The sequence below is a fragment of the Nocardioides sp. Arc9.136 genome (assembly GCF_030506255.1).
Lineage (GTDB): Bacteria > Actinomycetota > Actinomycetes > Propionibacteriales > Nocardioidaceae > Nocardioides.
Genome location: NZ_CP113431.1, coordinates 3547726 through 3605396, shown reverse-complemented (window position 1 = coordinate 3605396; position 57671 = coordinate 3547726). Strand labels below are relative to the sequence as shown.

Here is a 57671-nt window from a genome sequence, read left to right as displayed (position 1 = left end):
CGGACCGACATCGACTACGTCCTGGAGCGGGTCAACGCGATCCTGCGCGAGCCGCTGGACCACGACGACGTGGAGGGCGTGTACGCCGGGCTCCGGCCGCTGCTGAGCGGGGAGTCCGAGCCGACGTCGAAGATCTCGCGCGAGCACACCGTCGTCACCCCCGTCCCCGGCCTGGTGATGATCGCCGGCGGCAAGCTCACGACGTACCGGGTCATGGCGCGCGACGCCGTCGACGCGGCCGCCCACTCCCTGCGGACCACCGCCGGCCTGGCGGTGCGCGACTCGATCACCGACCGGGTCCCGCTCGTCGGGGCGGAGGGGTACGAGGCGCGCACCAACCAGCGGGTGCAGCTCGCCCGCGCCTCGGGCCTGCACGTGGCGCGGATCGACGCGCTGCTGGGCCGGTACGGCGCGCTCATCGACGACGTGCTCGCGCTCGTCGCCGAGCGGCCCGAGCTCGCGCGCCCGCTCGACGGTGCGGACGACCACCTCGCGGTCGAGGTCGTCCACGCCGTGTCCCACGAGGGCGCCCGCCACCTCGACGACGTCCTCACCCGGCGCACCCGCATCTCGATCGAGACCTTCGACCGCGGCACCCGCGCCGCGCCGGGCGTCGCCGCGCTGATGGCGACCGAGCTCGGGTGGGGCGAGGAGCGCACCGCCGACGAGGTCGACCACTACCTGCGGCGGGTCGAGGCCGAGCGGCAGAGCCAGCAGCGGCTCACCGACCAGGAGGCGGACGAGGCGCGGGTCAAGGCCCCCGACATCGTCTGACCGTCCCCTCGGTCGTCGCGGGTCGACCTGGGGGGCGCCTGCGGCTCCCGCCGTGGGCGGGGGCCCGGTCTACCAGCCCTGCGCTCGTGCCTCGCTCCGGGCCGCCAGACCCAACCACGACCGGGCCCCCACCCCCGGCGTGCGCCTCCGGCGCCCGCGGGGTGGGCTCGGAAGCGCTTGTGGCTCCCCACGAGGGCGGGGGCCCGGTCTACCAGCCCTGCGCTCGTGCCTCGCTCCGGGCCGCCAGACCCAACCACGACCGGGCCCCCACCCCCGGCGGGCGCCTCCGGCGCCCGCAGGGGCGAGGCGGCCCGTTGACAACTAGAACGTGTTCCACCGATGCTGGCGACCACTGAGACCCACGTCACACCCGTGCGCGACGTGGTCGACCCGAGGAGCGCCCGTGACCCAGGCACCGCCGCCGCCGGACATGAAGCTGCAACGCACCAGCCGCGACCCGAGCACGTTGCCGGACCGGCTCGCGGCCTGGTTGGCGCGGGAGCTCCCGCCAGGGGCGGACCCGGTGGTGGTCGTGCACTCGGGCGCCGACGCCAACGGGATGTCCTCGGAGACGCTGCCGCTCGACGTGACCTGGACCCAGGGCGGCGAGCAGCGCACCGGGCGGTACGTCGCGCGGGTCGCGCCGGCCGCGGAGGACTTCCCGGTCTTCCCCGACTACGCGCTGGGCGACCAGTACGACGCGATGCGGCTGGTGAGGGAGCTGACCGCCGTGCCGGTGCCGGTGGTGCGGTGGATGGAGCCGACCGGGGAGGTCCTGGGGACGCCGTTCTTCCTGATGGACCGGGTCGAGGGGGTCGTGCCCCAGGACGTGCTGCCCTACAACTTCGGCGACAACTGGCTCCACGACGCCTCGCCCGAGGAGCAGCGCCGGCTGCAGGACGCGACCGTCGGCGTGCTGGCCGGGCTGCACGGCGTGCGCGACGCCGCGACGACGTTCGCCTTCCTCGACCCCGCCCGCCACGGCCACGCCGGGGCGACGCCGCTGGAGCGGAACCTGGCGCGGACCCGGGCCTGGTACGACTTCGCGGTCCCCGACATCGGCCGCTCGGCCGTCACCGAGCGCGGCCTGGCCTGGCTCGAGGCGAACCTGCCGCCGGACCAGGGCGACACCGTGCTGTGCTGGGGCGACTCGCGGATCGGGAACGTGCTCTTCGAGGACTTCGCGCCCGTCGCGGTGCTCGACTGGGAGATGGCCACGGTCGGGCCCCGGGAGCTCGACCTGTCCTGGATGGTCTTCGCGCACCTGGTCTTCGAGTCGATCACCGGTGCGCTCGAGCTGCCCGGCATGCCGCACTTCCTGCGCGAGGAGGACGTCCTCGCGACGTACCGCGAGCTCACCGGGGTCGAGGTCGGCGACCTGCACTGGTACCACGTCTACAACGCGGTCCAGTGGTGCATCGTCTTCCTGCGCACCGGTGCCCGGCAGATCCACTTCGGTGAGATCGAGCGGCCCGACGACCCCGACGGGCTGATGCACCACAAGCCCCTGCTCGACCGCCTCCTGGCCGAAGCGGGGGCCTGAGCCGTGGTCGGCCCGCTCGACGAGTACCCGCTGCACCAGGCGCCCCTCCCCGTCACCTGGCCCGCGAGCAGCGACCGCAACTTCTACGACCGCTGCTACTTCAACGCCCACGACCGCACCGGCGAGCTGTTCCTGATCACTGGGCTGGGCTACTACCCCAACCTCGGCACCAAGGACGCCTTCCTGCTGCTGGCCCGCGACGGGAGGCAGACGGCCGTCCACCTCTCCGACCTGTGCGACGACGACCGCCTCAACCAGCACGTCGGCGGCTACCGGCTCGAGGTCGAGGAGCCGCTGCAGCGCATCCACCTCACCCTCGAGGAGACCGAGGGGATTGCTGCGGACCTCACCTGGGAGGGCTCGTTCCCGGTCCTCCAGGAGCTGCCGCACGTCCTGCGCTCCGGCGCCCGGGTCACCCTCGACGCGCAGCGCTTCGCCCAGGTCGGCACCTGGCGCGGCCACGTCGTCGTCGACGGCGAGCGGATCGAGGTGACGCCGGACCGCTGGGTCGGCACGCGGGACCGCTCCTGGGGCATCCGCCCGGTGGGCGAGGCCGAGCCGGCCGGGGCGCCCGCGGACCCGCCGTTCGACGGGATGTGGTGGACCTACGTCCCGATGCGCTTCGAGGAGTACGCCGTCGTGCTCATCCTCCAGGAGGACCCGTCGGGCTACCGCACCCTCAACGACTGCCACCGCGTGCACGCCGACGGCCGGGTCGAGCAGCTCGGCTGGCCGCGCGTGCAGGTGCACTACGCCTCGGGCACCCGGAAGCCGACCGGCGCGACCATCACCTGCACCAGCGGTCGCGGGGAGGAGGTCCGCCTCGAGGTCTCCTCGCTGCTGGCGGCGCCGCTCCACGTGGGCGGCGGGTACGGCGGCGACCCCGACTGGACCCACGGGGTGTGGAAGGGCGAGAAGTTCGTCGAGCGGCTGACCTACGACATGGCCGACGAGGCCGTGCAGGGCCGGTTCATGTTCGGCTGCGTCGACCACGTCGGCCGCGCCGTCCTGCACGAGGGTGGGCGGACGGCCGAGGGCTGGGGCCTCTTCGAGCACTTCGCGATCGGCCGCCACGACCCCAGCGGCTTCGCCGACTGGTTCGCCACCGCGCCCTGACGCGCGCCCCACCACCCACGCGGACCGCCGCGCCCACGACGTACCCACGACGTACCCCAGGAGCACCCATGACCCTCGACCGCGACGCCTTCTTCATCGACGGCGGCTGGGCGGCACCCGCCACGTCGGCGACCCTCCAGGTGGTCTCGCCGCACAGCGAGCAGGTCGTGGCGACCGTGCCGGAGGGGTCGGCGGCCGACGTCGACGCCGCGGTCGCCGCCGCCCGCCGCGCGTTCGACGAGGGGCCCTGGCCGCGGATGTCGCCGGAGGAGCGGATCGAGGTGGTCCAGGCCTTCGCCGGGCTGTACGCCGCGAGGCTGGCGGAGATGGCGGACCTGATCACCATCGAGATGGGCTCGCCGACGTCGTTCTCGAACCTCGCCCAGTCGCCGGCGCCGTGGATGCAGATCGAGTCGTTCCTCGCGATCGCCCGCGCCTTCCCCTGGGAGGAGACCCGTCCCGGGGCGCTGGGGCCCGAGGTCATCGTCCGGCGCGAGCCGGTCGGCGTGGTGGCCGCGATCCCGCCGTGGAACGTCCCGCAGTTCACCACGATCTCCAAGGTCGTCCCGGCCCTGCTGGCCGGGAACACGGTCGTGGTCAAGCCGGCCCCCGAGACCCCCCTCGACGGCTACCTGCTCGCCGAGCTGCTCGCCGAGGCCGGGGTGCCCGCCGGCGTCGTCAACATCGTCGCCGCCGGCCGGGAGGTCGGCGAGCACCTGGTGGCGCACCCCGGCGTGGACAAGGTCGCCTTCACCGGGTCGACCGCCGCCGGCCGCAGGATCGCTGCGGTGTGCGGCGAGCAGCTCAAGCGGGTCAGCCTCGAGCTCGGCGGCAAGTCCGCCGCGATCGTCCTCGACGACGCCGACCTCGCCGCCACGATGGAGGGCCTGAGGTTCGTCGCGCTGATGAACTCCGGCCAGGCGTGCGTGGCCCAGACCCGGATCCTCGCCTCCCGCGCCAACTACGACGCGGTCGTCGACGCCCTGGCCGAGACCGTCTCCGGCATGGCCGTCGGGGACCCGGCCGACCCGGCGACCGAGATCGGCCCGATGGTGGCCCAGCGCCAGCAGGAGCGGGTCGAGAAGTACATCGCGCTCGGCCAGGAGGAGGGTGCGCGCGTCGTCGTCGGGGGCAACGGCATGCCCGAGGGGCTGGACCGCGGCTGGTACGTCCGGCCGACCGTGTTCGCCGACGTCGACAACCGGATGCGGATCGCGCAGGAGGAGATCTTCGGCCCCGTCCTGTCGGTGATCGCGTTCGACGACGTCGACGACGCCGTGCGGATCGCCAACGACTCCGAGTACGGCCTGGCCGGGACGGTCTGGACCGGGGACCCCGCCGCGGGGCTCGACGTGGCGCGCCGGGTGCGTGCCGGGACCTACGGCGTCAACACCTACACGATGGACTTCGCGGCACCGTTCGGCGGGTTCAAGGCCTCGGGGATCGGCCGCGAGTTCGGGCCGGAGGGCCTGGCGCAGTACACCGAGCTGAAGTCGATCTACCCCACCGCGCCGGCCATGTGAGCCGAACGGCCGACCCGGTTGACAAGGCGGACGACTGTGTAAAGCCCCACAATCCCTACCGCCGGGTAGTCCGGGAGACCGCGGTCACATACCCTCGGTACATGAGCGCCTCCTCACCGACCCCGTCCGGCGGCCCGCTCGTCGAGGGCCCCCGCGACCCCGAGCACGAGCCGGGGGCGACGTACGCCCTCGAGCCGGACCACGTCGCGTCCCTGACCCGGCGGGTCGTCTCCTCGTCGGGGGAGACCAACGCGGTGTTCTCCCCGCTGGACGGCGCACCGCTTGCCCACGTCCCGCAGAGCAGCGACGCCGACGTGGCCGAGGCGTTCGCCCGGGCCCGTCGCGCCCAGCAGGCATGGGCCCGCACCAGCGTCGACGAGCGCGCCGCGACCCTGCTGCGGCTGCACGACCTGGTGCTGGACCGGCAGGACGAGATCGTCGACATGGTCGTCCTGGAGTCCGGCAAGGCGCGCAAGCACGCCTTCGACGAGGTCCTCCACGTCGCGATGACCGCCCGCTACTACGGCCGCACGGCCCACCGGCACCTCGACACCCGCCGGCACCCCGGCGTGATGCCGGTGCTCACCCGGGTGGACGTCAACCGCGTGCCCAAGGGCGTCGTCGGCGTCATCTCGCCGTGGAACTACCCGTTCACGATGGCGCTGTGCGACGGCCTCCCGGCGCTCCTCGCCGGCAACGCCGTCGTCGCGAAGCCGGACGCCCAGACGATGCTGTCCGCGCTGCTGGGTGCGCAGCTGCTCGAGGAGGCCGGGTTCCCCGCCGACCTGTGGCAGGTCGTGGCCGGGCCCGGCTCGCGGGTCGGCGGCGGCATCGTCGAGCGCGCCGACTACGTCTGCTTCACCGGGTCCACCGCCACGGGCCGGGTCATCGCCCACGGCTGCGCCGACCGGTTGATCGGCTGCTCCCTCGAGCTCGGCGGCAAGAACCCGATGCTCGTCCTGCGCGACGCCGACCTGGAGCGGGCCGCCGAGGGCGCCGTCCGCGCGACGTTCTCCAACGCCGGCCAGCTCTGCGTGTCCGTCGAGCGGCTCTTCGTCGCCGACCAGGTCTACGACCGCTTCGTCGAGCGGTTCGTCGCCCGCACCCAGGCGATGACGCTCGGTGCGACCCTGGACTGGGACAACGACATGGGCTCGCTCATCTCCCAGGCCCAGCTCGACGCCGTCGTGCACCACGTCGACGAGGCGGTCGCCAAGGGCGCCCGGGTGCTCACCGGGGGCAAGGCCCGGCCCGACCTCGGGCCCTACATGTACGAGCCGACGATCCTCGAGGGCGTCACGCCCGACATGGCCTGCTTCCAGGACGAGACCTTCGGCCCGGTCGTCTCCCTCTACCGCTTCCACGACGAGGCCGACGCCGTCGCGCGGGCCAACGAGGGGGAGTACGGCCTCAACGCCGCGATCTACAGCCAGGACGGTGCCCGGGCCCGGGCGATCGCCCGGTACGTCAAGGCCGGCACCGTCAACATCAACGAGGCCTTCGGTGCCACGTTCGCCAGCATCGACGCGCCCATGGGCGGCATGCGGCAGTCCGGCGTGGGCCGCCGGCAGGGCGCCGAGGGCATCCTGCGCTACACCGAGACCCAGTCGGTGGCGACCCAGCGGCTGCTGCGGTTCGCACCCGTCCTGGGCATGTCCGACGAGACCTACGCGAAGGTGATGACCGCCAACCTCCGCCTGATGAAGAAGCTGGGGCGTGCCTGATGACGACCGACCGACCTGAGCAGGCCCGCGACTTCGACGTCCTCGTCGTCGGATCCGGCTTCGGCGGCTCCGTGGCCGCCCTGCGGCTGACCGAGAAGGGCTACCGCGTCGGGGTGCTCGAGGCGGGCGCCCGGTTCCGGGACGAGGACTTCGCCGAGACCTCCTGGGACGTCAAGCGCTACCTGTTCCGACCGGAGGTCGGCTGCTACGGCATCCAGCGCATCGACGCGCTGCGCGACTGCCTGATCGTCTCCGGTGCCGGCGTGGGCGGCGGCTCGCTGGTCTACGCCAACACCCTCTACGAGCCGCTGCCGGCGTTCTTCAACGACCCGCAGTGGAGCCACATCACCGACTGGAAGTCCGAGCTCGCGCCGTTCTACGACCAGGCCAAGCGCATGCTCGGCGTGGTCGAGAACCCACTGCGGACCCCGGCCGACGACGTGATGGAGAAGGTCGCCAGCGAGATGGGCGTGGCCGACACCTTCCACCCGACCCCGGTCGGCGTCTTCTTCGGCGGCCCCGGCCAGGAGAAGGGCGAGCAGGTGGCCGACCCGTACTTCGGCGGCGCCGGTCCCGAGCGCACCACCTGCATCGGCTGCGGTGCCTGCATGAGCGGCTGCCGCCACAACGCCAAGAACACCCTGGTCAAGAACTACCTCTACCTGGCCGAGGAGGCCGGTGCGAAGGTGCTGCCGCTGACGACGGTCACCCGGATCGCGCCCCGCGAGGACGGCGGGTACGACGTCCACGTCCGCTACACCAAGGCCAAGACGCCCCGACGGTCGGCGACCCGCGTGCTCACCGCCGACCAGGTGGTGCTGGCGGCCTCGGCGCTGGGTACGCAGCGGCTCCTGCACCGGATGAAGGACGAGGGGCACCTGCCGCGGGTCTCCGACCGCATCGGCTACCTCTCCCGGACCAACTCCGAGTCGATCCTGGGCGCGATCGCGCCCGACACGAAGATCGACTACAGCGAGGGCATCGCGATCACGTCCTCCTTCCACCCCGACGACGACACCCACATCGAGCCGGTCCGCTACGGCAAGGGCAGCAACTTCATGTCCATGCTGCAGACCGTGCTCACCGACGGCGACGGCCCGGCCCCGCGCTGGCGCACCTGGGTCAAGGAGACCTGGAAGCAGCGGCGCAACATCACCGATCTCTACGACCTGCGGCACTGGTCGGAGCGCACGGTGATCGCGCTGGTGATGCAGAGCCTGGACAACTCGATCACGACGTACACCAAGCGGATCCCGGGCACGAACCGCCGCTTCCTCACCTCGCGCCAGGGCCACGGCGTCCCGAACCCGACCTGGATCCCGGCCGGCAACGCCGCGGTCCGGCTGATGGCCAAGATCATCGGCGGCACGCCGGGCGGCAACATCGGCGAGCAGTTCAACATGCCGCTGACCGCCCACTTCCTCGGCGGCTGCGCGATCGGCGACTCCGCCGAGACCGGGGTGATCGACCCCTACCAGCGGGTCTACGGCCACCCCGGCCTGCACGTCTCGGACGGCTCCGCGGTCACCGCCAACCTCGGCGTGAACCCGTCGCTGACGATCACCGCCCAGGCCGAGCGGGCGATGTCGCTGTGGCCGAACAAGGGCGAGCAGGACCGGCGCCCGGCGCTCGGCGCGGACTACCGCCGGGTGGACCCCGTCGCCCCGCGCTCGCCGGTCGTCCCCGACAGCGCGCCGGGGGCCCTGCGGCTCCCGATCGTCGGGGTCTCCTGAGCGGTCCGCACGGCGCTGACCTGCGCGGACACCTCGAGGAACGGCCCGGTCCAGACCGGGCCGTTCTTCGTCCCCGATCGGGCGTAACCCGACCGCGGGGGCGTCGTTGAGTGGTCAGACCCGGCAGTCATGCTCCCTCCCAAGAGTCGGGTCGTGGTCCAAGCACTGTCCAACAGCTGCGTGGACGATCAGGGCCCGGCCACCCTCCCTCCCCGGCCGGGCCCTGGTGCATTTCACGACCCCCTGCGGCCGAGCACCCCGCGGGCGGGCCGAGCGCCGCCGATAGGCTGCGCCCCATGACGGCGGTGGGAGAGCACGACCTGGTCCTGGTGGTCGACTTCGGGGCGCAGTACGCGCAGCTGATCGCCCGCCGGGTGCGCGAGGCCCGCGTCTACTCCGAGATCGTGCCGCACACGATGCCGGTCGAGGAGATGCTGGCGCGGGGGCCCAAGGCCATCGTGCTGTCCGGCGGCCCGTCCTCGGTGTACGCCGAGGGCGCACCCTCGATCGACACGTCGCTGTTCACGGCCGGCACGCCGGTCTTCGGCATGTGCTACGGCTTCCAGCTGATGGCCCGCGGCCTCGGCGGCGAGGTGTCCCACACCGGCGCCCGGGAGTACGGCCGGACCGACGTGACGGTCACCGAGCCCGGCACGCTGCTCTCCGACGTACCCACCGCGCACCGGGTGTGGATGTCCCACGGCGACTCCGTCACGGCCGCTCCCGAGGGCTTCTCGGTGCTCGCGTCGACGGCGGTCACCCCCGTCGCGGCGTTCGAGGACGTCGGCCGCGGCCTCGCCGGCGTCCAGTGGCACCCCGAGGTGCTGCACACCGAGCACGGCCAGCAGGTCCTCGAGCACTTCCTGCACGAGATCGCGGGGTGCCGGCCGACGTGGACGATGGTCAACATCGTCGAGGAGCAGATCGAGGCGATCCGCACCCAGGTCGGCGAGCGCGGCCGCGCGATCTGCGGGCTCTCCGGCGGCGTGGACTCCGCCGTCGCGGCGGCGATCGTGCAGCGCGCCATCGGCGACCGGCTCACCTGCGTGTACGTCGACCACGGCCTCATGCGCCAGGGCGAGACCGAGCAGGTCGAGCGCGACTTCGTGGCCGCGACCGGGGTGGACCTGAAGGTGGTCGACGCCGAGGAGCGCTTCCTCTCCGCCCTCGCCGGCATCTCCGACCCCGAGGAGAAGCGCAAGACCATCGGCCGGGAGTTCATCCGCGTCTTCGAGGCCGCCCGCGCCGAGATCCTCGCCGGGTTCGTCGAGCAGAGCACCGCGACCGAGGGCGACAAGGTCGCGTTCCTCGTCCAGGGCACGCTCTACCCCGACGTCGTGGAGTCCGGCGGCGGGGCCGGCACCTCCAACATCAAGTCCCACCACAACGTGGGCGGCCTGCCCGACGACATGGACCTCGAGCTGGTCGAGCCGCTGCGCACCCTGTTCAAGGACGAGGTGCGCCAGGTCGGCGAGCAGCTCGGCCTGCCGGCCGAGATCGTCCACCGCCAGCCGTTCCCCGGCCCCGGCCTGGGCATCCGGATCATCGGGGAGGTCACCCGCGAGCGGCTCGACATCCTCCGCCAGGCTGACGCGATCGCGCGCGAGGAGATGACCCGGGCCGGGCTGGACCGGGACGTGTGGCAGATGCCGGTCGTGCTCCTCGCCGACGTCCGCTCGGTCGGCGTGCAGGGCGACGGCCGCACCTACGGCCACCCCGTCGTGCTGCGCCCGGTCACCTCGGAGGACGCCATGACCGCGGACTGGGCGCGCCTGCCGTACGACGTGCTCGAGCGCATCTCCACCCGGATCACCAACGAGGTGAGCGAGGTCAACCGGGTCACCGTCGACATCACCTCCAAGCCCCCGGGCACCATCGAGTGGGAGTGACTGCGGCGGCCTGACCGGCGCCGAGCCGGGTTTCGCCCTCCTACGCGTGGGTAGGTTCCAGGTGTGGGGGGACGTCGTGCTGCGCTCGTGGCCGCCGCCGTGTCGACGGCGGTGGCGCTCGGTGGCGCCGCCGTGGCGGTCCGTGAGGCCCCCGAGCCGGCGGGCACCAGCAGCAGCCCCGCGGTGACGACCCCGGTCGCCGACCGCGGCGGCGAGCGTCCCGACCCCGCCGACCTGCCGCGCCTGGGCGTGCAGTTCCACGGCACCTGGACCCACTACACCCGCCGCGAGCGCGCCGTCGTCCTCGACCGGATCGAGCGCTCCGGCGCCACGTGGGTCCGGCTCGACGTCGGCTGGTCGATGCTCCAGCCGAAGCGCGGGTCCTACGACCGCGAGTGGGGCGTCAAGCGCGTCGACGGCGTGATGGACCAGCTGCGCCGGCGCGGCCTGAAGGTCCTGGTGATGTTCTGGCTCACCCCCGACTGGGCGACCCGCGAGGACGACCCGGTGCTCGCGCAGTACACCCCGCCCGACCGCACCCGCGACTACACCGAGGCGCTCGGCTGGGCCGCCCGCCGGTGGGGCGACGTGGTCGACGCGTGGGAGATCTGGAACGAGCCGAACCTGGAGTCCTTCTTCATCGGGACCGACCCGGCCGCCTACACCCGCATCCTGTGCCGCGCCTACCCGGTCGTGCGCCGCAACGACCCCGGCGCCCGGGTCGTCTTCGGCGGCCTGATGTACAACGACGACGCCTGGCTCGAGCGCGCCTACGACGCCGGCGTCGGCGGCTGCTTCGACGTGATGGCGGTGCACTCCTACCAGGCGCCCGCCGACGCACCGCCCGGCGCGGCCGACGACGGCGAGGTGTGGAGCCTGGCCCACCTCGACGCGGTGCGCGCCACGATGCGCGAGCACGGCGACCGGCTGCCGGTGTGGATCACCGAGTTCGGCTGGAGCGTGCACGGCAACGAGACCGACACCGAGCCCTGGCGGCGCGGCGTCACGAGGAAGCAGCAGGCGGCGTACGGCGCGCAGGCGCTGAAGATCATGGCCCGCGACTTCCCGTACGTCACCGCGGCGTTCTGGTACAAGGACGCGGCCGTCGCCAGCAGCACCGACGAGCACCAGGAGGGCTACGCGCTCCTGGACGAGAGGCTCAGACCGAGACCGGTGCTCCGCCGGTTCGGGAAGCTCTACGGGGAAGGCTGAGCGCAGTGTCTGTGGGGGGCATGCTGCGGAGGGCGGTCAGGTACCGCTGGGCCGTCGTCCTGGCGATCCTGGTGCCGGCCGTCGTCGTCGGCGTCGGCGCGGTCGAGACGCGTCCGGACTCCAGTGTCGCGGTCAGCGTCGTGGCCGCGACGCCGGAGTCGGCCGAGCTCGTGAGCGCCGACGCGGTCCGGCTCGCGCTCGGGAGGTACGCCGTCGCGCTCACGTCGCCGGACGTGCTGGACCAGGTCGCCACCACCACCGGCGCCGACCGCTCGGCGCTCGAGGACGCCGTGGCGGTGACGGTCTCCCAGGACGCCGGGAACCTCGCGGTCCGCGCGACGATGGCCGACGAGGACCAGGCGGTCGCCGTCGCGCGTGCGGTCGCCGAGGTCGCGGTCACGATGGGCGAGGAGGACCCGCTCGCCAACGCCACGGTGCTCTCCGGGGCCCGGGTCGAGCCGCCAGGGCCGCTGGGCTCGCCCCGGGTGCTCGAGCTGGTGCTCGTCCTGGCCGCACTGGTGGTCGCCCTGGCCGTGGCGTACGCCCTGGAGGCGGTCCGCCCGCGGGTCCGCACCGGCGGTGACGCGGCGGTGGCCGCGGGGGGCCCCGTCCTGGGCAGCCTGCCCGCCTTCACCGGGCCCTGGCCGCGTCGGACCGTCGCCTCGGACAAGGACATCCTGACCTCCGCCCGCGCGCTGCGCAGCGGCTGGACGGCCTCGGCGGGCACGGTCCCGCCCGGCCCGGTCGTCCTCGTCGGGGCCGAGCCCGAGGCCGGCGCCACGACCGTCACCTTCCTCCTCGCCCGCACGCTGTGCGACCGCGGCGAGTCGACGCTGGTGCTGGACCTCGACCTGGACGAGGCGGGCCTGACCGCGCTGATGGAGACGCCGGGCCGGTACGTGCTCGACGACGTGCTCGCGGAGCGGGCGTCGCTGGCCGACGCGGTCGTCCACGAGGGCGACGTCGCGGTGCTCGGCGCCGTTCCTCTGCGGTCGGCCGACGACGTGCTGGACCGGCGCCTGCCGGAGGCGCTCAAGCAGGCGGACGACCAGTGGGACGTCGTGCTGTGCGACACGACCCCGCTCGACGCGGGGGAGAGCTCGGAGATCGTCGCGGGCCACGCGGCCTCGGCCGTGGTCGTCGTACGCCTCGGGACGCCGGTGACGGCGGTGCGGCGGACGGCGGCGCGGCTGGCCCGGCTCGGGGTCCCGGTGCGTGGCGTCGTGCTCAACCGCGCCACGCGGGACCAGGCCGAGGCGCCGGCCCTCGCCGAGGCCGCCACGGGCACGCTCGATGGCTGAGCGACCGCAGCCCCCCGGTCTCCCGCAGGTCCTCACCATCCACTCGGGGGGCGCCGGGCTCCTGCCCGGCCGCGAGCCGGTGGTGCTGATGTACCACGGGTTCTGCGTGGACCGCCGCGACGACGACCCGGAGAACCTCTTCGTCGAGGTGCGCCGGTTCGAGGAGCAGCTCTCCTGGCTGCTGGCACAGGGGTGGCGGCCGCTCGACCTGGACGGCTACCTCGCCGCGCGGCGGGGCCAGCGGTCCCACGCCCGGTCGTTCCTGGTGACGATCGACGACGGCTTCACCTCCGTGCTCGACCTCGCCGTGCCCGTGCTGCAGCGGCTCGGGGTGCCCGCCCTGCTCTACGTGCCGGCCGACCTGGCCGGCCGCACCGCCCGGTGGCTGCCCCGTCCGGCCGAGGAGCGGCTGCTCGACCCGGCCGCGCTCCGCCACCTGCACGGGCTGCCCGGCATCGAGCTGGGGGTCCACGGCGGGGACCACCTCGACCTGCGCGGCTGCGGCCGCGAGGAGCTCGACCGCCAGGTGCACCGCGCGCACGGCCGGCTGGCCGACCTGGTGGGGGAGCCGGTCCGGTCCTTCGCCTACCCCTTCGGCGCCCACGACGCCGCCGCTCGGGTGGCCGTCGCGGCGGAGGGCTTCGCGGTGGCCTTCTCGGTGTACGACGACGCCGGCCCGCACGCGGTGAGCCGGATCGACGTCAACGCCACGGACACCCTCGCGTCGTTCCGCCTCAAGGTGCAGCTGCCGCACTACCGCCGCTGGTGGGGCGCCCTCGAGCGGGTGCCCGCGGTCCGGCGCCAGGTGCGCGCCCTCACCACCCGGACCCCGCGGCGGGCGCGGTGAGCGGCACCACCGTCGCCGGTCTCCTCCGCGAGCCGGCCGCCGGCGCACCGGCGCGGGCGCTCGTGCCGCCCCGGCTGCTGGCGGCGAGCCGCTCGCGGCCCACCGCGGCGACCGCGCGCACGACGGCGCTCTACGGCGGCTACGTGCTCGTCGGGCTGCTCACCGGGGTCGTCACCGCGGGCGTCGGCCTGCTCGCCGGCGCCGCCGCCTCGCTCGCCCTCCTCGTGGCGCTGCTGCTGGCGGCGGTGGCCTGGCGCACGCCGTACGTCGCGGTCGTGGCCGTCGCGCTCGCGCTGCCGCTCGGCCAGCTCACCGTCGGCCCGGCCGAGCTCGTCCAGGTCTCGACGGCAGCCGTCGTCCTTGCCGTGCTGGTGCCGGCCGCCGCGCGCGGGCAGGTGCGCCTGCCCCCGTGGCCGGTCGCGGTGCCCCTGGCGGCCTTCCTCGTCGTGGCCGCGCTCTCGACGCCGCGCGCGTGGGACGCCGACCTCGCCTTCCGCCTCGACGTCCAGCTCCTGCTGCTGGTGCTGCTCACCGTCGCGGTGACCACGGCGGTGCGCACGCCGGCCCAGGCGTACGCCGTCGCGACGGCCCTCGTCGTCGGCGGCGGTGCGGCCGCCGTGCCGGCCCTGCTCGACTCGGGGCCGACGGAGAGCTACTACGGCGGGGGCGTGGTCACCGGGCGCGCGCTCGGGATCTTCGCCCAGCCCAACGAGCTCGGGATCTTCGCCGCGGTGCTGCTGGTCGTCGCGGTCGGCCTCGGCCTGACCGCGAGCCGTCGCGCGGCCCGGGTGACCTGCGCGGTCGGCGGGAGCCTGCTGCTGGCGGCCCTCGTGGTGTCGCTGTCGCGGGGCGCGTGGGCCGGTGCCTTGGCCGGCCTGGTGGCCCTGGCCGTGCTCGTGCCGCGCACCCGACGTGCCCTCGCCGTGCTGGGCGCGGTGCTGGTCGTCGCGGCGGTCGTGCTCGGCGCGCTCGGCGTGGGGCCGGTCGCCGAGGTCGGGGTGCGCGTCGCGTCGCTCGCGGAGAGCACCGAGAACCCCTACGACCAGCGCCCCCTGATCTGGGCCGAGGCGCTGCGGCTGGTCGCGGAGTCCCCTCTGCTCGGGCACGGGCCCGGCGGGTTCACCGCGGCCGCGGGCAGCGACGCCCTGCGGACCGGGGCCTTCCTCGACGTGGACCACGCCCACGACCTGGTGCTCAACGTGGCCGTCGAGCACGGGCTGGTCGGGCTGCTCGCGCTCCTCGCCCTGGTCGCCGGGCTGGCCTCCCTGCTGCGCCGGCGGCACGCGCCCGGGCCGGGCCCGGACCCGGAGCTGCTGCCCCGGGTGCTCGCGGCCGCGCTGGTCGTGGTGCTGGCGCACGGGATCGTGGACTACCCGCTGCGCAACCCCACCACGATGACGACCGTGTGGCTGGTCCTCAGCCTGCTGGCCGCGGCCGCGGTCGTGACCGCCCGCCGCGCGCGACCGGAGCAGGACGCATGAGCGCGGGACCGGCGCCGCTCGCGCCCCTGCGGGTGGTCGTGGTGACCCCCGCCGGGGTGCTCGGGGGGTCCGAGCGGTGGCTGCTCGACCTGCTCGCCGCGACGTCGCGGCTGTCGGCGGAGGTGTGGCTGCTCGAGGACGGGCCGCTGCGCGCGGAGCTCGAGCGGCTCGACGTACCCGTCACCGTGCTGCCCACCGGACGGCGCGGCGCGGCGCTCGCCGCCCGCAACCTCGACCTGGCCCGGCGGCTGAGGACGAGCGACGCGGAGGTGGTCCTCGCGAACGGCGTGAAGGCCGCCGCCGCGGTCGTCCCGGCCGCGCGGACGGTGGGCGTGCCCGTCTGCTGGGCCAAGCACGACTTCTCCTGGGACCGCGAGCTGGCCCGCCCGCTCGGCCGCCTGGCCGACGTCGTGCTGGCCACCTCCGAGGCGGTCGCCTCGGCGACCGGCCGGCGCGACGCGGTCCTCGTGCCCCCGCCCCGGCCGGCCGCCGCTCCCGCCGGCCGCGAGGCGGCGCTCGAGCTGTGGGCCGCGCACGGCCTCCCGCGCGCCGACGGCCCGGCCCTCGCGGTGCTCGGGCGCCTGGTCGGCTACAAGGGCGTCGACACCGCCGTCCGGGCGCTCGCCGAGCCGTCGGGCCCGGCCGGCGCCCCGTGGCGCCTGGCCGTGGCCGGCCCGGACGACCCGACCGAGCCGGAGGAGCGGGCCCGGCTCAAGACGCTGGCCGAGGAGCTCGGCGTGGCCGACCGGTTGCACCTGCTCGGCCCGGTCGAGGACGCCGGCCGGCACCTCGCGGCCTTCGACGCCGTCGCGGTCCTCACCCGCCCCGCCGGAGCGCGGTTCGGCCGGGAGGGCTACTCGCTGGTCGCGCTCGAGGCGCTCGCCGCGGGCGTCCCGCTGATCGGCGCCGCCGGCAACCCGGAGGTCGAGCGGATGGCCGGCCTCGCCGGCCGGGTCGTGCCGCCCGACGCACCTGCCGCCGTCGCCACCGCGCTCGCTGAGGTGCTCGAGCCGGCCGTCGTAGCGCACTGCCGGACCGCCGGGCCCGCCGTGGTGGCCGGGCACCCCGACCGCGCCGGCTGGGCCGACCGCGTCTCCTCGGTGCTGGCGGGCGCCGCCCGCCGGCCCGGCGCCGGGCTGGCCGGCCCCCCGGTGACGGTGCTCAGCTGCTTCAAGGACGAGGAGGGCCACGTGGACGGCGTCGTCTCCCGCGTCGTGGCGCAGCTCGGGCCCGACGACGAGTACCTCCTCCTGGACGACCGCTCCCGCGACGGCACCGCCGCCGAGCTCGCCGCCTGGGCCGCCCGGGACCCCCGCGTCCGCCTGCTCCAGGGGCCGGGCATCAACCTCTCGGCCGCTCGCAACACCGGCTTCGCCGCGGCCCGGCACGCCCACGTGGCGTGCACCGACGCGGGCTGCCTGCCGGCGGCGGGCTGGCTCGCCGCGCTCCGGGCACCCTTCGCCGAGGCCGACCCGACCGGCCCCGTCGGCCCGGTCGACCTCGTCGTCGGCGTCTACGACGTCGACGGCGGCGACCCGGTCCGCGACGCCGCACGCGTCGCGCTCTTCCCCTCGGTCGCCGAGGCCCGGCGGCCCGGCCCGCTCGCGCGCACCGCGGGCCGGCTCACCGGCCGCCGGTTCTCCGCACGCCGCCTCGACGGCCGGTCGATGGCCTGCACGGTCGAGGCCTGGCGCCGTGCCGGTGGCTTCGACGTCGCGCTCTCCAGCTCCGAGGACGCCGTCTTCGGCGAGACGGTCCTCGCGACCGGGGGCCGCAGCGTGCTGGCCCTCGACGCCCGGGTGACCTGGGAGCAGACCGGGCGGCTGGGCGACATGGCCCGGATGTACGCCCGCTACGGCGAATGGGGCGGCCGCGCCGGCTCCTGGCCGCTGGTCAGCCGCGACGTCGCCCGCGGTGCGGCGTACGTCGGCGGGCCGGCGCTCCTGGCCGCCGGCGGCCCGCGCACCCGCGTGGTCGTCGCGGTCGCCGCGGCGGCGTACCTCGCGACCCCGGCGGTCCGCGCGCGCGGTGCGGAGGTGGCCCCGGGCACGTGGGCACTGGTGCCCGTCGTGCTGGCGCTCAAGGACGTCTCCAAGGCGGCCGGCTGCGTGCGGGGCCTGGTCGGGCGGCTCGCCTCGCGGGGGAGCGGGTCGGCATGACCGACCAGCAGGTCTCCGAGACCACCCACCGGGCCGCCCGCAACGCCGCGGTCCGCGCGGCCTCCGAGGTCCTCGGCAAGGTCGCCACCCTGGCGTGGACCGTCGCCGCAGCGCGGATGCTGCCCAACGAGGACTTCGGCACGGTCACGTACGCGATGACGATCATGCTGGTCCTCAGCGCGCTGGCGACCTGGGGCTTCGACTCGGGGCTCACCCGACGCGGGAGCGCCGACCCGCCGGCGCTGCCGCGGATCCACCAGGCGACCCAGGTCTGGAAGACCGTCCTGGCCGCGCCGGTGTTCCTCGTCGCCGGCATCGTGCTCGCCGGGACGCCCTCCGTGGGCTCCTGGCAGGTGCTGGCCTGCATGCTGCTGGCGGGCTTCCCCGAGCAGTGGAGCCACACGATCCGCTCGACGGCGGCAGCCCGCCAGGTCTCCTCGGGCATCTCGGTGGCGCTGGTGCTGCAGCGCGTGGCGACCGCCGCCGCCGTGCTGGTGGCGCTGGTGGCGGGCGGGGGTCCGGAGGGCGTCGCGCTCGGGTTCCTGGTCGGCACGTTCGCGGGGTACGGCGCGCACGTGGTCGCCCTGCGGCGGCTCGACGTGCGCCGGCCGGTGCGCGAGCTGAGCCGCGCCGACCTGTCCCTGACCGTGCGGGGGACGTTCCTGATCGGACTGAGCGGCCTGGTCCTGATGCTGCTCTTCCGCGTGGACGTGCTGATCCTCGGCCACGTCCAGGGGCCGGGGGAGGTGGCCGTCTACTCCGTGGCCTACCGCGTGCTGGAGACGGTCCTGTTCGTCACCTACGCGATCAACTACGCCGTGCTGCCCGTCATGAGCGCGACCGACGACGACAGCAAGCGGCGGGTCGGCTTCGAGCGGGCGGTCGCGGTCGCCGGCTTCGTCTACCTGCCGTTCGTCGCGGTCTGCCTGGTCGAGGGCCGGGCGGTCCTGCACCTGCTCTTCGGTGCGGCGTACGCCGACGCGGCCGCGCCGGTGCTCGCCGTCCTCGCCCCCGCGCCGCTGTTCGTCGCCGCGGCGACCTTCGCCAGCTCGGTGCTCCTGGCGCGGCGCCGGTCGTGGGAGATGCTCGTGGGCTCGGCGGCCGCGCTCGCGGTCAACCTCGTGCTCAACGTGGTGCTCATCCCGCCGCACGGCGCGATCGGCGCGGCCGTCGCCACCACCGTCTCCTACGTCGTGCAGGTGGCGGTGCTGCTCGTCGGGCTGCGCCGGCTGGGCGAGCGCCCGGCCGTCCTGGCGCCGCTGGCCTCGGCGGCCGGTGCGTCCCTGATGCTGCTCGTGGCCCTCGAGGCCTCGCCGTTCCCGCTGCTGCTCGAGCTGCTGGTCGGCGCGGTCGTGTACGCCGTCGCCTGGCTGCTCCTCGTCAGCCGCCTGGCACCCGAGCAGCAGCAGGTCGCGGCCCGGCTGCTCGCCCGCGCCCGGTCCTGACTCAGGCCGGCGCGTCCTCGGGGGCGGGCCCGCGTCGCGCCTGGACCGCACGGCGGCGCGCGGCGGCGACCGCCACGGCGGCCCGGCCCCGGACGCCCCGGGGGACCGCGAACGTGCCCACGCCGGCGTCGTCGTCGGCGAACCGGTGCTTGTAGTCCTCGTCGCCGCGCAGGAACCGGAACTCCTCGGCACCGGTCTCGACGGCGTCGCGGACGGCGTGGACCAGCAGCGCGAAGCCGACCGACTCCCGGTCCAGCTCCGGGTCCCGCCCGAACTGGTAGCAGTAGACGTCCGGCCCGAACCGGAACGTCAGCAGCGCGCACACGCGCCGGCCGTCGAGGTCCAGGCCCCACAGGCGCAGCCAGCCGCGCTCGAGCGCGGTCGCGGCGAACGCCGCGGTGAACCGGTGCTGCTGGGGATCCAGCAGCGGGCTGTCCCCCTCCCACCGGGCCGCGTGCAGCTCGAAGAGCCGCTCCAGGTCCCCGGCGAGCGTCTCCGCGGTGGCCAGCCGCACCGCGACGTCGTGGTCGCGCTCGAGGCGGGCGAGCTTCTTGGTGACCTGGCGGCGGAAGTTCTTGCTCTTGGCCGCGAGCCACCCGTCCCAGCCCTGCCCGGGCTCGAAGCGCACCACCGGGCTCACCTCGGTGCTGATCGGCCGGGCGCCGAGGGGCGCCCACCAGGGGGCGGCGACGGGGCAGTCCTGCAGCAGCACGACGTCGGCCGGCAGCCGCCCGCCCGCGAGCGCGTCGCCCAGCAGCCCGGCGGCGCGGGGCAGGTTCTCGGGCGCGCAGGCCGGGCCGAGCAGGTCGGCCGGGCCGTGACCGATCCAGCGGACCTGCCGCAGCAGCCGCCCGCGCCCGTGGAGGGCGAGCACCACGCGGGGGTCGGCGAGGTCGTCGCAGAGCACGTACGGCGTGGCGCCGGCGCCGTACTCCGCCCACCAGGTGCTGGCCCAGGCGTGGGTGGCGAAGAGGTTGCGCGCCTGCAGCGCGAGGCCGTCCCAGGCGTCGGGGTCGGGGCCGGGGAGCGGGTGCACGCTGCGGAGCCTAGGGCCCGACCGGGGGAGCGGGCCCTCAGCGCGCCAGCGGGCGCACGACGTCCTCGGCGAAGCGCGCCATGCCGTCGAGCTTCTGCTCCAGCGTCGAGGTCGTGCCGGTGTAGTAGGCCCACGGCATCGTCATGCAGTCGGTGACCCCGCCCTCCTCGGCACGGGCGAACTGCTCGGGCAGCAGCGCGTCGGTCAGCGCGACGACGACCCGGAAGTCGCCGGTGGCGCCGGCCTCCTCCCGGACCTCCCGCAGCCGGGTGGCCCAGCCGATCGCCTCGTCGGTGCGGTACATGTCGCCGACCCAGCCGTCGTGCCGGGCCGCCCGCCGGAAGGCCACCTCGGAGAGCCCGCCGACGTACACCGGGACCGGCGCGGTGGGCGTCGGCTCCATCACCAGCCGGGGCGCGGTGTAGTGCTCACCGGTGAACTCGGTCCAGCCCGGCTCCCAGAGCCGCTTCATCAGGGCGAGCCCCTCGTCGGTGCGGCGGCCGCGGGTGCGGAACTGCTGCTCCAGGAGCTCGAACTCCTCCTCGCACCACCCGATCCCCACGCCCAGGGCGACCCGGTTGCCCGACAGGACGGCGGCCGTGCCGACGGCCTTGGCCACCGCGAAGGGGCTGCGCATCGCCGGGACGTAGACGGAGGTGAAGAACCGCAGGCGCTCGGTCACCGCGGCCAGCGACCCGGCCAGCACCCACGGGTCGGGCCACTCGGCGTCGTGGCCCCAGCGCCGCGACCCGTCGGCGGTGTAGGGGTACGGCGTCCGCAGCGTCTCCAGGTCGACCACGTGGTCTGGGATGGCCAGGGCGTCGTAGCCGAGCTCGTCGGCGGCGCGAGCGATGGCGGTCAGCTCGGAGACGGGCAGGAAGGCGGTGCTGATCGCGAAGCGCACCCGCGCAGCCTAGAGCGCGCCTAGAACGTGTTCCAGTGGCGCTCCGGCGGCCGGCGGTCCTTCGCTCAGCGGGCGCTCACTCGGGCTTGAGCGGGTCGTGCCCGATGTTCATCAGCTCGCGACGCCAGGCGTCGTCACCCGCCGTCGGCTCGAACTCCGTGCCGCGCTCGGCGACGACCCGCTCGACCACCTCGTCCATCACCTCGACGTCGTCAGGGGTCAGGTCGGCGCGCCGCTTGCCGAGGATCGCCAGCACCCGGTGGCCCAGCGCGGGCCCGGCCTGGTCCGGCACGGTCTCGGTCTCCTCGCCGGCGCCCTGCACGGCCAGCCAGTCGCGCAGCTCGCGCGAGGTCATGTTGACCACCGTGTGGAAGTCCGTCCACAGCTCGTCCTCGACGATGCTCTCGGCCACAGGTCCTCCTCGTCCGTCGGTTCCGCCGCGGGGGCGGGTTGCGCCTGCGCCGGTACCCACGGGCCGCCGGATCATCATCGGGCCGACCGGGGTACCCACCGGTCGTGGCCAGGGACGAGACCGAGCGGCCCGGCGCCGAGCGCTGGGTGCCCGAGCGACCGACGACCTCCTCGGTGCTGGAGGCGGTGCAGGACTGCCGGGGCTGCGAGCTGTGGGCCGACGCGACCCAGGCGGTGATGGGCGCCGGACCGGAGGGCGCGCGCCTGCTGGTGCTCGGGGAGCAGCCGGGTGACCGCGAGGACGTCGAGGGCGAGCCGTTCGTGGGGCCCGCCGGCCGGTTGCTGGACCGGGCGCTCGCGGATGCCGGGATCGAACCGGGAGGGGTCTACCGCACCAACGTCGTCAAGCACTTCCGCTGGTCGGGGATGCGCGGGGGGCGGCGGATCCACCAGTCGCCGAAGTCGGCGCACGTGGCGGCCTGCGCGCCGTGGCTGCGGGCCGAGCTGTCGGTGGTGCGCCCCGCGGGTGCGGTCCTCCTCGGCGGGACCGCGGGCAAGGCGGTCTACGGGTCGAGGTTCAAGGTGGGGGAGAGCCGCGGGCGGCTCGTGGACTGGCCGAGCAGCCTCGGGACGGCGGACGCGCCGGGCTGGGTCCTGACGACCACCCACCCGTCGGCCGTCCTCCGCGCGGACGACCGCGACGCGGCGTACGGCGAGCTCGTCGCCGACCTCCGCGTCGCGGCCGAGGCGCTGGGTGCCGGCAGCTAGCTGTTGAAGATGCTGTAGCCGCCCGGGCCGACCGCCAGGCCGACGATGATCAGGACGATGCCCCAGAGCATCTGGCCCTTGAACAGCTGGAAGATGCCGGCGATGACGAGGATGACCGCCAGGATCCAGAGGATGAAACCCATTCGTTGTGCTCCTTCTAGTAGGGGGAGGTCGGAGGGAGCAGCGGTCCACTTACCCTGTGCTGGTCCGGACCATGCGCATCCCGCGCGTTTCCGCCCGGCACCCGCCGGGTAGAGCCGGGACGGGTGCCCGGACCGGCCGCCCCCCACCTGGGATCGCTCCCCCCACCCTCCGAGGTAGTAGATGCGCAGAACCGTCATCGGCGCCGCCAGCGCCCTCACCCTCGCCGTCACGGCGCTGCCCGGCTTCGCCGCCGCGGCCACCCGCGTGGACGGCGACCACCTGCAGGCAGCCGGGCTGCGGCTCGCGGTCCGCGACTGCGTCGACCCGGGCAAGGCCCCCGGCAAGCGGCCGGCCTTCCGCGCCACGCGGAACAAGCCGTCGGTCGGACGCGCCAGCGTCGGCTGGATCCCGTCCGGCACCGGCTTCGGCGCCGGCCCGACCGGCTTCCTGGCCAAGCCCTCCGAGCTGCGCACCATGGCCATCCGGGTCCGCAGCACCGCCGCCCAGTCCCAGGGCGTCGGCACGATCACCTACCAGCCGCCCGAGGACGACGGGTACTGGGTGGGGACCACGGACCTGATCACCGACCTGAACCAGGACGACAAGCCGGACTGGCGCACGATCGACGCCGCCGACCGTGCCTTCAGCTGGCGGCACTACACCAAGGACGGCGTCGAGGACGGCACGTCGTTCGCCCTGGACATCCCCAGCTTCGTCGCGCTGCGCGGCGGCGACGGCGAGGGTGCCTACCTCGGCTTCGCCTTCGGCTGCGACGGGAACCGCTTCGACCTCGACCGGCTGCAGCTCCAGGCCGACGGCGCCGCGAAGGTCTACGACTTCGAGGCGATCCGCACCCGGGCGACGCTGCAGCGCGGCACCTCCCAGGACCGCACGGTCCGGGTCGTGTACGGCGCGAAGGTCAACCTGGTCGGCAAGGTGCGCGAGTCGCTGGGCGGCAAGGGCGTCGCCGGCGTCGTGAAGATCTCCGCCAAGGGCCCGGGCGACAAGAAGTTCCGCAAGGTCGTCAAGAAGCGCGTCGGCGTCGGCGGCGCCGTCCGCAAGACGGTCCGCCCGTCCAAGAACACCGTCTACCGGATCTCCTTCCCCGGCTCGACCAAGCACGAGCCCTCGCGCTCCACGCTCAAGGTGCTCGTCGCGCCGAACGTGACCGGGTCGCTCGCCAAGCGCACGGTCGTGCAGGGCTCGCGCCTGTCCATGCGCGGTCGCAGCCTCCCGGCCCGTCGCGCCGCCATCCGGCTGCAGAAGTACACCGGTGGCAAGTGGCGCACCGTCACGCGCGGCGCCACGGCACGCAACGGTCGCTACGCCATCTCGGCACCGGCCTCGCGGACCGGTCGCAGCTTCTGGCGGGTCTGGGTCGCCGGCGGTGCCGGCAACACGTGGGGCGCCTCGGTGTCCCGCAAGCTCGTGACCGTCGCCCCGCCGTCCACCGGCGGTGGCGGTGGTGGCAACGGCGGTGGTGGCAACGGTGGTGGCGGGAACCCGCCTCCCACCGACCCGCCGCCCCCGCCGCCGACCGAGCCCCCGCCGCCCCCGCCGCCGGGCTCCTGACCCGAGGCGACCACCACCACGCCCCCGACCGGCTCCCGGTCGGGGGCGTGGTGCGTTCGGGGGCGTGGTGCGTCCGGGCCTCGTTCGGTGGTCGCGCCCCCGGCGTGCTCTGCGGCTGACCGGGCGGGGTGTCCAGCGACCGTGTGGTCGCTCCACACGCGGCAGGACGCGTGTCCGGCGACAACAGGGTCGCTGAAGACCCCCTCAGCGGAGCTCGGCCGCGCGCGCCTGCACCGCGGCTGCGGTCAGGGGCCGGTGACGCGGGCGCGGGTGCTCACGCCGTCGACGGTGAGCGTCACGAGGCCCTCGTCGCGGGCCACCTTGACCATCCGCGGCACGCGCCCGCGACCGTCGCGGCCGACCGGGATCGGGACGCAGTCCACGCCGTTGGCGCACCACTGGCCGACCTTCGCCGAGCGGAGCGCCGGGACGGGACGCGATCCCGTGGCGAAGCCGACCAGCTCGACGCCGTACCACGCGCAGGGGTAGGTGTAGCCCTGCGCGGACGTGCTGCAGGCGCCCGGCGTGCGCACGAGCCGCACGACCCGGGCCTGGGAGGCGGCGCAGCTGCTCGCGACGTCGCTGGTGGCGGTGCCGCCGGCTGCGCTCTCGGCGACGGTCCGGACCCGGACGCAGACGCGCTTGCCGCCCTCGCGGGTCCCGATGCGGAAGGTGGGCTCGCCCAGCGGCTGCCAGCCGTCGCCGCTGTTGAGCTCCGTGGTCTGGACGACGTCGCCGCCGGGCTCGGCGGCCTCCTTCACGGCGACCGCGACGGAGCGGTAGCCCCTGGAGACGCGCACCTTCGGCGCCTTCGGGGCGTCCAGGGCCGTGGCGGTCGCGCTCGCGGAGGGCGAGGCGTCGGCGGTGGGGCTGTCGGAGGCCTGCGCCGCGGTGCCGTCGGGGCTGGGCGCTCCGGCGGACGGCTCGTCCTCGCCGGTGCTGGCGTTGACGGCGAAGGCGGTGACGGCCACCGCGGCGACCAGGCCGGCGGCGGCCACGACGGCGAGACCGCCACGACGGCGGCGGTCGCGGTGCCCGTCCCGGTCCCGGTCCCCGTCGCCGGGCGTCGTCGGCGGCTCGCCCGGCGGTCCGCCGTACGGCGCGCCGACGGGGGCGGGGGGGACCAGGTCGCGCACCACGGTGCTGTCGGGCTGCGGCTGGTCGTGCTCCTGCGCGTCCGACCGGCCGGGGACGAACGCCGCGGGCTTGACCACGGTGCGGTCGTCCTCGGGCCGCTCCGCCGCGGCCGCGGCGGCGGGCACGACGGGCGGAGCGGGGGGAGCAGGCGGGTACGGGCGCGCCGCGGCCTCGACGGGGTCGTCGGCCTGCTCGTCGACCGAGCTGCCCGCCGGGGCGACGGGGCCGGGCACGGGCAGCCGGCCCGCGTCGATGTCGCGGATGATGCCCAGCAGGTCGGCACGCAGGTCGGCCGCGGACTGGACCCGCTGCTCGGGGTCCTTGTGCAGGGAGTGGGCGAGCACCTCGTCGATCCGGTCGTCGACCGGGTGGCCGGTGCCCAGCTGCGGGATTGGCGAGTTGACGTGGCTGTTGATCACCTGGAAGTCGGTGCCGGCGTACGGCGCGTCGCCGGTCAGCACGGCCCACAGCAGGCAGCCCATGGAGTAGACGTCGCCGCGCTCGTCGGCGGCGTGCCCGAAGTGCCGCTCGGGCGCCATGTACGACGGGCTGCCGACCAGCGTGCCGGCGCGGGTCAGCCCCTCCTGGTCCGGGGCGCGGCCGTCGAGGGCGATGCCGAAGTCGGCGAGGTAGGGGATCAGCCCCTCGGGCCTGCTCCAGAGCAGGACGTTGCCCGGCTTGACGTCGCGGTGGATGACGCCGGCGGCGTGCGCGTCGGCGAGCGCCTCGCAGGTCTGCGCGACCAGCGACAGCGCGGCCCGGCGGTCCAGCGGGCCGTGCTCGGCCAGCCAGCTGCGCAGGTCGCCGTCGGGGAAGAGCTCGGTGACGAAGTAGACGGTGTCGTCGTGCTCGCCGTACTCGTGGATGCCCACGATGTTGCGGGAGCGGATCCGCGCCAGCACCGACGCCTCGCGCGCGAAGCGGGCGTGGAAGTCCTCGCGGTCGGGGAGCGAGGGCAGGACGATCTTGAGCGCGACCGAGCGGTTGAGGACCTTGTCCACGGCCTCGTAGACCACGCCCATGCCGCCGTGGCCGATCCGACGCACGATGCGGTAGCGACCGTCGTACTCGTCGTCGACCTTCGGGTATCCCATGCCTGCCCTTGCCCGGGCTCCGGCGGCCCGCCGCGGGGAGTTTACCGGCCGGCGGCGGGTCCCAAACCCTCAGGCGTGCGGCTGCTCGCGGAGCCCGTACGTCGTGGTCCGCTCGACCACCGGGCGGCCGATCCCGGCGCCGATCTCCTCGAGCTCGGCGACGGTCTTGGCGGAGCCGTGCTCGGACCCGGCCATCCGGGAGATCGTCTCCTCCATGAGCGTGCCGCCGACGTCGTTGGCGCCGGCGTTCAGCATGGCCCGGGTGCCCTCGACGCCCAGCTTCACCCACGAGGTCTGGATGTTGTCGATCCGGCCGTGGAGCAGGATCCGCGCCATCGCGTGGACGGCGAGGTTGTCGCGCAGGGTCGGTCCGGGCCGGGCCACACCGGCGAGGTAGATCGGCGCGGACGTGTGCACGAACGGCAGCGGCACGAACTCGGTGAAGCGCGCCCCGCCGGCCTCGACCGAGGCGTCCTGGATGCGGGAGAGGACCCGCAGGTGGCCGACCCAGTGACGCGGGTTGTCCACGTGGCCGTACATCATCGTCGAGGTCGTCGGGATGCCCACGCGGTGCGCGGTGGAGACGATCTCGATCCAGGTGCGGGCGGGCAGCTTGCCCTTGGTGAGCACCCAGCGGACCTCGTCGTCGAGGATCTCCGCGGCGGTCCCGGGCAGCGAGCCCAGGCCGGCCTCGCGGGCCTTGATCAGGAAGTCCTCGATCGACAGCCCGGTGCGGGCGGTGCCGTTGACGACCTCCATCGGGCTGAAGGCGTGGACGTGCATCTCGGGCACGCGCTGCTTGACCGCCGCGACCAGGTCGAAGTACGCCGTGGCGGGCAGCTCGGGGTCGATGCCGCCCTGCATGCACACCTCGGTCGCGCCGAGGTCCCAGGCCTCCTGGGCCCGGTCGGCGACCTCGTCGAGGGACAGCGAGAACGCGTCGGCGTCGGTGCGGCGCTGGGCGAACGCGCAGAACCGGCAGCCGACGTAGCAGACGTTGGTGAAGTTGATGTTCCGGTTCACCACGTAGGTCACGTCGTCCCCGACGACCTCGCGGCGCAGGTCGTCGGCGAGGCGGCAGACCTGGTCCAGCAGCGGCCCCTCGGCGGTCATCAGGGTCAGCGCGTGCTCGTCGGAGAGGCCGCCGGGGTCGGCCTCGGCCGCCGCCAGGGCCTCCCGGCCCTCGCTGTGCAGCACGGCCGGGGTGCCGTCGATGAGGGAGGTGGTGGAGGCGGCGTCCTTGACCGAGTCCCAGTCGCCGTAGACGTCGGCGAAGTCCGAGCGGCGGTCCTCGGTGCGGCCCTCGGTGTCGACAGCCGCGTGCAGGTCGGTCCGGCCGGCCGACTCGAACCCGCCGTCGGGCTCCTGCCAGGGCAGCCCGGTCGGCCGTACGCCGGGGCGCGCGAGGCCGTCGGGGCCCGCCAGCGCGGCGACGTGCCCGGCGACGCGCGGGTCGAGCCAGGGGGCGCCGGAGCCGAGCGCCGCGCGGACGTACTCCGGGTGGATCGTCAGCCGCGCGGCGAGCTCGAACCCGCACTCCGCGCTGATCGCCCGCAGGCGCTCCAACGAGGGCCAGGGGCGCTCGGGGTTGACGTGGTCCGGGGTCAGCGGGGAGACCCCGCCCCAGTCGTCGACGCCGGCGTCGAGCAGCGCCCGGCACTCGGCCAGGTCGACCAGGTTCGGCGGCGCCTGCACCCGCGCCTTGGGGCCGAGGACGATCCGGGAGACCGCGATCGCGGCGCGGTACTCGTCGAGGTCGAGGTCGTCGGCGTGCCGCATGGCGGTGTCGGGCTTGGCCCGGAAGTTCTGGACGATGACCTCCTGCACCGCGCCGAAGGCGCGGGCGGTCGCCCGCAGCGCGAAGATCGTCTCCGCGCGCTCGGCGAGCGTCTCGCCGATGCCGACGAGCAGGCCGGTGGTGAAGGGGATCGAGAGCCGGCCGGCGTCCTCGAGCACCCGCAGCCGCACGGCCGGGTCCTTGTCGGGGGAGCCGAAGTGCGCGAGGCCCTTGGTCTCGTGCAGCCGGCGGGAGGTGGTCTCGAGCATCATGCCCATCGAGGGGGAGACCGGCTTGAGCCGGTTCATCTCCTCCCACGTCATGACGCCGGGGTTGAGGTGGGGCAGCAGGCCGGTCTCCTCCAGCACCCGCACCGCCATCGCCCGCACGTAGGCCAGCGTCGAGTCGTAGCCCTGCTCGTCGAGCCACGCGCGGGCCTCGGGCCAGCGGTCCTCGGGCCGGTCGCCGAGGGTGAACAGCGCCTCGAGGCAGCCCAGCTCCGCACCCTGGCGGGCGATGTCGAGGATCTCGTCGGGGGAGAGGTACGGCGCCCGGCCCTCGCGGGCCGCCTGCCCGGGCGTCTCGACGAACGTGCAGTAGTGGCAGCGGTCGCGGCACAGCCGCGTCACCGGGATGAAGACCTTGGGGGAGTACGTCACGACGGCCGGCCGGCCGGCGGCGACGAGCCCCGCGTCGCGGACCTTGGCCGCGGCGGCGCACAGCCGGTCCAGCTCCGGGCCGGTCGCCGCGAGCAGCGCCTCCGCCTCGGCCGGGTCGAGGGCGGCGCCGCGCTCGGCGCGCGCGAGGGCGCGGCGTACCTGCTGGGGCGTGGGACGGGGCTCCGCGGTCTCGACGTGCATCGTCATCAGGCTAGTCGCGCCCACGACGGGCCGTGGCCGCCGGGCCACTGGCCGGTCGGGCGGCTCACACGCGGGCCGGCTCCTGCTCCGTCGGCACCGGCCGCTCCTCGGGCGGGCCGTGGTGGAGCCGGCCGGGCCACCAGATCCGGTCGCCGAGGTCGAGGTTGAGCGCGGTGACCAGCACTGAGCGCACGACCATCGTGTCGAGCAGCACGCCGAGCGCCACGGCGACGCCGAGCTCGGCGAGGAACACGAACGGGATGGTGCCCAGGACGAGGAACGTCGCGGCGAGGACCAGCCCCGCCGAGGTGATGACGCCGCCGGTCGAGCTGAGCGCGATGAGGGACCCGCGCCGGGTGCCGTGGAGCGCGCTCTCCTCCCGGACGCGCGTCATGAGGAAGATGTTGTAGTCGATCCCCAGAGCCACCAGGAAGACGAAGGCGAACAACGGGAACCCCGGGTCGGCGCCGGCGAAGCCGAAGACGAACTCGAAGAGCAGCGTGGAGATGCCGAGGGCGGCACCGAAGGAGAGCACGACGGTGGCCATCAGCAGGAGAGGTGCCACGAGCGCGCGGAGCAGGCCGACGAGGATGAGGAACACCACCAGCAGGACGATCGGGATGATCACCTTGTTGTCGCGGTTGCTGGCCACCTTGGTGTCGAGGTAGAACGCCGACCCTCCCCCGACGAGCGCGTCGGCCCCGTCGATGTCGTGGACGGCCGCGCGGGTCGCCTCGACGACGTCGAAGGCCGGGCTCGAGGAGATGTCGTGGTCGATGGTCGCCTCGACGTAGGAGCGGGTCTCCGAGACGGGCCGGACCTCGCCCGGCTCGCCGAGGCCCTCGACGCCCTGCATCGCGGACACCACGGCGTCGGCCGCAGCGGTGTCCGTGACCACCTGTGCGGTGTTGGAGCTGTCGACGAGGCCGTGCTCGACCAGCACCTTCTGGCCCTTGATGGAGCCGAACTCCTGGGTGTAGGTGTCCTCGGTCGAGAGCCCGGAGGCGTCGAGCCGGAGCAGGCCGAGGCAGGCCACCGCGAGCACCCCGGCGGTGACCACCCACACCCGCCGCGGCCGCGGCTCGATGGCCCGCCCGACGCGGGCCCACCACCCGGTCGTGTTCGGCTCCCGCGACCCGAAGTGCGGCCGCTTCGGCCAGAACACCCAGCGCCCGGCGATCACGAGGAGGGCGGGCAGCAGGGTCACCATGACGAGGAAGGTGATGCCCACCCCAATGGCCAGCACCGGTCCGAGGCCGGCCGTGGAGTTGAGGTCGGCGAAGACCAGGCAGAGCATCCCGACCACGACGGTCGCCGCGCTGGCGAAGATCGCCGGGGCGGCCCGGTGCAGCGCGAAGGCCATCGCGGCGTGGCGGTCCTCGTGCCGGCGCAGCTCCTCCCGGTAGCGGGCCACCAGCAGGAGCGCGTAGTCGGTGCCGGCGCCGATGACGAGGATGCCCAGGATCGCCTGGCTCTGGCCGTTGACGGTCAGGCCGGCGTGCTTGGCCAGCAGGTACACCACGCCGCCGGAGACGGTGTAGGCCACGGCCGCGCTGAGGATCGGCAGCACCCACAGCACCGGGCTGCGGTAGGTGAGCAGCAGGATCACGATCACCACGGCGAAGGTGATGAGGATCAGGTTCGTGTCGATGCCCTCGAAGGCCTCGGCGGAGTCCGCCGCCTGGCCGCCGTACCCGGCGAGGTGCACCGTGGCCCCGTCGAGCGTCGCGATCTCCCGGAGGTCCTCCGCGGCGTCGGGGATGGCGTTCCAGCCGTCGGCGCCGAAGTTGAGGACGACCGTGGTGACCGCGACCTCGCCGTCCTCCGACAGCCCGCCGAGGCCCGCGGCGGCGGCCGTCCGCGGGTCGACCACCTCCCCGGTGACGCCCTCGACCGACGCCATCTCCTGGGCCTGCTCCTCGATGGCGGCGAGGTCGTCCTCGCTCAGGCCGCCGTCGCGCTGGTAGACGACCAGGGTCGGGATGTCGTTGGGGTCGACCGTGCCGGCCAGCTCCTCGGACACCCGGGTCGACTCCGCGTCGCCGGGCAGCCACGAGGAGGCCTCGTTGTCCTGGACGTCGACGAGCTTCGCGGAGAGGCTGCCGCACACGGCGAACGCCGCGACCCACGCCAGCACCACCAGCCACTTGGTCACGCGGCCCGTGAGCCGTCCGGCGAGCTGCAGGTGCATGGTGGTCTCCCTCGGCGGTGGATGCTCCTACCGAGGAGACCGCGTTTTACCCGCGGAGTCATCGCCTTTCCTGGGGCGGTGGGCGTGCCCCTCGCCCGGGCTAGGCGGCGGCGGGCTCCCGCTCGAGCTGCGGCGCGGTCGAGCGCAGGTGGCCGGCCGCCCACGCGCGGTGCACGACGACGGCGGCGAGGAGCGAGCCGAGGATCCCGAGGGTCAGGTCGCCGAGGGTGTCGGCGTAGGCGTGCGCGCGCTCGGAGTGCCGGCTGAGGAACGCGGCGTACTCCGCCAGCTCCCAGGCCACCGCGGCGGTGGCGCCGAAGGCCAACGACCGCTCGAGGGCCGCGCCGAGCGAGGAGCTGCGGTGCATCGTCAGCAGCAGCACCGCGGCGGTGAGCATGGCGAGGTTGGCGAAGTGCATGAAGTCGTCGAACCACACGACGGTGTCGTAGAGGTCCATCCGGTTGCCGAGGGTGTCGCTGAAGCAGGTGAGGGTGACCAGCAGGTCGGCCAGCCACGGGAACGACGCCCGCTCGCGCCAGTGCCACCACCACACGGCCGGGATCGCGAAGGCCAGCAGCGGGTAGCCCACCGCGCGGGCGCCGGCGCCCTTGCCCTCCAGGCCGCTGCTGTCGGGGTAGGCCAGGGCGAGGCCGAGCATGAGGACGAGCAGCGCCTTCGCGCCGACGTCGAGGGTGCGGACGAGCCCGGGGGTGTCGTACCGGACTGCTGTCACGACCTCGCTGCTCACCGCTGCACGCTACGCCGCCCGGCCGGTGCGGCCGGGCGGCGGTCCCGCCGGTGCGGGCAGCGGTGTGACCTGGGGCTCAGATGCCCAGGCTGCGGCCGATGATCTCCTTCTGGATCTCGGTCGTGCCGCCGTAGATCGTCTGGATCCGGCTGTCGACGTAGGCCTTGGAGATGGGGTACTCGCTCATGTAGCCGTAGCCGCCGTGGAGCTGGACGCCCTGGTCGACGAGCTTCTTCTGCAGCTCGGTGGTCCACCACTTGGCCATCGAGGCCAGCGAGGTGTCGACCTTGTCCTCGTTGAGCTTGAGGATGCAGTCGTTGACGAACAGTCGCGCGATGTGGACCTCGGTGGCCATCTCGGCCAGCAGGAACCGGTTGTGCTGGAACTTGCCGATCGGCTTGCCGAACGCCTCGCGCTCCTTGGCGTACCTCAGGCAGAGGTCGAGCACGTGCTCGCACGCCGCGACCGCGATCGCGGCGATCGAGACCCGCTCCTGGGGCAGGTTCACCATCAGCGAGATGAAGCCGGCGCCCTCCTCGCCGAGGAGGTTCTCCTTGGGCACCACGACGTTGTCGAAGAACAGCTCGGCGGTGTCCTGGGCCTTCATGCCCATCTTGTCCAGGTTCCGGCCGCGCTCGAAGCCCTCCATGCCGCGCTCGACGACGAGCAGGCTGATGCCCTGGTGGCCGGCGTCGGGGTTGGTGCGCGCGACGACGATGACGACGTCGCTCATGATCCCGTTGCTGATGAAGGTCTTCGAGCCGTTCAGCACGTAGTGGTCGCCCTTGTCGACCGCGCTCGTCCGGATGCCCTGCAGGTCCGAGCCCGCGCCCGGCTCGGTCATCGCGATCGAGGAGATCAGCTCGCCGCTGACCAGGCCCGGCAGCCACCGGCGCTTCTGCTCGTCGGTGCCCAGCTGGCTGATGTAGGGGACGATGATGTCGGTGTGGACGGGGAAGCCCAGCCCGCTCGCGCCGACCTTGGAGATCTCCTCGGCCACGACGGCGTTGTAGCGGAAGTCCTTGATGCCCGGCCCGCCGTACTCCTCCGCGACGTCGAAGCAGAGCAGGCCCGCGTCGCCGGCCTTGGTCCACACCTCGCGGCTGACCTGCCCGTCCTTCTCCCACTGGTCGTGGAAGGGGACGACCTCCTTCTCGAGGAAGGCGCGCACGCTCGTGCGGAAGTCCTCGTGCTCCTGCTCGTAGATCGACGGTCGCTCCGGCATGGTTCCTCCAGGTGGGTCGACCCCGGACGGGGGTCGCAGCACAGTGTCAGCGCAACTGTGACAGCGGAACTGTCATCGATCAAGATAGAGTCCACGCCATGGCCAGCACCGCTTCCCTGACCGTCGACGAGCTCGCGGCCGCCGTGGGGCTGACCGTGCGCACGACGCGCTACTACGCCAGCCTGGGCCTGCTGCCGCCGCCGGAGCGGCGCGGCCGCGTGGCGTACTACGGCCCCGAGCACCGCGCGCGGCTGGAGCTGGTCCGGGCGCTGCAGGACCACGGCTTCACCCTGCAGGCGATCGAGCGGGTGCTGGCCGGGCTGCCGGAGCACGCCACCGTCGAGGACCTCGCCCTCCAGCGCGCGATGCTCACCTCGTGGTCCTCCCAGCCCCAGGAGCGGCTGACCCGGGGCCAGCTCGAGGAGCTCGCCGGCCGGCGGCTCTCCGACCGCGACCTGGAGACGCTCGAGACGCTCGGCTCGCTGGAGCGCGACGGCACGAGGTACGTCGCCATGCCGAACCTGCCGGTCGGGGTCGAGCTGCTCGACGTCGACATCCCGCCGGGCAGCATGGAGGCCGCGAGCGAGGCGATCCGCCGGCACATGGAGGCGCTCGCCGAGGAGCTCACCGACATCCTGCGCGAGCAGGTGCTGCGCCCCTACCGGCGCGAGGCGCACTCGGCCGAGGACGCCGAGCGGCTCGAGCAGACCGTCTCCCGGCTGCGCCGGCTCACCCTCGAGGCGGTCGTCACCGGCTTCCAGCGCGCCGCGAACGCCGTCATCGCGCGCTCGCTCGCCCGGGACTGACCGGCCGGGCCGGCCCGACCCCGCGCGGCGCGGCGCAGGGACGGTCAGTCGCAGGTCAGCAGCAGGTCAGGAGACCCACTCCTTCACCTGGGCGATGGTGGCGGCGGGGTCGGCGCTGGCGGGGGTCAGCTGCAGGTTCGTGACGCCCGCGTCGCGGAAGGCGGCGATCCGCTCCTTGACGTAGGACTCCGGTCCGACCAGGTTGCCGGCCTCGAGCCACTCCAGCGGCACGAGCGCCTCGGCCTCCTTCTTCTTGCCGTCGAGGTAGAGGTCCTGGATCTTCTCGGCCTCCTCCTCGTAGCCGTACTGGCGGGCGAGGTCGTTGTAGAAGTTCTTGCCGCGGGCGCCCATGCCGCCGACGTAGAGCGCGTAGAGCGGGCGGGCGAAGTCGAGCAGGGCCTTGGTGTCCTCGCCCTCGCCGATGGCGACCATGCCGCCGGCGGTGACCTCGAGCGGGGCCAGGTCGGCCGAGCGCTTCGCGGCGCCCTTCGCCAGCGCCTCGCCCCAGACGTCCTGGGCCTTCTCGGGCAGGAACAGGTGGGGGATCCAGCCGTCCGCGATCTCTGCGGTCATCGCCACGTTGGCGTCACCGAGCGAGGCGACCCACAGCGGCACCGCGGGGCGCTCGGGCCGGGTGAGCAGCTTCAGCGGCTTGCCGAGGCCGAGCCCCTGGTCGGCCGGCAGCGGCAGGGTGAAGATCTTGCCGTCGTGCTGGAGCGGCTCGCGGCGCAGGCCCTGGCGCAGGATCTTGATGACCTCGCGGGTGCGCCCCAGCGGCTTGTCATACGGCAGGCCGTGGAAGCCCTCGATCACCTGCGGGCCGGAGGCGCCGAGGCCGATGACCGCCCGGCCTCCCGAGACGTTGTCGAGGCCCGCGGCGGTCTGCAGCAGGGCGCCGGGGGTGCGCGAGAAGACGTTGAGGATCGCGGCGCCGATCTCGAGGGTCTCGGTCTTCGCGGCGAGGTAGCCCATCAGCGTGGGGGAGTCGAAGCCGTACGCCTCGGCCACCCACACCGTGTCGAGGCCGGCCTTCTCGAGGGCGACGACCTGGTCGGCGGCCTGGCGCGGGTTCCCGTCGTACATCAGCGGCATCGAGAGCTTCATGCCGCTCACCCTGACACCGGCACTGTCACCGTCACAAGGTGGGGGTGCTCACGGCTGGTCGACCATGTGCAGCGCCCGCCCGAGGGGGCCGGCGAGCGAGGCGGCGTACTCGGTGGTCAGGTGGTCGGTGTCGCGGTAGGACAGCGTCCCGCCGATCACCACCGGGCAGAGGTCCTGGTAGCACAGCCAGGGGGTGGGGTCGACGACCTCGGCGCCGGCCACCCGGGCCGAGGTCACCGCGACGTCGGCGAGCCGGCGCGAGCGCTCGACCGGCTCGAAGGTGCAGTCGCCGAGGCTGGGGGAGCCGGTGGTCAGGCAGGTCCCGGGGTCGTACGACGACTTGGGCACGTCGCGCAGGAGCACGACCCGGTCCGCCGCCAGCCGCAGGTCGGCGAAGAGGTCGTCGTACCCGTCGGCGAGCACCGGGGCGACCCGGTCGAGTGCCTCGACGCGGTCGTCGCCGTCGTAGACGCCGTTGACCGGGGGCGAGGACGTCACGACCACCAGGTCGGGCCGGAGCTCCGCCACCTGCTCGCCGACCCAGTCGTGGAAGTCGGTGCACTCGGTGAACGGGCGGTCCTCGTCGATCGGCGCCACGACCACGTGGGCGGCGGTGCACTGCGACATCACGAGGTAGTACGCCGTCCAGCCGCCGTCCTCCGCGATCCGGTCGACCGCCGGGATCCACGCGCGGGCGTGGGAGTCGCCGATGACCACGACGGTGCGGTCGGCGGAGGTGTCGCCGCGGGGGCAGAGCCTGCGCACCCCGGCGCTGTAGTCGCAGGGACCGACGTCGGCGATCGACTCGCGCAGGTCGAGCAGGTCGGGGGAGAGGTCGCTGGGGACGGCGCGGCGCTCCCGCGCCGCGTCCACGGACGCCCGGACCAGGGCGACGGTGCCGTCCGGGTCGTCGGGGTGGGTGGTCCCCTCGGCGGTGATCGCGGGGTTGTCGCCGGACCCGGCCCGCTCGCCGGTCCACCACCAGGACACCCCGCAGGTCGCGGCGACGAGCGCCAGGCTGACCGGGTAGAGCACGAGCGCCCGCGGCACGCGCAGCGCGAGGGCGGGGCGGCCCTCGCGGAAGGGCAGCTCGACGGCGGCGTACGTCACGCCGGCCAGCACGAACGTCGCCGCGACCGCCGCCGCGGCCTCCCACGGCTCGAGCCCGCGGCCGAGCAGCCCCGCGGGCAGGACGAGTGCCGGCCAGTGCCAGAGGTAGAGCGAGTAGGACCAGTCACCGACCACGCGCACCGGTCGCCACGCGAGCACGGTATCGGTCAGCGGGCGGGCCGCGCCGGCGCCGGCGAGCAGGACGAGCGCGGTGCCGACGACGGGGAGCGCGGCGGCGTGCCCGGGGAACGGGGTGGCCTCGGTGAGCACGACGCAGGCGGTCGCCACCATCGCCAGGCCGGCGACGGCGAGCACCGTGGCGGAGCGCTGGCCGAGCCGCCGGGTCGCGGCGGCGGGCAGCAGCGCGACCAGCGCTCCGAGCCCGAGCTCCCAGGCGCGGGTGAGGGTGGAGAAGTACGCCGCCGTCGGCTGGTCGGCCGTCTGCACGACCGACCAGGCGAACGACGCCGTGGTCACCGCCAGCAGCACGCCCAGCACGGCGCCGCGCGGCAGCCCGCCGGTCGGGCTGCCCGTCGGTCTGCCCGTCGGTCTGCCCGGCCGGGTGCGGCTCCGGCGCCCGAACCGGGCGGAGGCGAGGCAGGCCAGCAGGAGCAGCGGCCACACGACGTAGAACTGCTCCTCGACCGCGAGCGACCAGTAGTGCTGCAGCGGCGAGACGCCGAGGTCGGAGGCGAAGTAGTCGACGTCCTGCCGCGCGAAGTGGAGGTTGGCCGCGAACAGGGTCGCCCAGCCGGCGTCCTCGACGACCTGGCGCGCGTCGATCAGGCTGTACCAGGCCAGCGCGGTCAGGACCGTCACGACCGTGACCACCGTGGCGGCCGGCAGGATCCGGCGGGCGCGACGGGACCAGAAGCCGAGGAGCGAGAACCGGCCGTCGCGGTCGACCTCGCGGTAGAGCAGGCCGGCGATGAGGAAGCCGGAGATCACGAAGAAGACGTCGACCCCGACGAAGCCGCCCGGCAGCCACGGCACGCCCGCGTGGCTCGCGACGACGACCAGGACCGCGACCGCGCGCAGCCCCTGGATGTCCCCGCGCAGCGCTCGCGCCATCAGCCTGCCCCCGTCGTTCGCCCGCGGCAGGGTACCAACCAGTGGGCCGCGGAGACCCGGCATCGGGCCGGTGGGACGATCGTGGTCCGCACCATCCATGGACAGAGGAGCAGCAGCGTGACGTCGTACCGCATCGCCGTGATCGGGGGCACCGGCCCGCAGGGCAAGGGCCTGGGCTACCGGTTCGCCCGAGGAGGTCACACGGTCGTCCTCGGCTCGCGGGCCGCGGAGAAGGCGGAGGCGAGCGCCGCCGAGGTCGCCGAGCGGCTGACCGGTGTCGACGGGGCCGGGACGGTCACCGGCGCGACCAACGAGGACGCCTGCGGCCAGGCCGACCTGGTGCTGCTCGCGGTGCCCTACGACGGCCACGACGAGCTGGTCGCCTCCCTGCCCTTGGCCGGCAAGGTCGTCATCTCCTGCGTCAACCCGCTGGCCTTCGACAAGCGCGGGGCGCACGGCCAGGTCATCGACGGCGGCGAGGGGTCCGCGGCGGAGACCGCCCAGCGGCTCCAGCCCGAGGCGGTCGTCGTCGGCGCGTTCCACCACGTGTCCGCGGTGACGCTGTGGGGCGACGCGGAGTTCCTCGACGGCGAGGACGTGCTCGTGGTCGGTGACAAGGCCGAGGCCAAGGAGCAGGTCATGGAGCTCGCGGCCTCGGTCACCGGGCGCCCCGGCATCGACGCCGGCAAGCTGCGGCTGGCCCGCCAGCTCGAGCCGCTCACGGCCGTGCTGATCTCGATCAACCGCAAGTACAAGACGCACTCGGGCATCCGCATCCACGGGGTCTGACCCCGGGGCCAGCGGCCCTCAGCCGCGACCGTTCCAGGACTCCCACAGCGCGGCGTAGGAGCCGCCGGCCGCCACCAGCTCGTCGTGCGAGCCGAGCTCGGCGATCCGGCCGTCCTCGACCACCGCGACGCGGTCGGCGTCGTGGGCGGAGAACAACCGGTGGGCGATCGCGATGACCGTCCGCCCCTCGAGCACCGCGGCGAGCGACCGCTCGAGGTGGCGGGCGGCGCGCGGGTCGATCAGCGAGGTCGCCTCGTCCAGCACCAGCGTGTGTGGGTCGGCGAGGACGAGCCGGGCGAGCGCCAGCTGCTGGGCCTGGGCGTCGGTCAGGCTGAGGCCGCCGGAGCCGACGACCGTGTCGAGCCCCTCGGGCAGGCCGTCGGCCCACTCCAGCGCGTCGACCGCGGCGAGGGCGGCGCGGACGTCGTCCTCCCCGGCACCGGGCGGGGCGGCCAGCGCGAGGTTCTCGCGCAGCGTGCCGACGAAGACGTGGTGCTCCTGGGTGACCAGGGCGACGTGGCCGCGCAGGTCGTCGAGGGGCAGCTCGGTCAGGCCGACGCCGCCGACGGTGACCGACCCGGTCCGGGGCGGGTGGATGCCGGCGAGCAGCCGACCCAGGGTCGACTTCCCGGCACCCGACGGCCCGACCATCGCGAGCCGCTCGCCCACGCCGACGCGCAGGTCGACCCCGTGCAGCACGTCGCGTCCCTCGGCGTAGGCGAACCGCACGTCGGTGGCGGCCAGCTCCTCCCCGTCGGGCACCCGGTCGGTGGCCGCGCGGTCGTCGGGCACCTCGGCGACACCGAGCAGCCGGGCCAGCGAGGCGGCGCCCATCTGCAGCTCGTCGAGGATGGAGACGATGCGGTCGACGGGGTCGATCAGCATCTGGACGTAGAGCGTCGCGGCGGTGACGTCGCCGAGCGAGACCTCGCCGCGCAGGTACAGCCAGCCGCCGAGGAGCAGCGTCGCGACCGTCGGCAGCAGGTAGCTGATCTCCATGCTGGGGAAGAACACCGTGCGCAGCCGCAGCGTGTAGCGCTCGGCGGCGAACGAGTCGGCGATGTCTTCGTCGATCGCCCGGACCCGCTCGTCGGCGAGCCCGAGCGCCTCGACGGTGCGGGCGCCGTGCACGGTCTCGGTGAGCGTCGCGTTGATCTGGGAGTACGTCGCGCTCTCGCGCAGGTAGCCGTCCTTGGCACGGGCGAGGTACCAGCGCAGGCCGATCACCAGCGGCGGCACGCCGAGCAGGCAGGGCAGCGCGACCCACCAGCCGACGCTGAGGGCGGCCAGGAACGTCACCACCGCGGTGATCACCGCGATCGTCCACTCCGGCAGCGCCATCCGCACCGACCAGCCGAGCTGGTCGACGTCGCGGCTGGTGCGGGTGAGCAGGTCACCGGAGCCGGCCGCCTCGATGGTGCCGAGCGGCAGCGCGAGCGCGCTGCCGACGAAGTCCTCGCGCAGGTCGGCGAGCACCTTCTCGGCGAGCACCTGGCTGACGTAGCGGGCGTAGCGGGTGAGCACCGCCTGCACCACGACGAACCCGGCCAGCAGCAGCATGATCCGGTCGACGTGGTCGGTGGTGGTGCCGTGCTCGACCGCCTCGACGAGGTCGCCGAGCAGGCGGGGCGCGGCCAGCGCGGCGACCGCGGCGAGCACGTGGAGCAGCAGGGCGCCCCAGACCATCCGGGGGTGCTTGCGGACCAGCTCCCGGGCGTAGCGGCGCACGGAGCGGCTGCCGGCCACCGGCAGCGCGGTCGAGGAGCTCATCGGCCCGCCTCCACGGGCTCGGGGTCGGTCTCCCGGGTGACCACGCGGCGGTACTCCGGCTCGGTGGCGAGCAGCTCGGTGTGCCGCCCGGTCGCCACCACCACGCCGTCGCGGACGAGGGCGACCTCGTCGACGGCGTCGAGGAGCAGCGGGCTGGAGGTGGTGACGACGGTGGTCCGGCCGGCGCGGTGGGCGCGCAGCCGGGCCGCGACCCGTGCCTCGGTGTGGGCGTCGACGGCCGAGGTCGGCTCCACGAGCACGAGCACCTCCGGGTCGGCGACGAGCGCGCGGGCGAGCACGAGCCGCTGGCGCTGGCCGCCGGAGAAGCTGCGGCCGCGCTCGGCCACCGGGGTGTCCAGGCCCTGCGGGAGGGCGGCGAGGATGTCCTCGGCCGAGGCGGTGTGCAGCGCCGGGTCGACCGGGCGGCCGTCGCGCGAGACGTCCAGCCGGTCGCCCAGGCGGCCGGAGAACAGCATCGAGCCGGTGTCCGAGACGACCACCCGGCGGCGTACCTCCGCGCGCGGCAGGCGGGAGAGGGGTACGCCGCCGAGCCGCACGTCGTCGTCGACGTCGGCCGCGCACATGCCCAGCCGGTCGGCCAGCTCCGCGGTCTCGTGCGGCTGCTCGCTGACCAGCGCCACCATCGAGCCGGGCCGGACCCGCAGGCCGCTGCGCAGGTCCTCCAGCGCGGAGCCGGCCGGCGGCGGGGGCAGCGGGTCCGCGGGGTCGAGGTGGTCGGAGGCCAGCGCCAGCACGCGCACCACGCGCGCGGCCGCGACGCGGGCGCGGATGAGCTTGTTGGCGAACTCCGTCGCGGTGCGCAGCGGGATCATCAGGAACGCCGAGTAGCCGTAGAACGCCACCAGCTCCCCGGGCGTGATCGTGCCCTGGACGGCGTACCGCGCGCCGAGCCACACGACCAGGACGACGAACACGCCGGGCAGGAGGACCTGGAGCGCGTCGAGCACCGACTGCAGCTTCGCGACCTGCACGCCGGCCCGGCGGGTGGTCTGCGACTCGCGGCGGTAGCGGTCGTGGAAGACCTGCTCGCCGCCGATCCCGCGGAGCACCCGGAGGCCGGTGACGATGTCGGTCGCGGTGTTGGACAGGTGGCTCATCAGCTCGCGCTGGCGGTGCGCGCGGGTCTGCAGGGGCGAGAGGAGCGGTCCCACCAGGAGCATCAGCCCCGGCACGCCGAGCAGCACGACCAGGCCGAGGGTGGTCGAGGTCTGCAGCAGGATCACCGCGACCAGCACGAAGGAGACGACCGCGCCGGCGAAACGGGCCGAGACGTCCATGACCTGGCCGAGGTGGGAGAGGTCCGTGGTGCCGATGGCGACGACCTCGCCGGCCGACACCTTGCGCGGGAGGGTGCCGCCGAGGGCGACGGCCTGGCGGCCGACGAGCTGGACGGTGCGGTACGCCGCCACGAGCCAGTTGGTCACCGCGAACCGGTGCCGCATGATCCCGCTCGCCGACTGCACCAGCCCGACGAGCAGGAGGAGACCGGCGAACCAGGCCAGCGTGCGCCCGTCACGGTCCGCGACGCCCCGGTCGATCGCCCGCCCGATGATCGACGGCATGACCGCCTGGCTGCCCATCCACACGATGCCGAACGCCGCGCCCGCCGCGAGGGTGCGCCACTGCCCGCGCGCCATCCACCACAAGAACCGTCCGGGCGAGCGGTGGTCGGCGGTGCCGGGGTCCTCGAGGGGCAGGTGGATCACCGGAGAACGTTAAGGAGGGTCGGCTCCGCACGACGAATCCTTTTCGCCCCGCGTCGGGTCAGCCGCCGAGCCCGCAGGAGTCCGCCGCGAAAGCGACCGCCGCGGCGGCGCCGGCCGGACCCATCCGCAGCACCAGCTCGCCGGGCTCCCCGTCGAGGGTCAGGCGCAGCCGGAGCGCGGTGGCGCCCCCGGACTCCAGGAAGGCGTGGGCGTCGCAGCGGGTCGGCCGTACGGGCAGCGCCGCCCGCACCGGCGGACCGTCGCCGCGGACCCGGAGGCCGGGCGACCAGGCGGAGGCGCCGTCGGCGGGGGAGAGCACCGGCGTGCCGCCGACCGTCTCCACCACGAGCTCGGGACCGGCCCGCCCGGTCGGCTCGGCGAGGAGGGTCAGCACAGCGGTGTCCCCGACCTCGACGGGTGCGTCGCCGGGGGCGACGACCCGGTCGGCCCAGCGCAGCGTGGCGACCTGCGCGACGGCCAGCTCCAGGCAGCGGGCGCGGACGAACCGGCCCACCACGTCGGTGGGGTCCTCGACCGGGACGGTCTCCGAGCGGCCGTCGTGGCGCACGACGAGCCGGCCGCCCCCGGCGGCGTCGTCCCGGGCCGCGCACGCCGGGCGGTCGGGCAGCACCAGCGGGAAGCCGCGCTCGGCCTGCGCCGGGGCGGGCCGCAGCCGGTCCGCGGCGATCGGGGCGCGCAGCCGGTCGTCGACGTAGGTGATGCGGCTCGGGGTGACCACGTCGGCGGTGTCGTTGTCGACCCACACCTGGATCCGGCCCAGCGCCGCGTCCCGCGAGGACTGGCGCATGTCGGCCAGCAGCCGGCCGGTCGGCGGCTCCTCGGGCGGTGGCGGCAGCGGCGTGAGCGTGCGGATCGACGGGGAGGGTTCGGTCGTCGACCGCGCGGCCTCCCCGCCCGAGCAGCCGGCCGCCGACGCCAGCACCACGCCGAGCACCGCGCCCAGCACCAGGCAGCGCACCGCGGGGGTCGCCCGGTCCCGCCTAGTCATCGGCCAGCCGGCCGGGCACGACGACCAGCAGGACGACGGCGACCGCGGCCAGCGAGAGCCCGGCGACGGCCCCGGCCACGGGCCCGACGACGACGTCGAAGACGAAGAACGTCAGCAGGCCGGCCATCAGGCCGATGCAGGTCAGCACGGCGCGCATCGTCCGCTGGGCGCTGCCGACCAGCCGCTCCTTGACGTGCTGGCCGCTGATCCGGCGGTGGATGGCGATCGGCGTGGTGACCAGCAGGGTGGTGACCAGCGCGACGACGACCAGCACGAGGTAGACGCCGTGCTGGTAGCGCTGCAGGTCGTCGCGGAACACCTCCTGGAACGGCAGCGTGAGCAGGAAGCCCGCGAGCAGCTGGGTGCCGGTCTGCATGACGCGCAGCTCCTGCAGCAGGTCCGCCCACAAGCGGTCCAGCCGCTCCTCCTCGGTCTCGTCCCGGCCGCTGTCCACGTCCTCATCCTCCGCCGAGCGGTGCGGTGGCGCGACGCTTCCGTGCAGGTCAGCGCGGGATTTTGCCGTTCAGCCGGCGAGGTCCTCGACCAGCTCGGCCCCCGGGAGGGCCGCGAGCAGCCGGCCGGGCAGGAGCAGCTTGGAGCGGCGTACGCCGGAGCCGATGACCGCGACGTCGATGTCGGCGACCCGGGCGTCGACCAGCAGCCGCCACCCCGCGGGCAGGCCGACGGGGGTGATGCCGCCGTGCTCCATCCCCGACTCCTCGACCGCCCGGTCCATCGTGAGGAACGACGCCTTGCGCACGTCGAGCAGGCGCTTGACCCGGTTGTTGACGTCGGCGCGGGTGTCGGCGCGGACGATGCAGGCGGCGACCCGGTCCTCGCCGTCGCGCCGGCCGCCGACCAGCACGCAGTTCGCGGAGGCGGTCAGCGGGAGGTCGTAGGCCTCGGTCATCGCCGCGGTGTCGGCCAGCGCCGGGTCGATCTCGACGACCGCCACCTGGTCGGCGTGCGGCCACCCGGTCAGGGCGGTGGCCACCGAGGGCGCCAGCAGCTCGGGGGAACCGGTCGCGGGGAGGGACACGAGGGTCCCGAGGGACGGCAGGGCCATGTCGTCATCCTGACACCGGACGTTCACGTCGCTCCCGCGCCCCGGTCATCCCGGGCGCGGACGCTGCAGGAGTGATCGCACACGTCACCGCCCTCCCCCTGGTCGTCGGCCACCGGGGAGCCTCGGGACACCGTCCCGAGCACACGCTCGCCTCCTACCGCCTCGCCGCCCGGATGGGCGCCGACATCATCGAGCCGGACCTGGTCTCCACCCAGGACGGCGTCCTGGTCGCCCGCCACGAGAACGAGATCTCCGGCACCACCGACGTCGCCTCCCACCCCGAGTTCGCCGACCGGCACTGCACCAAGGTCGTCGGCGGCCGTGAGGTGACCGGCTGGTTCACCGAGGACTTCACCCTCGCCGAGCTGCGCACCCTGCGCGCCGTCGAGCGGTGCCCGGACCTGCGCCCCGACAACACCCGGTACGACGGGCTGTGGGCCGTGCCGACCCTGGACGAGATCTGCGCGCTGGTGCACCACGAGTCGCGCCGGGCCGGGCGCCGGATCGGGATCTACCCCGAGACCAAGCACCCGTCGTACTTCGCCTCGATCGGGCTGCCCCTCGAGGGCACGATGCTCGAGGTGCTGGCCCGCCACCGGCTCGACGGGCCGGGCGGCCGCGCCTACCTGCAGTCCTTCGAGGAGGGCAACCTGCGCGAGCTCGCCGGGCGGACCGAGTCGCCGCTGGTGCAGCTGCTCGGCGCCGACGCCGAGGTCGACGTGGCCCGCGTGGCGACGTACGCCCAGGTGCTCGGCGTGCACAAGAGCCTCGTGACGCCCGGGCTGGTGGCCGAGGCGCACGCCGCCGGGCTGGCCGTCCACGCCTGGACGCTGCGCGCCGAGCTGGTGCCGGACCCGTACGCCGAGGTCCGGGAGCTGCTCGACGCGGGCGTGGACGGCCTCTTCTCCGACCAGCCGGGCCTGACCGTCCAGGCCCGGTCGGAGTGGCTGAGCCTGCAGGAGCGGACCGGCTAGTCCTCGAGCCGCTCGGTGGTCTGCTCGGCCGCCGGCTCGGGTGTCGGCTCGGGCGCGGGCTCCGCGGCCGAGCGGCCCCGCCGCATCGGCGCGAGCGTGGTGGCGAGCAGCCCGGCCACCCCGGCCAGCACCCACGGCACCGGGAGCAGCCAGCGGACGTCGTCGCCGGAGACGGCGTCGGACTGCACGACCGCCCACACCGCGACCAGTCCGAGCAGGGCGATCCCCATGACGAGGTGCCCCACGCTGACGGGGTGGCGGCCGTCGCGCCAGGTGGTGCTCATCGGAGGTCTCCTTCGGTGTGGATCTCGACCTGGCCGACGCCGAGGTGGGCGTCGATGGTGAGGGCGGGGTTGCCGGTGCCGGCCGCGTCGTGGCTGTAGCCGTCCTCGATGCCCAGGCCGCCCCGGTCCGAGCCGAAGACGCGCGCGTTGCCGACGCCGACCGACACCTCGGCGTCGACGTCGAGCCCGGGCGGGACGAGGACCTCGATCCGGCCCACGCCCGCCTCGAGCAGCAGCGTGCGGCCGTCGAGGGCCTCGAGGTCGGTGATGCCGGTCAGGTCGATGACGGTCTCCCCGGCGCCGGTCTCGTAGGACGACGCCAGCCCCGCGGCCGTCGTGGGCCGCAGGTCGACCTGGGTGCCCTCGAGCTCGCCGGCCACCGTCGCCGCGGACGTCGCCAGGACCGCGAGGAGGCCGACCGCGACCAGGCCACCGGCCCGGCCCCAGAAGGCACCGACCAGCAGCATCACGCCGCAGGTCGCCGTGACCAGGGCCGGATACGCCGCGTCGGCCACCGGCACGCCGCTCATGTCGAGCAGGCCGAGGACGCCGATGCCGAGTGCGGCGAGGGCGAGGGTGAACCAGAAGAGCACCGGTCCGCGCCGGCGGGGGTTCCGCGGCGGCAGGTACGGCTGGGCGTAGGCCTGGGTGTACTGCTGGTCGTACGGCGCGTACGCCGCGGCGTACGGACGGGTCGGCGGGTCGACCGGGTCGGCCGGGTCGGCCGGCCCTCCGTGGCCCGTCCACCCCGCCTGCTCGCCGTACGGCGGGGCGGAGGGCTGGACATAGGGCGGGGCGTAGGGCTGGGCGTAGGGCTGGGCGTACGGCTGGGCGGGGCGCTCGCGCCGCTTGCGGTCCGACCGGTTCAGCAGCAGCAACGCCGCGAGCGCGACCAGCGCGAGCGGCCACGGGAAGCTGAAGATCCCCCACGAGTCGCCCAGCATCGAGAGCAGGGCGACCACGCCGACGATCGTCAGCGCGACCGACCGGGTGCGCTCGTCGAGGTGGAACGGCGCCTCGACGTCGTCGTCGGAGGGCACCAGCAGCCAGCACGCGCCGTACAGGATGAGACCGGCGCCGCCGAAGAACACCAGCACCACGAAGGCGACCCGCAGGATCACCGGGTCCACGTCGAGGTGGCGGGCCAGGCCGCCGGCGACGCCGGCCACCTTGGAGTCGGTCGAGCTGCGGCGCAGGCGGCCGAGGTCGCGCACCTCCTCCCGGGTCGCTCGGGGCCCGGAGTCGTGCTCCGGACCGGGCTCGGGTGGCGCTTCTGGCGGGGTCGTGGTCATGGCACCAGCCTGGCCCTCGGCGGCCTCCCGGACCATCGGGGGAACCCCTGGTCCGGGCCCGAGGGGCGGTGCCCCGGTCCCGGGCCGCGGGTCAGGGTCGGGCCGGGGTCCGACCCCGTGGTGGGGGGCGTCACCGGGTGGGACGATGGTCCGGAGATGACTGCCGAGACCGCTCCCGGGCGCACCACCGGACCGCCGAGGGAGGTGCGCCGCGCCTACCGCGACACCACCGAGCCGGTCGTCGGCGGCGTCGCCGCCGGCCTCGCGCGCCACCTCGCGGTGCCGACGGTGTGGGTGCGCGCGGCGTTCCTGCTCGCGACGGCGCTCGGCGGGCTCGGCGTCGCGCTGTACGGCGGCCTCTGGCTGGTCCTCCCCGCGCAGCCGTACGTCGAGGACGAGGCCCCCGGGCTCGCCAGCGCCCGCCGTGGGGGCAAGCGCCCCGGGCGGGTGCGCCGCCTCACCGACGTCGGCCCCGCGGTGGCCGTGGCCGCGCTCGGCCTGGGCGGGCTGCTGGTCGTCGAGGCGGTGCTCGGCCGGGGAGCGACCCTGTGGCCGGTCGCGCTGGGGCTGGCCGGCCTCGCGCTGCTGTGGCGGCAGGCCGACGAGGTGCAGCGCGAGCGGTGGCTCGACCACACCGGACGGCTGGACCCGGTCCAGATGGTCTTCGGCGACGGCGGCTGGGCGTCGTACCTGCGCGTCGGCCTGGGGGCCGCGCTCGTCGTCTCGGCGTTCTTCATCTTCGGCTTCGACAGCGGCTCGCTGCAGGAGGCCCGGGGCGCCGTCGTGGCCGGCGGGCTCGGCGTGATCGGGGTCGGGCTGGTCGCCGGGCCCTGGGTCTTCCGCCTGGTCTCCGACCTGGCCGCGGAGCGCGCCGAGCGGGTCCGCACCCAGGAGCGCGCCGACGTCGCCGCCCACCTGCACGACTCGGTGCTGCAGACGCTGGCGCTGATCCAGAAGAACGCCGGCGACGCGGCCGCCGTGGCCCGGCTGGCCCGCGCCCAGGAGCGCGACCTGCGCTCCTGGCTCTACGCCGGGGAGTCCACCGACCAGCGGACCGTCGCCAGCGCGCTGCGCGGCGTCGCGGCCGAGGTGGAGGACGCCCACGGCGTCTCGGTCGAGGTCGTGACCGTGGGTGACTGCGACTTCGTCGAGCCGCTGCGGCCGGTGGTCCAGGCGACCCGCGAGGCGGTCACGAACGCCGCCAAGCACGCCGGCACCGGTCAGGTCGACGTGTACGCCGAGGTGTCGGCGGCCGCCGTCGACGTCTTCGTCCGCGACCGGGGGCGGGGCTTCGACCCCGACGCGGTGCCGGCGGACCGGTACGGCGTGCGGCACAGCATCATCGACCGGATGGAGCGCCACGGCGGGACCGCCGAGGTCCGCACCGGCACCGACGAGGGGACCGAGGTGCGGCTGCACCTGCCCCGGCAGGAGGAGGACGCATGAACCAGCAGGTGCCGGCGGCGGGAGCGGCCGTGGAGCCGGCGGAGGTGTCGGTCGTGGTGGTCGACGACCACGCGATGTTCCGGCGCGGGGTCATCGCCGAGCTCGCCTCGGCCGGTGCCGGCACGGTGCGCGTGCTCGCCGAGGCGGCCGGCGTCGACGAGGCGGTCGCCGCGGTCGCGGCGTACCGGCCCGACGTGGTGCTGCTCGACGTGCACCTGCCCGGCGGTGGCGGCGTCGAGGTGATGCGCAGGTCGACCGCCGCCGGTGCCTCCCCGACGACGCGGTACCTCGCGCTGTCGGTGAGCGACGCCGCCGAGGACGTGATCGGGACGATCCGCGGGGGAGCGCGGGGGTACGTCACCAAGACGATCACCGGCCCCGAGCTGGTCTCCGCGGTGGGGCGCGTGGCCGAGGGCGACGCGGTCTTCTCCCCGCGGCTGGCCGGGTTCGTGCTCGACGCGTTCTCCGGCTCGATCGAGGTGGCCGCCGTCGACGAGGACCTCGACCGGCTCACCGAGCGCGAGCGCGAGGTCATGCGGCTGATCGCGCGCGGCTACGCCTACAAGGAGGTGGCCAAGGAGCTGTTCATCTCCATCAAGACCGTGGAGACCCACATGTCGAGCGTGCTGCGCAAGCTGCAGCTGTCCTCCCGCCACGAGCTGACCCGCTGGGCGTCGGACCGGCGCCTGCTCTGACCTGCGGTTTCCCTGGTCGGCGCGAGGGGTAACGGACCCGTCACCGACTACTGACCGGGGGAACCATGACCGCCGACACCGCTGCACCGGACGATCTCGAGGACACCGACCTCAAGCGGACCGTCACCGGCCGGCTGCTGTTCTTCTACGTGCTCGGTGACGTGCTGGGCTCCGGCATCTACGTCCTCGTCGGTGCGGTCGCCGCGGCGGTGGGCGGTGCGTTCTGGATCGCGTTCGCGATCGGCATCACCGTCGCCACCCTGACGGGCCTGGCGTACGCCGAGCTCGTCACGAAGTACCCGCGGGCCGCCGGCGCCTCCCTCTACGTCAACAAGGCCTTCCACATCCCGGCCCTGACCTTCCTGGTGACGATCGCGATGCTCTCGGCGAGCTTCGCGGCCGCGGGGTCGCTGGCCACCGGCTTCTCCGGCTACTTCGCCGAGCTCTGGGACGCCCCGCCCGCGCTGCTGATCGGGCTGCTCTTCGTGGTCGGCCTGACGGTCGTGAACTTCATCGGCATCACCGAGTCGGTCGTCGCCAACCTGGTGATGACGGTCGTCGAGGTCGTCGGCCTGGCGATCGTGATCATGGTCGGCATCGTCGTGGTGGTGAAGGGCGACGCCGACTTCGGCGTGCTGACCGACTTCGACGCGGGCGACAACGGCCCGATCCTCGCGATCGTCTCCGGCGTCGCGCTCGGCTTCTTCGCGATGACCGGCTTCGAGAACGCCGCGAACATCGCCGAGGAGTGCACCGACCCCCGTCGTACCTTCCCCAAGGCGCTCATCGGCGGCATGGTCGGTGCCGGCCTCATCTACGTCGCGGTCTCCGTCGCGGCGGCCCTCTCGCTGCCCATCCCCGAGCTCGCCGCCTCCGACGCCCCGCTGCTCGACGTGGTCGAGTCCGGCGTGCTGCCGCTCCCGGCCGGCGTGATCACGATCGTCTTCGCGCTGATCGCGATGACGGCCATCACCAACACGACCCTGGTCGCGGTGGTCACCCAGTCCCGGATCCTCTACGGCATGGCGAACGAGGACGTCGTGCCGAGCGTCTTCGCCAGGCTCCACTCGGGTCGGAAGAGCCCCTGGGTCGGGCTGGTCTTCTCCGCCGTCGTGGTCTCCGGCCTGCTGGTCGCCGGCGCGGTCCTCAACGAGACCGGCATCGGCGTCGACCTGGTCACCCGGCTCGCTGCCGTGACCGTCGTCCTGCTGCTGTTCGTCTACGCGATGGTCATCGTCTCCGCGCTCCGCCTGCGCGGCCACGACGAGACCGAGCAGACCTACCGCGCCTCCACCCCGCTGCTCGCCCTCGGCATCGTCGGGAACCTCGCCCTGCTCGCCTACGTCGTGTACGACGACCCCGCCTCGCTCGTCTGGTGCGGTGCGCTCCTCGCGCTCGGCGTGGTGCTCTTCGTCCTCGAGCTGGTCTTCGGCCAGCAGGACCGCCCCGACGGCTACGACCGGGGGGACCCCAGCCTGAAGGTCTGAGCCGTCCTATCCTTCGGCCATGGAGACCGTGCGGCTGATCCTGCTCTTCGTGCACATCCTGGGCTTCGCGGCCCTGCTGGGTGGCCTGCTCGCCCAGGCGCGCCTGCCCGAGAAGACGGTCAACGCCGCCATGCGCGACGGCTCCGGCACCGCCTTCGTGGCCGGCGTGGCGCTGGTCGGCGTCATCGAGGCCGGCGACCTCGCCGACCCGAGCTACGCCAAGATCACCGTCAAGCTCCTCATCGGGCTGGTCATCCTGGGCCTCGTCATGGCGAACGTCCGCAAGGAGCGCATCTCCCAGGGCCTGTGGACCCTCCTCCTCGCCCTGACCGTCGTCAACATCGCCGTCGCCGTCTTCTGGTCCTCCGCGCACGCCTGAGCGGACGCTGCCGGCTTGTAACGCGCTGTTCGTGCATCTACCGCGCCGGTGGACCGGCGCGGTAGACATGCCAACGGCGCGGTAGTCGTCGAACGGCGCGCCAGGACGTCGAACGGCGCGTTGCATGTCGCAACGGCGCGGTGGACGAACCGCGGCGGAACGCTCGGTCAGGCCGCCCGTCGGCGGCGGGCCGTGCGCGGCCGGTACGGCTCGAGGTCGGCGATCGACTCGCCGAACCGCGTGCAGGTGTCGACGTACTCGCGGCGCAGCCGGGCGCGTGCGGCCACGAGTCCGGAGGGCATCACGTCCGGCCACGTGATCCGCGACATGCCGAGCTTGAACCCACAGCAGAAGTCCTGCCGCTTCTTCTCCTCCCAGACCACTTCCGAGGGGTCGACACCCGCGGCTGCGTCCCGCATGTACTTCACCTTGCCGTCGAACTCGAACAGGTGTCGCCCCAGGCGCAGGTCGACCCAGACGGTGCGCCGGCCGTCGGTCAACCCGAACTGCGTCTCGGCCCGGCCGAAGCCCAGGCTGTTGACGAGGTCGCGCGCGAGGGTCTCCCCGACGCTCTCGCTGCCCGGGTCGGCGAGACCGACGATCTCCCGGGCTCGTCGCACGCCCGGCCAGCTCGTCTTGGCCTCGAGCGCGACCGCCAGGTCCGCCCGAGTGACCCCGAGCCGCATGGCGGAGTCGACGGCCACCAGGCCCGCTCGGCCACCGGTGTAGCGGGCGATGTCGAGCGCGGTTCGAGTCGGTCCGAGCACTCGTGCCCCACTCCCGGCGACCGTCACCTGCTCCTCCGGCAGGTACGGCGCCAGGTGGTGCACGATCCCGTAGCGGTTCCGCGACCCCTGCAGGCCCGGCCGGGTCACGTGGGTGACGCCCTGCTGCGGGAGGAAGACGTCCATCCCCAGCTCGAGCGCAGCCGACTCGTGGCTCCGCACGTGCGGCACCGTCACGCGCAGGCACGCCGCGCGGTCGCGGAGCAGCTGGCGGGCCTGTCTGGAGACGTGCGCATCGACAGTCTCGCGATCGGCGTACACACCCCGGCGCACCTGGACCCAGGAGCCTGCCAGGACCAGTCGTCGCACCTGCTCCGGGGAGACCCCGCACGCGAGGACGCGACTCCGGGTCACCAGGCCATGCCCTTCTCGGAACGCTCGCGCCAGGTCGGGACTCATGCTCACCGACGGTCGCCGAAACCCGCCGCACCGGCGGTCCCGCCGGCACGAGCGGTGGAGGAGGCGGCCCCTGCGGAACGCTGTGCACGGCAGGTGGGTCGGCCGGCCGCTCGCCCTGAGGTCGGATGCAACGCGCCGTTCGAGGATCTACCGCGCCGATCGGTCGGCGCGGTAGATGGCCGAACAGCGCGTTACAAGCCGCTGCCACCACGCGGAGGACCGCACCGTCCGCGCCCACACGTAGGCTGGGGGGAGCATGAGCACCCCGTCCCTTCCCGGCTTCGAGCACCTCCTGGCCGGCCCCGAGAGCCCTGCCAGCCCGAGCACCCCGGACGGCCGGACGTCGTCGCGCACCGAGCGCGCGCCGCGTCGCGGACCGACGCGGGAGCAGCTGCTGGAGGGGCTCAACGAGCCGCAGCGGGCGGCGGTCGTGCACGCCGGCGCGCCGCTGCTGGTGGTGGCGGGCGCGGGGTCGGGCAAGACGCGGGTGCTGACCCGGCGGATCGCCTGGCTGATCCAGGAGCGGCAGGCGCACCCGGGGTCGATCCTGGCGATCACCTTCACCAACAAGGCCGCCGCCGAGATGAAGGAGCGCGTCGAGGAGCTCGTCGGCAAGCGCGCCCGGATCATGTGGGTCAGCACGTTCCACTCCGCCTGCGTGCGCATCCTGCGCAAGGAGGCCGACAAGCTCGGCTACAAGTCGAGCTTCTCGATCTACGACGCGGCCGACCAGAAGCGGCTGATGCAGCTGGTGTGCAAGGACCTCGACCTGGACCCCAAGCGCTACCAGCCCGGCGCGCTGCTGCACTGGGTCTCGAACCACAAGAACGAGCTGCGCGACGTCGACGAGGTCAAGAAGGACGCCAAGAACAAGCTGGAGGAGACGTACGCCGCGGTGTACGAGCTCTACCAGCGGCGCCTGCGCGAGGCGAACGCCCTGGACTTCGACGACCTGATCATGGCGACGGTCAACCTGTTCCAGGCTCACCCCGAGGTCCGGGAGACCTACCGCCGCCGGTTCCGCCACGTGCTCGTCGACGAGTACCAGGACACCAACCACGCGCAGTACGCCCTCATCCACCAGCTCTGCGCCGACCCGATGGAGGAGACCGGTGCGCCGGACGAGGCGGCCGGGGACGGCCAGCGCGTCGAGCCGGCCGAGCTGATGGTCGTCGGTGACGCCGACCAGTCGATCTACGCCTTCCGTGGCGCCAACATCCGCAACATCCTCGACTTCGAGCAGGACTTCCCCAACGCCACCTCGATCCTGCTCGAGCAGAACTACCGCTCGACCCAGACCATCCTCAACGCCGCGAACGCGGTGATCGGCAACAACAAGAGCCGCAAGCCCAAGCGGCTGTGGTCCGACGCGGGCGACGGCGACCGCATCGTCGGGTACGTCGCCGACGACGAGCACGACGAGGCGCGGTTCGTCTCCCAGACGATCGACGAGCTGGTCGACGCCCACGGCGTCCGGCCCGCCGACGTGGCGGTCTTCTACCGGACCAACGCGCAGTCCCGCGTCTTCGAGGAGGTGTTCATCCGCACCGGCCAGCCCTACAAGGTGGTCGGCGGCGTCCGCTTCTACGAGCGGCGCGAGGTGCGCGACGCGCTCGCCTACCTGCGGATGCTCGCCAACCCCGACGACCAGGTCTCGCTGCGCCGCATCCTGAACACCCCCAAGCGCGGCATCGGGGACCGGGCGGTCGAGTGCGTCACCTCGCTGGCCGACCGGGACCGGATCACCTTCTGGGAGGCGCTGCGCCGCGCCGACGACGCCCCGGGCCTCGCCACCCGCTCGGCGACCAACATCCGCGGCTTCGTGGCGATGGTCGAGGAGCTGCAGTCGATGGTCGACGCGGGGGAGCGGGCCGACGTCGTGCTCGAGTCGGTGCTCGCCCGCTCGGGCTACATCGTCGAGCTCGAGGAGTCCGACGACCCGCAGGACGCCACCCGCCTGGAGAACCTCGCCGAGCTCGTCGCCGTGGCCAGGGAGTTCTCCGACGACCCCGTGGCCGGTCCCTCGGCGGACCCCGCCGACGTGGACGCGGGCACCGTGGCGCCCGGGCTGCGCGACTTCCTCGAGCGGGTCGCGCTGGTCGCCGACACCGACCAGATCCCGCAGGACGACGACGGCGTGGTCACCCTGATGACGCTGCACACCGCCAAGGGGCTCGAGTTCCCCGTCGTCTTCCTCACCGGCCTCGAGGACGGCGTCTTCCCGCACGCCCGCGCGCTCGGCGACCAGCCCGAGCTGGAGGAGGAGCGCCGCCTGGCGTACGTCGGCCTCACCCGCGCCCGCGAACGGCTCTACATCTCCCGCGCCGTGGTCCGCTCCGCGTGGGGCGCGCCCTCGCACAACCCCGGGTCGCGCTTCCTCGACGAGCTCCCCGTCGACCTGGTCGACTGGAAGCGGACCGAGGCCTCGCAGACCTCGTGGAACCGCCCCGACCTCTCCGGCGGCGGCAGCACGCGGCTCGGCAGCCCCACGGCCGCCGGCCGCCGCAACTTCTCCTCGGCCGCGCTCCGCGCCGACGCGGCGGCGAAGTCCAAGCCGGCCCGCGAGGTGCCCGCGCTCGAGCCCGGCGACCGGGTGCTGCACGACTCCTTCGGCATGGGGACCGTCGTCTCCCTCGAGGGCGTCGCGGAGAAGGCCGTCGCCTCGATCGACTTCGGCAGCGAGGGCGTCAAGCGCCTGCTGCTGCGCTACGCGCCGGTGGAGAAGCTCTAGGCCCACCGGCGGGCGGGCAGGTCACCGGGACTCGTCCCTCGGTCGCGCGGTTTGCTCGACCACCGACAGCGAGTCCGCTGACGCGTCCTCGCTAGGGGTTGAGCCCGTGCACCTGCAGCGCGGCGTAGGGGTCGACCGGGTCGCCGGCGCCGGGGCGGACCTCGAGGTGCAGGTGCGGACCGGTCACGTTGCCGGTGGAGCCGACGCTGCCGATGACCTCGCCGGCCCGGACGACGTCGCCGGGGGAGACGGTGGTGGAGGTCTGGTGGCAGTACCAGAGCTCGGTGCCGTCCTCGAGGGTCAGCACGGTCTTGTTGCCGTACGCGCCGTCGTACCCGACGCTCGAGACGACCGCGTTGGCCATCGCGACGAGCGGGGTGCCGGTGGGGGCGGCGAAGTCCAGGCCGGTGTGGTAGTTCGCCCACAGGCCGTAGTCGCCGAAGCGGGCGGTCAGCCGGTAGCCCTGGATCGGCAGGACCCACTGGTTCTTGGCGATCTCCTGCGCGTGCGCCTCGGCGTCCTTGGCGAACTGCGCGAGGGCGGTGTTGCGCTGGCGCATCTGCTTCGCGGCCGCCTCGACCAGCTCGGCGTCCGCGGTGTCGGCGAGCGCGTCGCGCCGCGAGTCGCGGCTCACGGCCGAGGAGCGGTCGAGGGTGTTGACGGCGGAGACGCCGCTGGCGCCGCCGAGGGCGCTGGGCTGGTGCACCTTGGGCTGGTCCGCGACGAGGTCGGCGGACGAACCGCCGGTGACCGCGCCGCCGACGGAGACGACCAGGGCGGCCGCGCCGATGAGGACCGGCGCGGAGGGCACCACGCGGCGCAGCGGCGCCCGCGAGGAGGTCTGCTTGACGGGCTTGACGGCCTTGCGCTTGCCGGCCGTGCTGCGGGTCTCGGCCGCGGCGACGAGCGGCATCTCCACCGTGACGTCGTGGTCGCGGAACACGGTGGTGGCGTCACCGGCCACGACGGGCGTCGCGACGGGAGCCGGGGGCGCAGCAGCGGGCGCGGGGTTTGCCTCGGTGAGGACCGGGGTAGAGGTGTCTCGTCCGACCGCACGGCGGCCGGCGATGATCCCCTGCGGGGTCTCCGAGGGACGGCGGCGAGGGCCGCGACGGTCCGCTCGGTGGTTACCCATGGATGGTGACTCCGTTGCTGTCGGCTGCAGGGCGTGCGCTTCCAGGCCCGTTCCACGACTCGTGGAAGTGGGCGAGAGGCGACTGTAACGGAACCGTCACACGCTCCGAAATCGGGCTGGACAAGTTGTGGACGACCCGTTCCGGTGCTGTGGATCGCCCCCCGGGACGGGTCTCGAGGCCCTAGGGTGCGCCCGTGACCAGGCTCCTCCTCGCTGCCGTGGCCGCCTCGGCCGCGGGCCAGGACGAGCCGGCCGGGGCGCCCGGCCGGACGTCGGAGGAGTCGCCGGCGGAGGCCGAGGGGGCGATCGTCCGGCTGGCGAGAGCCTTGCGCGACGCCGGCCACGAGGTCGTCCACGCAGGTCAGGGCCTCGACGAGGCGGTCGTGGTGGCGGCCGCGGTGCAGGAGGACGTGCAGGTCGTCGTGCTGCTCGCACCGCCGGCGTACGACGCGTCCGCGCTGGCGACCGGCCTCGCCGGCGGGACGGGCGGCGAGGCGGCCGAGGGCATCGACGACGACGTCGTCGCCGTGGTGCTCACGACCCCGGCGGACGCCCCGGGTGACGTCCTCGCCCGGCTCGAGGGGCTCGCCGGGGTGGCGGACGACACGCCGTACCACTGATCCGGGCACGGGTGGGCCCGGTGTCCCAGGGGCACCGGGGGTCGGACGGGACGTGTATGCGTTGCGTCACGTCGGCACCTCCTGCTCTCGTCGGCGACGGCGAGACAGGTCTAGGGTGCCGCGAGGACACCCCCGGGCCGCCGCGCGCCCCGCGCCGGACGCGGCCCGCACCCTGAATAGGACTGGTGGAATTTCGTGGACCTGATGGAGTACCAGGCGAAGCAGCTCTTCGCCAAGCACGGTGTGGCGACGACCCTCGGGACGGTCGTCGAAACCGCGGAGGCCGCCAAGGCCGCAGCCGAGGAGATCGGTGGCGTCACCGTCATCAAGGCGCAGGTCAAGGCCGGTGGTCGAGGCAAGGCCGGCGGCGTGAAGCTCGCCAAGACGGCCGACGAGGCCTTCGAGCACGCCTCGAACATCCTCGGCATGGAGATCAAGGGCCTCACGGTCAACCGTGTCCTGGTCACGCCCGCCACCCCGCCGGTGGAGGAGTACTACTTCTCCTTCCTGCTCGACCGCTCCAACCGCTCGCACCTGTGCATCGCATCGGTCGAGGGCGGCGTGGAGATCGAGGAGGTCGCCAAGACCAACCCCGAGGCGGTCCGCCAGATCCCGATCAACGCGCTCGAGGGCGTCACGCCCGAGAAGGCCGCTGCGATCGTCGACGAGGCGAAGTTCCCCGCCGAGCTGCGCGACCAGGCCATCGAGATGGTCCAGGCGCTGTGGAAGGTGTACGTCGAGGAGGACGCCACCCTGGTGGAGGTCAACCCGCTGGCCCGCCTCGAGGGCGACAAGCTCGAGGCCCTCGACGGCAAGGTGTCGCTGGACGACAACGCCTCGGAGTTCCGTCACGCCGACCACGCCGAGTTCGAGATCCGCGAGGAGGCCGACCCGCTCGAGGCGAAGGCCAAGGACCTCGGCCTCAACTACGTCAAGCTCGACGGTGCTGTGGGCATCATCGGCAACGGCGCGGGCCTGGTCATGTCGACCCTCGACGTCGTCGCGTACGCCGGTGAGGCGCACGGCGGCGTGAAGCCGGCGAACTTCCTCGACATCGGCGGCGGCGCCAACGCCACCGTGATGGCCAACGGCCTCGACGTCATCCTCAACGACCCCCAGGTCAAGAGCGTGTTCGTCAACGTCTTCGGCGGCATCACCGCCTGCGACGAGGTCGCCAACGGCATCAAGGGCGCGCTGGAGATCCTCGGCGACAACGCCACCAAGCCGCTCGTCGTGCGCCTGGACGGCAACAACGTGGAGGAGGGCCGCCGGATCCTCGACGAGCTCAACCACCCGTTGGTGACGCAGGTGGACACGATGGACGGTGCGGCCGACAAGGCCGCCGAGCTGGCGAACGCCTGAGACAAGGAGACCTGACAGCATGACGATCTACCTCAACAAGGACTCCAAGATCATCGTCCAGGGCATCACGGGCGGGATGGGCTCCAAGCACACCAACCTGATGCTCCAGGCCGACTCGAACATCGTGGGCGGTGTCAACGCCCGCAAGGCCGGCACCACCGTCGAGCTCAACGGCAAGGAGCTGCCGGTCTTCGGGACCGTCAAGGAGGCCATGGAGGCCACCGGCGCCGACGTCTCGGTCGCCTTCGTTCCCCCGGCCTTCACCAAGGACGCCTGCATCGAGGCCATCGACGCGGAGATCCCGCTGCTGGTGGTCATCACCGAGGGTGTCCCGGTCCAGGACAGCGCCGAGGTCTTCGCCTACCTCGACGGCAAGAAGACCCGGATGATCGGCCCCAACTGCCCCGGGATCATCTCCCCGGAGGAGTCGCTGGCCGGCATCACCCCGCACACCATCGCGGGCAAGGGTCCGGTCGGCCTCGTGTCGAAGTCGGGCACGCTGACCTACCAGATGATGTACGAGCTGCGGGACTTCGGCTTCTCCACCGCCATCGGCATCGGTGGTGACCCGATCATCGGCACCACGCACATCGACGCGCTCGAGGCCTTCGAGAACGACCCGGAGACCAAGGCCATCGTGATGATCGGCGAGATCGGCGGCGACGCCGAGGAGCGGGCCGCGGCGTACATCAAGGACCACGTCACCAAGCCGGTCGTCGGCTACGTCGCGGGCTTCACCGCCCCCGAGGGCAAGACGATGGGCCACGCCGGCGCGATCGTGTCGGGCTCCTCCGGCACCGCGCAGGCCAAGAAGGAGGCCCTCGAGGCCGTCGGCGTCAAGGTCGGCAAGACGCCGTCCGAGACCGCGGCGCTCATGCGGGAGATCCTCCAGTCGCTCTGAGCGACCGCTCCACCAGCAGCAACCGAACGGCCCCCGGCGATCTCGCCGGGGGCCGTTCGTGCGTCGTACGTCGCGTGCGGACCCGGTCAGGGTGCCCGGAGGTCGCCCATGGCGG

47 protein-coding genes (2 of these 47 only partly in view) are annotated in these 57671 nt (G+C 74.1%); 26 read left to right on the top strand and 21 right to left on the bottom strand.

Annotated elements, in window-relative coordinates:
* The 13 genes from OSR43_RS17385 to OSR43_RS17325 all read left to right on the top strand — a co-directional run.
* On the top strand, positions 1 to 774 hold the 3' end of the coding sequence (locus OSR43_RS17385) for a glycerol-3-phosphate dehydrogenase/oxidase (protein WP_302268001.1). Its footprint begins 972 nt before the window's first position; only the last 774 of its 1746 coding nucleotides appear in the window; its start codon lies beyond the left edge, outside the window; the stop codon is at positions 772 to 774.
* Between the two features lie 403 nt (positions 775 to 1177).
* Complete coding sequence (locus tag OSR43_RS17380) at positions 1178 to 2317, top strand: phosphotransferase family protein (protein WP_302268000.1); 1140 nt, start codon at positions 1178 to 1180, stop codon at positions 2315 to 2317.
* Between the two features lie 3 nt (positions 2318 to 2320).
* A complete protein-coding gene (locus OSR43_RS17375) occupies positions 2321 to 3433 on the top strand; it encodes a hypothetical protein (RefSeq protein WP_302267999.1) in 1113 nt (370 codons plus the stop codon).
* 68 nt (positions 3434 to 3501) lie between these two features.
* A complete protein-coding gene (locus tag OSR43_RS17370; RefSeq protein WP_302267997.1) occupies positions 3502 to 4956 on the top strand; it encodes an aldehyde dehydrogenase in 1455 nt (484 codons plus the stop codon).
* A 101-nt stretch (positions 4957 to 5057) separates the two neighbouring features.
* Positions 5058 to 6680: a succinic semialdehyde dehydrogenase gene (locus tag OSR43_RS17365; protein ID WP_302267996.1), complete on the top strand. Its 1623-nt coding sequence runs from the start codon at positions 5058 to 5060 to the stop codon at positions 6678 to 6680.
* Entirely contained in the window at positions 6680 to 8413 is a 1734-nt protein-coding gene (locus OSR43_RS17360) for a GMC oxidoreductase (RefSeq protein ID WP_302267995.1), read from the top strand. Before OSR43_RS17365 ends, OSR43_RS17360 begins: the two co-directional genes overlap by 1 nt.
* A 296-nt stretch (positions 8414 to 8709) precedes the next feature.
* Entirely contained in the window at positions 8710 to 10302 is a 1593-nt protein-coding gene (gene guaA, locus OSR43_RS17355; protein WP_302267994.1) for a glutamine-hydrolyzing GMP synthase, read from the top strand.
* Positions 10303 to 10365: 63 nt separating this feature from the next.
* Positions 10366 to 11514 carry a cellulase family glycosylhydrolase gene (locus OSR43_RS17350; protein WP_302267993.1) on the top strand — a complete coding sequence of 383 codons (1149 nt, stop codon included), beginning with the start codon at positions 10366 to 10368 and terminating at the stop codon, positions 11512 to 11514.
* A 5-nt stretch (positions 11515 to 11519) separates the two neighbouring features.
* Positions 11520 to 12815, top strand: coding sequence for a hypothetical protein (locus OSR43_RS17345; protein ID WP_302267992.1), 1296 nt, complete (start codon positions 11520 to 11522; stop codon positions 12813 to 12815).
* Entirely contained in the window at positions 12808 to 13662 is an 855-nt protein-coding gene (locus OSR43_RS17340; protein ID WP_302267991.1) for a polysaccharide deacetylase family protein, read from the top strand. Before OSR43_RS17345 ends, OSR43_RS17340 begins: the two co-directional genes overlap by 8 nt.
* Positions 13659 to 15143: an O-antigen ligase gene (locus tag OSR43_RS17335; RefSeq protein WP_302267990.1), complete on the top strand. Its 1485-nt coding sequence runs from the start codon at positions 13659 to 13661 to the stop codon at positions 15141 to 15143. Before OSR43_RS17340 ends, OSR43_RS17335 begins: the two co-directional genes overlap by 4 nt.
* Positions 15140 to 17302: a glycosyltransferase gene (locus OSR43_RS17330; protein ID WP_302267989.1), complete on the top strand. Its 2163-nt coding sequence runs from the start codon at positions 15140 to 15142 to the stop codon at positions 17300 to 17302. Before OSR43_RS17335 ends, OSR43_RS17330 begins: the two co-directional genes overlap by 4 nt.
* A complete protein-coding gene (locus OSR43_RS17325) occupies positions 17299 to 18747 on the top strand; it encodes an oligosaccharide flippase family protein (protein ID WP_302267988.1) in 1449 nt (482 codons plus the stop codon). The genes OSR43_RS17330 and OSR43_RS17325 overlap by 4 nt, the downstream gene beginning before the upstream one ends.
* A 1-nt stretch (position 18748) precedes the next feature.
* Here the strand turns inward: OSR43_RS17325 and OSR43_RS17320 are convergent, their stop codons facing one another.
* From OSR43_RS17320 to OSR43_RS17310, 3 genes are all read right to left on the bottom strand, one after another.
* Positions 18749 to 19783: a GNAT family N-acetyltransferase gene (locus OSR43_RS17320; protein ID WP_302267987.1), complete on the bottom strand. Its 1035-nt coding sequence runs from the start codon at positions 19781 to 19783 to the stop codon at positions 18749 to 18751.
* Positions 19784 to 19820: 37 nt separating this feature from the next.
* Entirely contained in the window at positions 19821 to 20687 is an 867-nt protein-coding gene (locus OSR43_RS17315) for a TIGR03619 family F420-dependent LLM class oxidoreductase (protein WP_302267986.1), read from the bottom strand.
* Positions 20688 to 20763: 76 nt separating this feature from the next.
* On the bottom strand, positions 20764 to 21099 hold the full coding sequence (locus OSR43_RS17310) for a DUF3140 domain-containing protein (RefSeq protein WP_302267985.1): 336 nt from the start codon (positions 21097 to 21099) through the stop codon (positions 20764 to 20766).
* A gap of 104 nt (positions 21100 to 21203) precedes the next feature.
* Between OSR43_RS17310 and OSR43_RS17305 the strand changes: the two genes are divergently transcribed.
* Positions 21204 to 21866, top strand: a complete 663-nt coding sequence (locus OSR43_RS17305) for a UdgX family uracil-DNA binding protein (protein ID WP_302267984.1) — start codon at positions 21204 to 21206, stop codon at positions 21864 to 21866.
* Here the strand turns inward: OSR43_RS17305 and OSR43_RS17300 are convergent.
* Positions 21863 to 22009: a GPGG-motif small membrane protein gene (locus tag OSR43_RS17300; RefSeq protein ID WP_302267983.1), complete on the bottom strand. Its 147-nt coding sequence runs from the start codon at positions 22007 to 22009 to the stop codon at positions 21863 to 21865. The two genes, OSR43_RS17305 and OSR43_RS17300, sit on opposite strands and share 4 nt — an antisense overlap.
* Before the next feature lie 181 nt (positions 22010 to 22190).
* On the opposite strand from OSR43_RS17300, the gene OSR43_RS17295 reads away from it, so the two are divergent.
* Positions 22191 to 23582 (top strand): hypothetical protein, encoded by a 1392-nt coding sequence (locus OSR43_RS17295; RefSeq protein WP_302267982.1) that lies wholly within the window; start codon positions 22191 to 22193, stop codon positions 23580 to 23582.
* A gap of 245 nt (positions 23583 to 23827) precedes the next feature.
* Here the strand turns inward: OSR43_RS17295 and OSR43_RS17290 are convergent, their stop codons facing one another.
* The 5 genes from OSR43_RS17290 to OSR43_RS17270 all read right to left on the bottom strand — a co-directional run bounded on the left by OSR43_RS17290 (position 23828) and on the right by OSR43_RS17270 (position 32614).
* A complete protein-coding gene (locus OSR43_RS17290; protein ID WP_302267981.1) occupies positions 23828 to 25813 on the bottom strand; it encodes a serine/threonine-protein kinase in 1986 nt (661 codons plus the stop codon).
* 69 nt (positions 25814 to 25882) lie between these two features.
* The gene (locus OSR43_RS17285; protein WP_302267980.1) at positions 25883 to 28450 is read right to left on the bottom strand and encodes a bifunctional FO biosynthesis protein CofGH; all 2568 of its coding nucleotides are present in this window, start codon (positions 28448 to 28450) and stop codon (positions 25883 to 25885) included.
* A gap of 64 nt (positions 28451 to 28514) precedes the next feature.
* Positions 28515 to 30641, bottom strand: coding sequence for an MMPL family transporter (locus tag OSR43_RS17280; RefSeq protein WP_302267978.1), 2127 nt, complete (start codon positions 30639 to 30641; stop codon positions 28515 to 28517).
* Between the two features lie 100 nt (positions 30642 to 30741).
* The gene (locus OSR43_RS17275; protein ID WP_302267977.1) at positions 30742 to 31389 is read right to left on the bottom strand and encodes a hypothetical protein; all 648 of its coding nucleotides are present in this window, start codon (positions 31387 to 31389) and stop codon (positions 30742 to 30744) included.
* 76 nt (positions 31390 to 31465) lie between these two features.
* Positions 31466 to 32614 (bottom strand): acyl-CoA dehydrogenase family protein, encoded by a 1149-nt coding sequence (locus tag OSR43_RS17270; protein ID WP_302267976.1) that lies wholly within the window; start codon positions 32612 to 32614, stop codon positions 31466 to 31468.
* A 98-nt stretch (positions 32615 to 32712) separates the two neighbouring features.
* Here OSR43_RS17270 and OSR43_RS17265 point away from each other — a divergent pair, with 98 nt between their 5' ends.
* The gene (locus tag OSR43_RS17265) at positions 32713 to 33420 is read left to right on the top strand and encodes a MerR family transcriptional regulator (RefSeq protein WP_302267975.1); all 708 of its coding nucleotides are present in this window, start codon (positions 32713 to 32715) and stop codon (positions 33418 to 33420) included.
* Positions 33421 to 33486: 66 nt separating this feature from the next.
* Here the strand turns inward: OSR43_RS17265 and OSR43_RS17260 are convergent, their stop codons facing one another.
* Positions 33487 to 34524, bottom strand: coding sequence for an LLM class F420-dependent oxidoreductase (locus OSR43_RS17260; RefSeq protein WP_302267973.1), 1038 nt, complete (start codon positions 34522 to 34524; stop codon positions 33487 to 33489).
* 48 nt (positions 34525 to 34572) lie between these two features.
* Positions 34573 to 36705 carry an acyltransferase family protein gene (locus OSR43_RS17255; RefSeq protein WP_302267972.1) on the bottom strand — a complete coding sequence of 711 codons (2133 nt, stop codon included), beginning with the start codon at positions 36703 to 36705 and terminating at the stop codon, positions 34573 to 34575.
* A 117-nt stretch (positions 36706 to 36822) separates the two neighbouring features.
* On the opposite strand from OSR43_RS17255, the gene npdG reads away from it, so the two are divergent.
* The gene (gene npdG / locus OSR43_RS17250) at positions 36823 to 37494 is read left to right on the top strand and encodes an NADPH-dependent F420 reductase (RefSeq protein ID WP_302267971.1); all 672 of its coding nucleotides are present in this window, start codon (positions 36823 to 36825) and stop codon (positions 37492 to 37494) included.
* A gap of 18 nt (positions 37495 to 37512) precedes the next feature.
* Here the strand turns inward: npdG and OSR43_RS17245 are convergent, their stop codons facing one another.
* The 5 genes from OSR43_RS17245 to OSR43_RS17225 form a co-directional block, all read right to left on the bottom strand.
* Positions 37513 to 39264 (bottom strand): ABC transporter ATP-binding protein, encoded by a 1752-nt coding sequence (locus tag OSR43_RS17245; RefSeq protein WP_302267970.1) that lies wholly within the window; start codon positions 39262 to 39264, stop codon positions 37513 to 37515.
* The gene (locus tag OSR43_RS17240; protein ID WP_302267969.1) at positions 39261 to 40991 is read right to left on the bottom strand and encodes an ABC transporter ATP-binding protein; all 1731 of its coding nucleotides are present in this window, start codon (positions 40989 to 40991) and stop codon (positions 39261 to 39263) included. Before OSR43_RS17240 ends, OSR43_RS17245 begins: the two co-directional genes overlap by 4 nt.
* Before the next feature lie 58 nt (positions 40992 to 41049).
* Positions 41050 to 42000 carry a hypothetical protein gene (locus OSR43_RS17235; RefSeq protein WP_302267967.1) on the bottom strand — a complete coding sequence of 317 codons (951 nt, stop codon included), beginning with the start codon at positions 41998 to 42000 and terminating at the stop codon, positions 41050 to 41052.
* On the bottom strand, positions 41993 to 42454 hold the full coding sequence (locus OSR43_RS17230; RefSeq protein WP_302267965.1) for a DUF6328 family protein: 462 nt from the start codon (positions 42452 to 42454) through the stop codon (positions 41993 to 41995). Before OSR43_RS17230 ends, OSR43_RS17235 begins: the two co-directional genes overlap by 8 nt.
* A gap of 69 nt (positions 42455 to 42523) precedes the next feature.
* The gene (locus OSR43_RS17225) at positions 42524 to 43066 is read right to left on the bottom strand and encodes a YbaK/EbsC family protein (protein WP_302267963.1); all 543 of its coding nucleotides are present in this window, start codon (positions 43064 to 43066) and stop codon (positions 42524 to 42526) included.
* A gap of 71 nt (positions 43067 to 43137) precedes the next feature.
* Between OSR43_RS17225 and OSR43_RS17220 the strand changes: the two genes are divergently transcribed.
* Positions 43138 to 44040 (top strand): glycerophosphodiester phosphodiesterase family protein, encoded by a 903-nt coding sequence (locus OSR43_RS17220; protein WP_302267961.1) that lies wholly within the window; start codon positions 43138 to 43140, stop codon positions 44038 to 44040.
* On the opposite strand, the gene OSR43_RS17215 is transcribed toward OSR43_RS17220, so the two are convergent.
* Both OSR43_RS17215 and OSR43_RS17210 read right to left on the bottom strand, forming a co-directional pair.
* Positions 44037 to 44324: a hypothetical protein gene (locus OSR43_RS17215; RefSeq protein WP_302267960.1), complete on the bottom strand. Its 288-nt coding sequence runs from the start codon at positions 44322 to 44324 to the stop codon at positions 44037 to 44039. The genes OSR43_RS17220 and OSR43_RS17215 overlap by 4 nt on opposite strands.
* Complete coding sequence (locus OSR43_RS17210; protein ID WP_302267958.1) at positions 44321 to 45616, bottom strand: PspC domain-containing protein; 1296 nt, start codon at positions 45614 to 45616, stop codon at positions 44321 to 44323. Before OSR43_RS17210 ends, OSR43_RS17215 begins: the two co-directional genes overlap by 4 nt.
* Before the next feature lie 156 nt (positions 45617 to 45772).
* On the opposite strand from OSR43_RS17210, the gene OSR43_RS17205 reads away from it, so the two are divergent.
* The 4 genes from OSR43_RS17205 (at position 45773) to OSR43_RS17190 (ending at position 49623) form a co-directional block, all read left to right on the top strand.
* The gene (locus OSR43_RS17205; protein ID WP_302267956.1) at positions 45773 to 47062 is read left to right on the top strand and encodes an ATP-binding protein; all 1290 of its coding nucleotides are present in this window, start codon (positions 45773 to 45775) and stop codon (positions 47060 to 47062) included.
* A complete protein-coding gene (locus OSR43_RS17200) occupies positions 47059 to 47757 on the top strand; it encodes a response regulator transcription factor (protein ID WP_302267955.1) in 699 nt (232 codons plus the stop codon). The genes OSR43_RS17205 and OSR43_RS17200 overlap by 4 nt, the downstream gene beginning before the upstream one ends.
* Positions 47758 to 47822: 65 nt before the next feature.
* Positions 47823 to 49244 carry an APC family permease gene (locus OSR43_RS17195; protein ID WP_302267954.1) on the top strand — a complete coding sequence of 474 codons (1422 nt, stop codon included), beginning with the start codon at positions 47823 to 47825 and terminating at the stop codon, positions 49242 to 49244.
* A gap of 19 nt (positions 49245 to 49263) precedes the next feature.
* Entirely contained in the window at positions 49264 to 49623 is a 360-nt protein-coding gene (locus OSR43_RS17190; protein ID WP_302267953.1) for a hypothetical protein, read from the top strand.
* 167 nt (positions 49624 to 49790) lie between these two features.
* Here OSR43_RS17190 and OSR43_RS17185 read toward each other — a convergent pair whose 3' ends face one another.
* Positions 49791 to 50807 (bottom strand): type IV toxin-antitoxin system AbiEi family antitoxin domain-containing protein, encoded by a 1017-nt coding sequence (locus OSR43_RS17185; protein ID WP_302267952.1) that lies wholly within the window; start codon positions 50805 to 50807, stop codon positions 49791 to 49793.
* Positions 50808 to 51063: 256 nt separating this feature from the next.
* Between OSR43_RS17185 and pcrA the strand changes: the two genes are divergently transcribed.
* Positions 51064 to 53538 (top strand): DNA helicase PcrA, encoded by a 2475-nt coding sequence (gene pcrA, locus OSR43_RS17180; RefSeq protein WP_302267951.1) that lies wholly within the window; start codon positions 51064 to 51066, stop codon positions 53536 to 53538.
* Positions 53539 to 53629: 91 nt separating this feature from the next.
* Here pcrA and OSR43_RS17175 read toward each other — a convergent pair whose 3' ends face one another.
* Positions 53630 to 54502: a M23 family metallopeptidase gene (locus OSR43_RS17175; RefSeq protein ID WP_302267949.1), complete on the bottom strand. Its 873-nt coding sequence runs from the start codon at positions 54500 to 54502 to the stop codon at positions 53630 to 53632.
* Positions 54503 to 54867: 365 nt separating this feature from the next.
* Between OSR43_RS17175 and OSR43_RS17170 the strand changes: the two genes are divergently transcribed.
* From OSR43_RS17170 to sucD, 3 genes are all read left to right on the top strand, one after another.
* A complete protein-coding gene (locus OSR43_RS17170; RefSeq protein ID WP_302267948.1) occupies positions 54868 to 55293 on the top strand; it encodes a hypothetical protein in 426 nt (141 codons plus the stop codon).
* Positions 55294 to 55488: 195 nt separating this feature from the next.
* Positions 55489 to 56655 (top strand): ADP-forming succinate--CoA ligase subunit beta, encoded by a 1167-nt coding sequence (gene sucC, locus OSR43_RS17165; protein WP_302267947.1) that lies wholly within the window; start codon positions 55489 to 55491, stop codon positions 56653 to 56655.
* Positions 56656 to 56674: 19 nt separating this feature from the next.
* Positions 56675 to 57556 (top strand): succinate--CoA ligase subunit alpha, encoded by an 882-nt coding sequence (sucD, locus tag OSR43_RS17160; protein ID WP_302267945.1) that lies wholly within the window; start codon positions 56675 to 56677, stop codon positions 57554 to 57556.
* A gap of 86 nt (positions 57557 to 57642) precedes the next feature.
* Here the strand turns inward: sucD and OSR43_RS17155 are convergent, their stop codons facing one another.
* Positions 57643 to 57671, bottom strand: partial view of a hypothetical protein gene (locus OSR43_RS17155; RefSeq protein WP_302267937.1) — the 3' end only. 1309 nt of this gene lie beyond the right edge of the window; only the last 29 of its 1338 coding nucleotides appear in the window; its start codon lies beyond the right edge, outside the window — the gene reads right to left on this strand; the stop codon is at positions 57643 to 57645.

Bases quoted from the DNA above. Each gene is read 5' to 3' on its own strand.
- OSR43_RS17195 (WP_302267954.1), top strand. From the start codon at position 47,823: ATGACCGCCGACACCGCTGCACCGGACGATCTCGAGGACACCGACCTC.
- pcrA (WP_302267951.1), top strand. From the start codon at position 51,064: ATGAGCACCCCGTCCCTTCCCGGCTTCGAGCACCTCCTGGCCGGCCCC.
- OSR43_RS17260 (WP_302267973.1), bottom strand. From the start codon at position 34,524: ATGAAGCTCTCGATGCCGCTGATGTACGACGGGAACCCGCGCCAGGCC.
- OSR43_RS17360 (WP_302267995.1), top strand. From the start codon at position 6,680: ATGACGACCGACCGACCTGAGCAGGCCCGCGACTTCGACGTCCTCGTC.
- OSR43_RS17295 (WP_302267982.1), top strand. From the start codon at position 22,191: ATGCGCAGAACCGTCATCGGCGCCGCCAGCGCCCTCACCCTCGCCGTC.
- OSR43_RS17340 (WP_302267991.1), top strand. From the start codon at position 12,808: ATGGCTGAGCGACCGCAGCCCCCCGGTCTCCCGCAGGTCCTCACCATC.
- OSR43_RS17290 (WP_302267981.1), bottom strand. From the start codon at position 25,813: ATGGGATACCCGAAGGTCGACGACGAGTACGACGGTCGCTACCGCATC.
- guaA (WP_302267994.1), top strand. From the start codon at position 8,710: ATGACGGCGGTGGGAGAGCACGACCTGGTCCTGGTGGTCGACTTCGGG.
- OSR43_RS17365 (WP_302267996.1), top strand. From the start codon at position 5,058: ATGAGCGCCTCCTCACCGACCCCGTCCGGCGGCCCGCTCGTCGAGGGC.
- OSR43_RS17235 (WP_302267967.1), bottom strand. From the start codon at position 42,000: ATGACTAGGCGGGACCGGGCGACCCCCGCGGTGCGCTGCCTGGTGCTG.
- OSR43_RS17265 (WP_302267975.1), top strand. From the start codon at position 32,713: ATGGCCAGCACCGCTTCCCTGACCGTCGACGAGCTCGCGGCCGCCGTG.
- OSR43_RS17215 (WP_302267960.1), bottom strand. From the start codon at position 44,324: ATGAGCACCACCTGGCGCGACGGCCGCCACCCCGTCAGCGTGGGGCAC.
- OSR43_RS17325 (WP_302267988.1), top strand. From the start codon at position 17,299: ATGACCGACCAGCAGGTCTCCGAGACCACCCACCGGGCCGCCCGCAAC.
- sucD (WP_302267945.1), top strand. From the start codon at position 56,675: ATGACGATCTACCTCAACAAGGACTCCAAGATCATCGTCCAGGGCATC.
- OSR43_RS17280 (WP_302267978.1), bottom strand. From the start codon at position 30,641: ATGCACCTGCAGCTCGCCGGACGGCTCACGGGCCGCGTGACCAAGTGG.
- OSR43_RS17370 (WP_302267997.1), top strand. From the start codon at position 3,502: ATGACCCTCGACCGCGACGCCTTCTTCATCGACGGCGGCTGGGCGGCA.
- OSR43_RS17300 (WP_302267983.1), bottom strand. From the start codon at position 22,009: ATGGGTTTCATCCTCTGGATCCTGGCGGTCATCCTCGTCATCGCCGGC.
- OSR43_RS17205 (WP_302267956.1), top strand. From the start codon at position 45,773: ATGACTGCCGAGACCGCTCCCGGGCGCACCACCGGACCGCCGAGGGAG.
- OSR43_RS17190 (WP_302267953.1), top strand. From the start codon at position 49,264: ATGGAGACCGTGCGGCTGATCCTGCTCTTCGTGCACATCCTGGGCTTC.
- OSR43_RS17210 (WP_302267958.1), bottom strand. From the start codon at position 45,616: ATGACCACGACCCCGCCAGAAGCGCCACCCGAGCCCGGTCCGGAGCAC.
- OSR43_RS17285 (WP_302267980.1), bottom strand. From the start codon at position 28,450: ATGCACGTCGAGACCGCGGAGCCCCGTCCCACGCCCCAGCAGGTACGC.
- OSR43_RS17185 (WP_302267952.1), bottom strand. From the start codon at position 50,807: ATGAGTCCCGACCTGGCGCGAGCGTTCCGAGAAGGGCATGGCCTGGTG.
- OSR43_RS17330 (WP_302267989.1), top strand. From the start codon at position 15,140: ATGAGCGCGGGACCGGCGCCGCTCGCGCCCCTGCGGGTGGTCGTGGTG.
- OSR43_RS17255 (WP_302267972.1), bottom strand. From the start codon at position 36,705: ATGGCGCGAGCGCTGCGCGGGGACATCCAGGGGCTGCGCGCGGTCGCG.
- OSR43_RS17200 (WP_302267955.1), top strand. From the start codon at position 47,059: ATGAACCAGCAGGTGCCGGCGGCGGGAGCGGCCGTGGAGCCGGCGGAG.
- OSR43_RS17225 (WP_302267963.1), bottom strand. From the start codon at position 43,066: ATGGCCCTGCCGTCCCTCGGGACCCTCGTGTCCCTCCCCGCGACCGGT.
- OSR43_RS17245 (WP_302267970.1), bottom strand. From the start codon at position 39,264: ATGAGCTCCTCGACCGCGCTGCCGGTGGCCGGCAGCCGCTCCGTGCGC.
- OSR43_RS17270 (WP_302267976.1), bottom strand. From the start codon at position 32,614: ATGCCGGAGCGACCGTCGATCTACGAGCAGGAGCACGAGGACTTCCGC.